The organism is Roseovarius sp. 217 (assembly GCF_000152845.1).
GTDB lineage: Bacteria > Pseudomonadota > Alphaproteobacteria > Rhodobacterales > Rhodobacteraceae > Roseovarius.
In genome coordinates this window covers 2,425,528-2,481,951 of the sequence record NZ_CH902584.1, presented here as the reverse complement: position 1 = coordinate 2,481,951, position 56,424 = coordinate 2,425,528, and the positions used below count along the sequence as shown (strand labels likewise).

General features: G+C 62.5%; 49 protein-coding genes, 2 tRNA genes and 1 pseudogene (2 of these 52 cut by a window edge). 34 read left to right on the top strand and 18 right to left on the bottom strand.

Features of this window, described 5'->3' with window-relative positions:
• From ROS217_RS11825 to ROS217_RS11800, 6 genes are all read right to left on the bottom strand, one after another.
• Positions 1–467: the beginning of a Bug family tripartite tricarboxylate transporter substrate binding protein gene (locus tag ROS217_RS11825; protein ID WP_009817985.1), read on the bottom strand. It extends 490 nt beyond the left edge of the window; only the first 467 of its 957 coding nucleotides appear in the window; the start codon lies at positions 465–467; the stop codon falls past the left edge of the window.
• Positions 468–629: 162 nt separating this feature from the next.
• Complete coding sequence (locus ROS217_RS11820) at positions 630–1,493, bottom strand: universal stress protein (protein ID WP_009817984.1); 864 nt, start codon at positions 1,491–1,493, stop codon at positions 630–632.
• 216 nt (positions 1,494–1,709) lie between these two features.
• Positions 1,710–2,627, bottom strand: coding sequence for a methionyl-tRNA formyltransferase (locus ROS217_RS11815; RefSeq protein ID WP_254656418.1), 918 nt, complete (start codon positions 2,625–2,627; stop codon positions 1,710–1,712).
• A gap of 57 nt (positions 2,628–2,684) precedes the next feature.
• Positions 2,685–3,956 (bottom strand): formyl-CoA transferase, encoded by a 1,272-nt coding sequence (frc, locus tag ROS217_RS11810; protein ID WP_009817982.1) that lies wholly within the window; start codon positions 3,954–3,956, stop codon positions 2,685–2,687.
• Positions 3,957–4,017: 61 nt separating this feature from the next.
• Positions 4,018–5,790 (bottom strand): oxalyl-CoA decarboxylase, encoded by a 1,773-nt coding sequence (gene oxc, locus ROS217_RS11805; RefSeq protein ID WP_009817981.1) that lies wholly within the window; start codon positions 5,788–5,790, stop codon positions 4,018–4,020.
• 61 nt (positions 5,791–5,851) lie between these two features.
• A complete protein-coding gene (locus ROS217_RS11800; RefSeq protein WP_009817980.1) occupies positions 5,852–6,556 on the bottom strand; it encodes a GntR family transcriptional regulator in 705 nt (234 codons plus the stop codon).
• Positions 6,557–7,030: 474 nt separating this feature from the next.
• On the opposite strand from ROS217_RS11800, the gene ROS217_RS11795 reads away from it, so the two are divergent.
• The 6 genes and pseudogenes from ROS217_RS11795 (at position 7,031) to ROS217_RS11770 (ending at position 12,961) form a co-directional block, all read left to right on the top strand.
• Positions 7,031–7,570 (top strand): hydrolase, encoded by a 540-nt coding sequence (locus tag ROS217_RS11795; protein WP_009817979.1) that lies wholly within the window; start codon positions 7,031–7,033, stop codon positions 7,568–7,570.
• A 34-nt stretch (positions 7,571–7,604) separates the two neighbouring features.
• Complete coding sequence (sucC, locus tag ROS217_RS11790; protein WP_009817978.1) at positions 7,605–8,798, top strand: ADP-forming succinate--CoA ligase subunit beta; 1,194 nt, start codon at positions 7,605–7,607, stop codon at positions 8,796–8,798.
• 128 nt (positions 8,799–8,926) lie between these two features.
• Positions 8,927–9,812 (top strand): annotated as a pseudogene (sucD, locus tag ROS217_RS11785) (succinate--CoA ligase subunit alpha).
• A gap of 88 nt (positions 9,813–9,900) precedes the next feature.
• Entirely contained in the window at positions 9,901–11,076 is a 1,176-nt protein-coding gene (locus ROS217_RS11780; protein WP_009817975.1) for a succinate--CoA ligase subunit beta, read from the top strand.
• Positions 11,076–11,975, top strand: coding sequence for a succinate--CoA ligase subunit alpha (gene sucD / locus ROS217_RS11775; protein ID WP_009817974.1), 900 nt, complete (start codon positions 11,076–11,078; stop codon positions 11,973–11,975). The genes ROS217_RS11780 and sucD (ROS217_RS11775) overlap by 1 nt, the downstream gene beginning before the upstream one ends.
• Complete coding sequence (locus tag ROS217_RS11770; protein WP_040650557.1) at positions 11,972–12,961, top strand: NAD(P)H-quinone oxidoreductase; 990 nt, start codon at positions 11,972–11,974, stop codon at positions 12,959–12,961. The genes sucD (ROS217_RS11775) and ROS217_RS11770 overlap by 4 nt, the downstream gene beginning before the upstream one ends.
• A gap of 281 nt (positions 12,962–13,242) precedes the next feature.
• Here ROS217_RS11770 and ROS217_RS11765 read toward each other — a convergent pair whose 3' ends face one another.
• A complete protein-coding gene (locus ROS217_RS11765; RefSeq protein ID WP_040651389.1) occupies positions 13,243–14,841 on the bottom strand; it encodes a phosphoenolpyruvate carboxykinase in 1,599 nt (532 codons plus the stop codon).
• Between the two features lie 287 nt (positions 14,842–15,128).
• Here ROS217_RS11765 and ROS217_RS11760 point away from each other — a divergent pair, with 287 nt between their 5' ends.
• The 3 genes from ROS217_RS11760 to ROS217_RS11750 are packed head-to-tail and all read left to right on the top strand — an operon-like array spanning position 15,129 to position 18,213.
• Positions 15,129–15,656 carry a flavin reductase family protein gene (locus tag ROS217_RS11760; protein WP_040651387.1) on the top strand — a complete coding sequence of 176 codons (528 nt, stop codon included), beginning with the start codon at positions 15,129–15,131 and terminating at the stop codon, positions 15,654–15,656.
• 10 nt (positions 15,657–15,666) lie between these two features.
• Positions 15,667–17,139 carry an aldehyde dehydrogenase gene (locus ROS217_RS11755; protein ID WP_040651384.1) on the top strand — a complete coding sequence of 491 codons (1,473 nt, stop codon included), beginning with the start codon at positions 15,667–15,669 and terminating at the stop codon, positions 17,137–17,139.
• Positions 17,140–17,154: 15 nt separating this feature from the next.
• Positions 17,155–18,213 (top strand): LLM class flavin-dependent oxidoreductase, encoded by a 1,059-nt coding sequence (locus tag ROS217_RS11750; RefSeq protein WP_009817969.1) that lies wholly within the window; start codon positions 17,155–17,157, stop codon positions 18,211–18,213.
• 37 nt (positions 18,214–18,250) lie between these two features.
• Here the strand turns inward: ROS217_RS11750 and ROS217_RS11745 are convergent.
• Both ROS217_RS11745 and ROS217_RS11740 read right to left on the bottom strand, forming a co-directional pair.
• Positions 18,251–18,327: transfer RNA gene (locus ROS217_RS11745), tRNA-Asp, on the bottom strand.
• A gap of 245 nt (positions 18,328–18,572) precedes the next feature.
• Positions 18,573–18,649, bottom strand: a tRNA-Asp gene (locus tag ROS217_RS11740).
• A 203-nt stretch (positions 18,650–18,852) separates the two neighbouring features.
• Between ROS217_RS11740 and ROS217_RS11735 the strand changes: the two genes are divergently transcribed.
• Positions 18,853–20,331, top strand: a complete 1,479-nt coding sequence (locus tag ROS217_RS11735) for an ABC transporter substrate-binding protein (protein ID WP_254656417.1) — start codon at positions 18,853–18,855, stop codon at positions 20,329–20,331.
• A gap of 222 nt (positions 20,332–20,553) precedes the next feature.
• Here ROS217_RS11735 and ROS217_RS11730 read toward each other — a convergent pair whose 3' ends face one another.
• Positions 20,554–21,195, bottom strand: a complete 642-nt coding sequence (locus ROS217_RS11730) for a helix-turn-helix transcriptional regulator (RefSeq protein ID WP_040650556.1) — start codon at positions 21,193–21,195, stop codon at positions 20,554–20,556.
• A 227-nt stretch (positions 21,196–21,422) separates the two neighbouring features.
• On the opposite strand from ROS217_RS11730, the gene ROS217_RS11725 reads away from it, so the two are divergent.
• The 5 genes from ROS217_RS11725 to ROS217_RS11705 all read left to right on the top strand — a co-directional run bounded on the left by ROS217_RS11725 (position 21,423) and on the right by ROS217_RS11705 (position 26,898).
• Positions 21,423–22,631 (top strand): pyridoxal-phosphate-dependent aminotransferase family protein, encoded by a 1,209-nt coding sequence (locus tag ROS217_RS11725; RefSeq protein WP_009817966.1) that lies wholly within the window; start codon positions 21,423–21,425, stop codon positions 22,629–22,631.
• A gap of 12 nt (positions 22,632–22,643) precedes the next feature.
• On the top strand, positions 22,644–23,585 hold the full coding sequence (locus ROS217_RS11720) for an HpcH/HpaI aldolase/citrate lyase family protein (protein WP_008280157.1): 942 nt from the start codon (positions 22,644–22,646) through the stop codon (positions 23,583–23,585).
• A gap of 43 nt (positions 23,586–23,628) precedes the next feature.
• Complete coding sequence (locus ROS217_RS11715; protein WP_009817965.1) at positions 23,629–24,819, top strand: malate--CoA ligase subunit beta; 1,191 nt, start codon at positions 23,629–23,631, stop codon at positions 24,817–24,819.
• The gene (sucD, locus tag ROS217_RS11710) at positions 24,819–25,700 is read left to right on the top strand and encodes a succinate--CoA ligase subunit alpha (RefSeq protein ID WP_198134887.1); all 882 of its coding nucleotides are present in this window, start codon (positions 24,819–24,821) and stop codon (positions 25,698–25,700) included. The genes ROS217_RS11715 and sucD (ROS217_RS11710) overlap by 1 nt, the downstream gene beginning before the upstream one ends.
• A gap of 148 nt (positions 25,701–25,848) precedes the next feature.
• Positions 25,849–26,898 (top strand): zinc-dependent alcohol dehydrogenase family protein, encoded by a 1,050-nt coding sequence (locus tag ROS217_RS11705; protein WP_009817963.1) that lies wholly within the window; start codon positions 25,849–25,851, stop codon positions 26,896–26,898.
• Positions 26,899–27,192: 294 nt separating this feature from the next.
• Here the strand turns inward: ROS217_RS11705 and ndk are convergent, their stop codons facing one another.
• Entirely contained in the window at positions 27,193–27,615 is a 423-nt protein-coding gene (gene ndk, locus ROS217_RS11700) for a nucleoside-diphosphate kinase (RefSeq protein WP_009817962.1), read from the bottom strand.
• A gap of 136 nt (positions 27,616–27,751) precedes the next feature.
• Here ndk and ROS217_RS11695 point away from each other — a divergent pair, with 136 nt between their 5' ends.
• The 3 genes from ROS217_RS11695 to ROS217_RS11685 all read left to right on the top strand — a co-directional run bounded on the left by ROS217_RS11695 (position 27,752) and on the right by ROS217_RS11685 (position 30,938).
• Entirely contained in the window at positions 27,752–29,599 is a 1,848-nt protein-coding gene (locus tag ROS217_RS11695; RefSeq protein WP_040650555.1) for an ABC-F family ATP-binding cassette domain-containing protein, read from the top strand.
• A gap of 116 nt (positions 29,600–29,715) precedes the next feature.
• On the top strand, positions 29,716–30,342 hold the full coding sequence (locus tag ROS217_RS11690; protein ID WP_009817960.1) for a MarC family protein: 627 nt from the start codon (positions 29,716–29,718) through the stop codon (positions 30,340–30,342).
• A 17-nt stretch (positions 30,343–30,359) separates the two neighbouring features.
• On the top strand, positions 30,360–30,938 hold the full coding sequence (locus ROS217_RS11685) for a retropepsin-like aspartic protease family protein (RefSeq protein ID WP_009817959.1): 579 nt from the start codon (positions 30,360–30,362) through the stop codon (positions 30,936–30,938).
• Positions 30,939–31,252: 314 nt separating this feature from the next.
• Here ROS217_RS11685 and ROS217_RS11680 read toward each other — a convergent pair whose 3' ends face one another.
• Positions 31,253–31,549 (bottom strand): FtsB family cell division protein, encoded by a 297-nt coding sequence (locus ROS217_RS11680; protein WP_009817958.1) that lies wholly within the window; start codon positions 31,547–31,549, stop codon positions 31,253–31,255.
• Positions 31,550–31,678: 129 nt separating this feature from the next.
• Between ROS217_RS11680 and ROS217_RS11675 the strand changes: the two genes are divergently transcribed.
• Complete coding sequence (locus ROS217_RS11675) at positions 31,679–33,307, top strand: acyl-CoA dehydrogenase family protein (RefSeq protein WP_009817957.1); 1,629 nt, start codon at positions 31,679–31,681, stop codon at positions 33,305–33,307.
• A gap of 117 nt (positions 33,308–33,424) precedes the next feature.
• Complete coding sequence (locus ROS217_RS11670; RefSeq protein ID WP_009817956.1) at positions 33,425–33,859, top strand: hypothetical protein; 435 nt, start codon at positions 33,425–33,427, stop codon at positions 33,857–33,859.
• Positions 33,860–34,082: 223 nt separating this feature from the next.
• On the opposite strand, the gene ROS217_RS11665 is transcribed toward ROS217_RS11670, so the two are convergent.
• Both ROS217_RS11665 and ROS217_RS11660 read right to left on the bottom strand, forming a co-directional pair.
• Positions 34,083–34,541: a DNA polymerase III subunit chi gene (locus ROS217_RS11665; protein WP_009817955.1), complete on the bottom strand. Its 459-nt coding sequence runs from the start codon at positions 34,539–34,541 to the stop codon at positions 34,083–34,085.
• Positions 34,541–36,028, bottom strand: a complete 1,488-nt coding sequence (locus ROS217_RS11660) for a leucyl aminopeptidase (protein WP_040651381.1) — start codon at positions 36,026–36,028, stop codon at positions 34,541–34,543. Before ROS217_RS11660 ends, ROS217_RS11665 begins: the two co-directional genes overlap by 1 nt.
• A gap of 149 nt (positions 36,029–36,177) precedes the next feature.
• Between ROS217_RS11660 and lptF the strand changes: the two genes are divergently transcribed.
• The 9 genes from lptF to ROS217_RS11615 all read left to right on the top strand — a co-directional run bounded on the left by lptF (position 36,178) and on the right by ROS217_RS11615 (position 47,518).
• Positions 36,178–37,302: an LPS export ABC transporter permease LptF gene (lptF, locus tag ROS217_RS11655; RefSeq protein ID WP_009817953.1), complete on the top strand. Its 1,125-nt coding sequence runs from the start codon at positions 36,178–36,180 to the stop codon at positions 37,300–37,302.
• Positions 37,299–38,390: an LPS export ABC transporter permease LptG gene (gene lptG, locus ROS217_RS11650; RefSeq protein ID WP_009817952.1), complete on the top strand. Its 1,092-nt coding sequence runs from the start codon at positions 37,299–37,301 to the stop codon at positions 38,388–38,390. Before lptF ends, lptG begins: the two co-directional genes overlap by 4 nt.
• Entirely contained in the window at positions 38,387–40,558 is a 2,172-nt protein-coding gene (locus ROS217_RS11645; protein WP_009817951.1) for an LPS-assembly protein LptD, read from the top strand. Before lptG ends, ROS217_RS11645 begins: the two co-directional genes overlap by 4 nt.
• Before the next feature lie 5 nt (positions 40,559–40,563).
• Entirely contained in the window at positions 40,564–41,808 is a 1,245-nt protein-coding gene (locus ROS217_RS11640; RefSeq protein ID WP_040650554.1) for a peptidylprolyl isomerase, read from the top strand.
• The gene (gene pdxA / locus ROS217_RS11635; protein ID WP_009817949.1) at positions 41,805–42,776 is read left to right on the top strand and encodes a 4-hydroxythreonine-4-phosphate dehydrogenase PdxA; all 972 of its coding nucleotides are present in this window, start codon (positions 41,805–41,807) and stop codon (positions 42,774–42,776) included. The genes ROS217_RS11640 and pdxA overlap by 4 nt, the downstream gene beginning before the upstream one ends.
• Entirely contained in the window at positions 42,773–43,624 is an 852-nt protein-coding gene (gene rsmA / locus ROS217_RS11630) for a 16S rRNA (adenine(1518)-N(6)/adenine(1519)-N(6))-dimethyltransferase RsmA (protein WP_009817948.1), read from the top strand. Before pdxA ends, rsmA begins: the two co-directional genes overlap by 4 nt.
• A 177-nt stretch (positions 43,625–43,801) precedes the next feature.
• A complete protein-coding gene (gene pdhA, locus ROS217_RS11625) occupies positions 43,802–44,812 on the top strand; it encodes a pyruvate dehydrogenase (acetyl-transferring) E1 component subunit alpha (protein WP_009817947.1) in 1,011 nt (336 codons plus the stop codon).
• A 15-nt stretch (positions 44,813–44,827) separates the two neighbouring features.
• The gene (locus ROS217_RS11620) at positions 44,828–46,198 is read left to right on the top strand and encodes a pyruvate dehydrogenase complex E1 component subunit beta (RefSeq protein WP_009817946.1); all 1,371 of its coding nucleotides are present in this window, start codon (positions 44,828–44,830) and stop codon (positions 46,196–46,198) included.
• Positions 46,199–46,210: 12 nt separating this feature from the next.
• Positions 46,211–47,518: a pyruvate dehydrogenase complex dihydrolipoamide acetyltransferase gene (locus tag ROS217_RS11615; protein ID WP_009817945.1), complete on the top strand. Its 1,308-nt coding sequence runs from the start codon at positions 46,211–46,213 to the stop codon at positions 47,516–47,518.
• Positions 47,519–47,698: 180 nt separating this feature from the next.
• Here ROS217_RS11615 and ROS217_RS11610 read toward each other — a convergent pair whose 3' ends face one another.
• Together ROS217_RS11610 and cysE are read right to left on the bottom strand one after the other, a co-directional pair.
• Entirely contained in the window at positions 47,699–48,052 is a 354-nt protein-coding gene (locus tag ROS217_RS11610) for a DMT family protein (protein ID WP_009817944.1), read from the bottom strand.
• 5 nt (positions 48,053–48,057) lie between these two features.
• A complete protein-coding gene (gene cysE, locus ROS217_RS11605; protein WP_009817943.1) occupies positions 48,058–48,888 on the bottom strand; it encodes a serine O-acetyltransferase in 831 nt (276 codons plus the stop codon).
• Positions 48,889–48,973: 85 nt separating this feature from the next.
• Between cysE and ROS217_RS11600 the strand changes: the two genes are divergently transcribed.
• A complete protein-coding gene (locus ROS217_RS11600; RefSeq protein ID WP_009817942.1) occupies positions 48,974–49,951 on the top strand; it encodes an NAD(P)H-binding protein in 978 nt (325 codons plus the stop codon).
• Here ROS217_RS11600 and ROS217_RS11595 read toward each other — a convergent pair.
• A complete protein-coding gene (locus ROS217_RS11595) occupies positions 49,948–50,868 on the bottom strand; it encodes a LysR family transcriptional regulator (protein ID WP_009817941.1) in 921 nt (306 codons plus the stop codon). The two genes, ROS217_RS11600 and ROS217_RS11595, sit on opposite strands and share 4 nt — an antisense overlap.
• A 107-nt stretch (positions 50,869–50,975) precedes the next feature.
• On the opposite strand from ROS217_RS11595, the gene metF reads away from it, so the two are divergent.
• A complete protein-coding gene (metF, locus tag ROS217_RS11590) occupies positions 50,976–51,842 on the top strand; it encodes a methylenetetrahydrofolate reductase [NAD(P)H] (protein ID WP_009817940.1) in 867 nt (288 codons plus the stop codon).
• A gap of 61 nt (positions 51,843–51,903) precedes the next feature.
• Positions 51,904–52,398, top strand: coding sequence for a PaaI family thioesterase (locus tag ROS217_RS11585; protein ID WP_009817939.1), 495 nt, complete (start codon positions 51,904–51,906; stop codon positions 52,396–52,398).
• Between the two features lie 282 nt (positions 52,399–52,680).
• Here the strand turns inward: ROS217_RS11585 and ROS217_RS11580 are convergent, their stop codons facing one another.
• Positions 52,681–53,094, bottom strand: coding sequence for a VOC family protein (locus ROS217_RS11580; RefSeq protein WP_009817938.1), 414 nt, complete (start codon positions 53,092–53,094; stop codon positions 52,681–52,683).
• Between the two features lie 83 nt (positions 53,095–53,177).
• Between ROS217_RS11580 and ROS217_RS11575 the strand changes: the two genes are divergently transcribed.
• On the top strand, positions 53,178–54,458 hold the full coding sequence (locus tag ROS217_RS11575) for an O-acetylhomoserine aminocarboxypropyltransferase/cysteine synthase family protein (protein ID WP_009817937.1): 1,281 nt from the start codon (positions 53,178–53,180) through the stop codon (positions 54,456–54,458).
• A 116-nt stretch (positions 54,459–54,574) separates the two neighbouring features.
• A protein-coding gene (locus tag ROS217_RS11570) for a hypothetical protein (RefSeq protein WP_009817936.1) crosses the window boundary here: on the top strand, positions 54,575–56,424 show its 5' portion. It continues 646 nt past the right edge of the window; the window shows 1,850 of its 2,496 coding nt (coding positions 1–1,850); the start codon lies at positions 54,575–54,577; its stop codon lies beyond the right edge, outside the window.

Genomic DNA, 56,424 nt, shown 5'->3' with positions numbered 1-56,424 from the left:
CCGGTGGTATACTCACCATCCGCCGCTTTGACCGTCTCGACCCACTGCTCAAAAGTCTCGATTCCGCTGTCCTTCTGAACCCAGAGCGCGAAGGGGTCGACACCCATCATTGCAATCGGGGTAAAGTTCTGGATGTCGATGCCCAGATCGGGCTGACGGATCGGTGTCGAGAAGAACGAGTTGAGCGTCACCAGAATGGTGTGATCCGGATCGCTTGCCGTATTCAGCCAGATCAGCGCTTCTGCACCAGAGCCACCACCCTTATTGTTGGGGATGAGCGGACGGCTGGTCATGTCCTTTTTCTCAGCCACCGACTGAATAAAGCGTGCGATCTGGTCGGCGCCGCCACCCGGACCCGCCATGATGACAAAGTCGATCGGCTTGCGCGGCTGCCACTCTGCCATTGCCGCCGGAGCAGTGAGCCCCAACGCGGCGATGCCAAATGCTAAAGTTTTCAGAATATTCATGTCTTCCTCCCATTAATGGCCGCTATCCGGCCAGATGCAGTAAGGTTCTGATGCGCCCTCGGCCCTCCTCGGCCTTTTCTTGGTGCTCATCCAAACCAGTCTTGAGTTTGCTGTCGTCCTCCTGTCCCTGTCCACAAATTTCCGATACTTTTGCTCAACGCCTCAATGCACCATGACCACCGGAATTGTGGCTTCGGCCACGATGGTCGCGGAATTGCCGCCAAGCAGCGACTCCCGCTCGTAACTTTCGTGATAGGCCCCCATGATCAGCATGTTTGCCCCCACTTCGGCGCATTTTTCCAAGAGCGTGCGCCCCACATTGCCGCTGCGCTCGAACCCATGAATTTGCGACGTGATGCCCCGCTGGGCCAGATAATGCCGAAATTCTTCGGGTGTCGCGGTGTGGTCGATTCGCCCTGCCGTCAGGATCGTCACCTGATCCGCACCCTCGATCAGCGGCATCGCCAGGGCCACCGCACGCGATGCCTCGAGCGAGCCATTCCAGCCGATCGCCACATGGCTGCCGATATCGGCCGCAACCTGATCGGTGTCCGGACAGACCAGAACCGGACGTCCCGAAGAAAAGAGCGCCGATTTCAACGTGTTGTATCCTAGGTTCTCGTCCTGATTGGGCTTGGCCACGCAGATCAGATCGGCAAGTCGCCCATAGTGACGCACCACCTCTACCTGCTTGCCCTCATATTCCCGGAATGCCGCCGTGGGCTTGCCAACCGCGCGCGGTTCAACACTGATCCCGTGACGCGCGGCATCGGCAACAAACTTGTCGCGCAGATAGTTCTGTTCGTAATCGGCGCGCTTGAGACTCGCCTCTTCCAGCTGCTTGCGCAAGAACGACGGGATCACCACGCCATAAGGCATCATATCCTCGGCCTTGGGGTGGCAATGCACCACCCGCACATGCGCATTAAAGCGTTTTGCGAGGGCTGCAGCATGCGCAAACAGGACCGGTCCCCGACCGTCTCCGCGAACCGGCATCATGATGGTGTGAAGTGTGCTCTGGCGCATGATCAAAAGAACTCGTTGGGAACGCCTGCGGCGTTGATGGAAAGGAACCGCGCCTGAGGCCCGTGGCCCGAAAGCGGCGCGATCACGAGAGCGCAGCGGATCAGCATGCCGGACCTGCGCCCGATGGGCCGCCCGCGTTCTGGCTCTGCCCTGCTGTAGTGGCGTGGTCGTTTTCCAAGCCTGTCATGTTGCGCTCCCTTTGCTATGGTTTCGAGATCAGCTTCCCAGTGTCGCCCCCGGCGCAAGATCAACAGAGGCGGCCCATTCGCTCGCAGGCACTTTTGCCCCACCCTTGGGACGCACCCGCTTGATCAGGATCCGTCCGCCCACACATTGCACGGCCACGCCGGCATCGGACACCTCGCGCACGCGGCCCGAAATACCGTCCCCCGGCACAAGCGCGCAGTCATAGACATCGACCTCGGCCCCGTTCAGCGTGGTCCAGGCCCCCGGCGCCGGATTGGTGCCGCGAATGAGGTCATAGACCTGCTTCACCGGGCGATGCCATTCGATGCGCGAATGGGTGCGCGTGCAGCGCCGCTCATAGGTGGCCTCGTCCTCGTCCGGAACGATGCGCGGTGGATTGCCCTTGCGATAGAGATCACAGACCGTCAGCACGCTCTCCACGGCGCTCGGATAGATCTTCTTGAAATAGAGGTCGATCACCGTGTCATCCGGGCCGATCTCACAGTCCCACTGCAACAGGCTGTCGCCCTCGTCCAAGCCATCCGACGGGTAGAACCACGAATAGCCAGACTTGGTGGACCCCATGATGATCGGCCAGTTGACCGCCGAGGGTCCGCGATGCAGCGGCAACAAGGACGGGTGAAAGCAGATTGAACCATGGGTCGGCGTATCGCGCGCGGCCTCGGGCACGAACACATTGACAAAGGCCATCACCATCAGATCGGCCTGATGCCCCGCCAGAACCTCGAGCGAGGCGGGATCATCGAAATTGGCAGGCTGGTGGACCGGCAGGCCCTTTTCCAGCGCGAGTTCCTTGACCGGATCGACGGGCTTTCCGTCACGATCAGGCTCGCAATAAACCGCAACAACTTCGTCTGTCCCGGTGTCGAGCAGCTTGGCCAGCACATCTTTGCCAAAGGCCTGTTGCCCCATTACTATAAGTCGCATTCGATCCTCCCGTTGTGCGGGTGGCCGGTCTGCGCCGGCCTTGCCGTCACCCATTCATTATTCGGCAGCTTGTTTCGCACTTCCGACGGCACCAGAGTCCATGATCCGGGCCAAGTCTTCGCCATCATATCCCAGCACATCGCGCAGGATCTCTTGGGTGTGTTCCCCCAAAAGCGGCGAGCGCGTCACCTCAACCGAACTGTCCGATAGCTTGATCGGACAACCCACTGTCGTGTAGCGGCCCCGCGTCGGGTGATCGACGTCGACGATGGTCCCGGTCTTGCGCAGGCCTTCGTCTTCCATGATCTCCTTGGTGGACAGGATCGGACCGACCGGAATGTCATGCGGATTACAGATGTCCATCACCTCGAACTTGGTCTTGGTCATGGTCCATTCTTCGATCCGCGCAAAAATCGCGTCGAGCTTGTCCAACCGGTCGGCCGGGGTGCCATAGCCAGGCGCGGTCTTCCAATCCGGCTCGCCAATGACGTCGCACACCTTCTCCCAGACAGCCGCCTGCGTGATGAAATACGTGTAGGCGTTGGGATCGGTCTCCCAGCCCTTGCATTTCAGGATACGGCCGGGCTGACCGCCACCGGAGTCATTGCCCGCGCGCGGCGTCGCATCGCCAAACGGAATGCCTGCGCCATACTGTGAATATTCGGTCAGCGGCCCCACCTGCAAACGCTGCTGATCGCGCAGCTTGACGCGGCAGAGGTTGATCACCCCGTCCTGCATCGGTGCCAATACCTTTTGCCCCCGGCCCGAACGCTCGCGCTGATAGAGCGCGGTCACAATACCCAAAGCCAGATGCAGACCCGTGCCGCTGTCGCCAATCTGCGCGCCCGTCACAAGCGGCGGACCATCAAGGAACCCGGTGGTCGAGGCAGCTCCGCCCGCGCATTGCGCGACGTTCTCATAGACCTTGCAATCCTCGTATTTGCCGGGGCCAAACCCCTTGACTGAGGCCATGATGATGCGCGGATTGATTTCCTGAATCCGCTCCCAGCTAAAGCCCATCCGGTCCAGAGCACCGGGCGCGAAATTCTCGACCAGCACGTCGCAGGTCTCAACAAGGCGCGTCAGCACCTCCTTGCCCGCGTCGGTCTTGGGGTTGAGCTCGATCGAGCGCTTGTTGTGGTTCAGCATGGTGAAATAGAGGCTGTCCGCGCCGGGCACGTCCACCAGTTGCTTGCGCGTTGCGTCACCGACACCGGGACGCTCCACCTTGATCACATCTGCACCGAACCACGCCAAGAGTTGCGTGCAGGTCGGTCCCGATTGCACATGGGTGAAGTCGAGGATCTTGACGCCTTCAAGAGCTTTCATAGGGTTCTCCATCTTCTGAGCTGCGTGGGCTGGTCGCCCACGCCCCAGTTTCGTTCTGTGTTCAGTCTTTGCGCGCTTGCGGATAGAGGCGTTGCGCCACCACCGATTGCGGGTTCAGGTTGCCGATATTGCCGCTTTCCTTGCCCGCTGCCGGGTCAATGATCGCGTTGATCAACGTGGGTTTGCCACTGTCGAGCGCCTCATAAACCGCCTTGCGCAGCTCATCCGGCGAGCGGGCGATGACACCCACCCCGCCAAATGCCTCGATCATCATGTCATAGCGCGAGCCTTTGACAAAAACCGTGGTTGCCGGATCGTCACCGCCGCCCCAGTTCTCACCATCGCCGCGATAAATGCCGTCATTGTTGAACACGACCGTGCAAATCGGCAGGTTGTAGCGGCAGACCGTCTCGATCTCCATCCCGCAGAAGCCAAAGGCGCTGTCGCCCTCAACCGCCAGCACCCGCTTGCCGGTCTCGATGGCCGCCGCGATGGCCGAACCCATGCCGATCCCCATCACACCCCAGGTGCCCACGTCGATCCGGTGACGCGGCTTGTGGATATTGACGATCGAGCGGCACATATCGAGCGTGTTGGCGCCCTCGTTTACGAGGATCGTGTCGGGATTGTCGTTGATCGCATCTTTGATCACCCCGAGCGCGCCGTGATAATCCATCGGGTCGTTGTTGTTGCGCAGCCGCGCATCCATCTTTTCCATATTGGCCGTGGCCTTGGAATTCACCGCATCCAGCCACTCTTTCGGCGGGGCGATCCCGGCCCCGTCCATGGCCTTGAGGAGAGCCTCACAGCAAGACCCAACGTCACCCACAATGGGGGCCGCGATCTCGACGTTGGAATCCATCTCCTCGGCCTCGATATCCATCTGGACAAAGCGCTTTGCCCCCGGCTCGCCCCACTGCTTGCCCTTGCCGTGGCTGAGCAACCAGTTGATCCGTGCGCCCATCATGATGACCACATCAGAATCTTTGAGGACCATCGACCGCGCGGCCGCGGCACATTGCGGATGGGTGTCGGGCAACAAACCCTTGGCCATCGACATCGGCAGGAACGGATAGCCGGATTTCTCCACCAATTCGCGGATCAGGTCATCACATTGGTCATAGGCAGCACCCTTGCCCAGCACGATCAGCGGACGCTTTGCGCCCTTCATGACCTCAATGGCGCGATCAATCGCCGACTGGGCCGGGATCTGACGCTGCGCAGGCTCGATCACCTTGACCAGCGAGCGTGCGCCCTCTGCCGCATCCATCACCTGCCCCAGCATCGCGCCGGGAATATCAAGATAGACGCCACCGGGCCGCCCCGAAATCGCCGAGCGGATGGCCCGCGCCACCGCAATGCCGATATCCTGCGCATAGGTCAGACGGTAGGACGCCTTGCAAAACGGCCGCGCCATGGCCAATTGGTCCATTTCCTCGTAATCGCCCTGGGCAAGGTCCACGATCTCCCGCTCGGACGAGCCGGAAATCAGGATCATCGGCCAGCAATTCGTGGTCGCATTCGCAAGCGCGGTGAGACCATTCATGAAACCGGGGGCCGAAACCGTCATGCACACACCCGGCATCTTGGTCAGAAACCCCGCGACCGAGGCCGCATAACCCGCATGCTGCTCGTGCCGGAACGAAATCACCCGCATGCCTTGGCCCTGCGCATAGCGCCCCAGATCCGTGATCGGAATGCCGGGCACGTTGTAAATCGTCTCGATCCCGTTGAGTTTGAGCGCATCAATCAGAAGGTGAAAACCGTCTGTGAGGCTATTGATATCCACCTCTGACCCCGTGTTGGCCGATGCGTGTGCGCTGGCGAGTGCCATGTAGTTCCTCCCGTTTCAATTCTGCCTCGCCCCGCGATCTCAGCGGTGACAGGCGTGATAGCTAGGCCGTGTTCAAAGCTGCGTTGCGGGTCAGTTCCAGCCTGCCCCATGTTTTGCGAATATGCTGATGCAGTTGCATCGTGTGCTCGCGCACCCGCTCGGCGGCCTCATCGGCATCGCGGCGCTCCAACGCCTCGATGATTTCCGCATGATCGACGACCGACCGCTTGACGCGATCCCCCTCCCACATCGACCGCAGACGCACCGCCTGAATATGCAGAAACAATCCCTCCGCCATGCTCTTGAGCAATGCACAATGGGATATCTCCAGAATATGCAGGTGGAACTTCAGGTTATCGTCCGAGTATTCTGCAATCCGCGTCGCTGACAGCTCGTCATTGTATTTCGAGGCGATCTTGCGCAGCATCGCGATTTCTATGTCGGTTGCCGCAGTCGCCGCCAGGCGCGCTGCCATACTCTCCAAAGCCGCCCAAGCGATGATCATCTCCAGGATCTCTTCCAGGCTCTTGCGCTGGACATAGACCCCCTTGCGCGGAACCACCGTCACCAATCCATCCGCCTCGAGCCGGGCAATCGCATCGCGAAGCGGCGTGCGCGAGATGTTCAACTGCTCGGCCAGCGAGCGTTCATCGAGCCGCAGATCGGCATTTTGATCATAGATGTCCATTTCCAAGATCGCTTCTCGCAGACGGTCGTAGACATGGTCCTTGAGCGTGAATTTTGACGCGATCGGGCGTAGCTTCATCTTATCCCTCCAATGCGCCCGTGCCCTTCGGCGGCCATGCTCACTTCTGTGGTATACCATAGACCAGCATATCAGGTCGGGCAAATCGTTTTTTGAAAATTCGTCGCCGCAGGTGCATCATACGCCTACCAAACCCCTGCCGATAGCGTTGTTTCTCCTGCACAATTCGCACAGCCGGCGGGCGTTAGGCGCAGATCGGAGGGATAGAACCATAAGTAATAATAAGTTATTGTTATAATTTACTTTATTCAAGAAATACACAAGCTACCAGAGAAAATGATCTCCCGCGAATCACATCCATCTTGTTGCGGTGCAGCATTCTCACTCCCCTCCGGAACCTGAGTCGCGCCACTTAATACGCAGCCCTGACTCCGCTCGCGAAAATGCCGGGTTGCTGGGTAAAATCAACTGTGGTATTTGGAATACCACAAGAATGAACACCACATTTAGTGGACCAAAACAGAGGGGCCGACCATGCTTATCCGTGCCGCCGACAGCGCGCTCGTGATCATCGACATGCAAGAGCGGCTCGTTCCTGCGATGCAGGCCCCCGCCCGGACGATTCGCAACGCCCGCACCCTAATGGCCTGCGCTCAGGAACTGGGTGTGCCGGTGATGATGACAGAACAGTATCCCACTGGCTTGGGCAAAACCGTGCCGGACCTGAAACCGGGACCGGGCACCACCGTGCTCAGCAAAATGCATTTCTCTTGCATGGAAGACGCCGATTTCGCGGCGCATTTCCGGGGCTTGGGGCGCAAACAGGCCGTGCTCGCCGGGATGGAGGCACATGTCTGCGTGCTGCAAACCGCCGCCAGCCTGATCGAAGAGGGGTACGAGGTCTTTGTCGTCTCCGACGCCACCGCGTCCCGCACCCTCGAGAGCGAAAAGGCCTGCATCGCCCGGCTCAGCGCTGCGGGCGCGGGGATCGCCACCACGGAAATGGTGGTGTTCGAATGGCTTGGCCGGGCCGGAACCCCGGCTTTCAAGAAACTGTTGCCACTGATCAAATGACGACCCAGGTCGTTTTACCCAAGGGAGGAAGAGCGTGAACATCCACGAATATCAGGCAAAGGCCCTGTTGCGCAGTTACGGCGCACCGGTCAGCGAAGGCCGCGTCGTTTTGCGCGGTGAAGAGGCCAAGACCGCCGCAGGCGCGCTCGATGGCCCCGTATGGGTGGTCAAGGCCCAGATCCACGCCGGTGGGCGCGGCAAGGGCAAATTCAAAGAGGCGGGCGCCGGGGAAAAAGGCGGCGTTCGCATCGCGAAATCGGTCAACGAAGCCGCCGAAGAGGCGAAGCGTATGCTCGGCCGCACCCTCGTCACGCATCAAACCGGTCCGGCGGGCAAGCAGGTCAACCGTATCTATATCGAAGACGGCTCCAGCATCGCACGCGAGCTTTACCTCGCCCTGCTGATCGACCGCCAGACCAGCCGAATCAGCTTTGTCTGCTCGACCGAAGGCGGCATGGACATCGAGGAGGTGGCCGCCGAAACGCCCGAGAAGATCCTCAGTTTCGCCGTCGATCCCGCCACCGGCTATATGCCGTTCCACGGTCGGCGCATCGCCTTTGCCTTGGGATTGACCGGCGGTCAGATCAAACAATGCGTGTCGCTGATGGGCATCCTCTACCGCGCCTTTGTCGAAAAAGACATGGAGATGCTCGAGATCAACCCGCTCATTGTCACCACCAGTGGCGATCTGATGGTCCTCGATGCCAAGCTCGGCTTTGACGGCAACGCAGTCTACCGCCACCCTGACATCGCAGAGCTGCGCGACACCTCGGAAGAAGACCCCAAGGAACTGGAAGCGTCGAAATACGACCTCAACTACATCGCCCTCGACGGCGAGATTGGCTGCATGGTCAATGGCGCGGGGTTGGCGATGGCCACCATGGACATCATCAAGCTCTACGGCGCCGAGCCTGCCAATTTCCTCGACGTGGGCGGCGGGGCGACCAAGGAAAAGGTCACCGAGGCCTTCAAGATCATCACCTCTGACCCGCAGGTCAAAGGCATCCTCGTCAACATCTTCGGCGGCATCATGCGCTGCGATGTGATCGCCGAGGGCGTGGTGGCGGCCGTCAAGGAAGTCGGCCTCAAGGTGCCGCTCGTCGTCCGTCTCGAAGGCACCAACGTCGAAAAGGGCAAGGAGATCATCAACACCTCCGGCCTCGACGTCATCGCCGCCGACGACCTCAAGGACGGTGCGCAAAAGATCGTCAAGGCCGTCAAAGGGTGAGCGCCGGTCCGGGGCCTTTGCCCCGGCAAACGCTCCGGTGGAGCGTTTGAGGCGCGAACGGGCGGAGCCCCGGATCATCCGACCATACCATAACGCGGCCCCGCCGCAGAACTCAGGAGCCAAACAAAATGGCAGTCCTCGTCGACAAACATACCCGCGTGATCTGTCAGGGCCTTACCGGCTCGCAGGGCACATTTCACTCCGAACAGGCCATCGCTTACGGCACCCAGATGGTCGGCGGCGTCACCCCCGGCAAGGGCGGCACGACGCATCTCGACCTGCCGGTCTTCAACTCGGTGCATGAGGCCAAACATGTGACAGAGGCCAATGCCTCTGTCATCTACGTCCCCCCCCCCTTCGCCGCCGATTCGATCCTCGAGGCGATTGATGCCGAGATGGAGCTGATCGTCTGCATCACCGAAGGCATCCCGGTCCTCGACATGATGCGCGTCAAGCGGGCGCTGGAAGGCAGCAAATCGCGCCTCATCGGCCCGAACTGCCCCGGCATCATCACGCCCGACGCCTGCAAGATCGGCATCATGCCCGGGCCATATCCACCGGCGCGGCTCGGTCGGCGTGGTCAGCCGCTCCGGCACGCTGACCTATGAGGCGGTCAAGCAGACCTCCGACGTCGGTCTGGGTCAATCGACCTGCGTGGGCATCGGCGGCGACCCGATCAAGGGCACCGAACATATCGACGTGCTGGAATGGTTCCTCGCGGATGACGAGACGCAGTCGATCATCATGATCGGCGAAATCGGCGGAAGCGCGGAAGAAGAGGCAGCGCAGTTCCTCAAGGATGAGGCCAAACGCGGGCGCAAGAAACCCGTCGCAGGCTTCATCGCTGGCCGCACCGCCCCGCCGGGCCGCCGCATGGGCCACGCCGGCGCCATCGTCGCGGGCGGCAAAGGCGACGCCGAGAGCAAGATCGAAGCCATGAAATCCGCCGGCATCACCGTCGCCGAGAGCCCCGCTGGCCTCGGCGAGGCCGTGCTCACGGCGATTGGCCAGTAAATCCGACCTCTGCCATGACATGCGGAGGCGTTGACTCAATTTAGGCTGTGGTATACCAAGAACCATAGCCATAGAGGAGACGCCTCCCATGTTTCTCGCCGAATATCAGTCCAAGGAATTGCTCGCGCAATACGGGGTCCACGTCCCCGAAGGACGCCCAGCGCGCACACCGGACGAGGCGCAACGCCTCTGCAAGGAAATCGACGCTCGCAAATACGTGGTCAAGGCGCAGATCGGCGCGGGCGGGCGTGGCCTCGCCGGGGGCATCCGCTTTGCGGCCACTCCCTCTGCCGTGGCCGACGAAGCCCGCCGCCTGCTTGGCTCGACCCTCGTGACCGATCAGACCGGACCCGCGGGCGAGACCGTGACCCTCGTGCAGATCGAGGCCGCCATCGACATCGCTCAGAGCTGCTTTGTCGCCATCGCCCTTGACCCCGAGACGGGCCAACCCATGCTCTTGGCCTCCGGTGCAGGCGGCGTGGAATTCGAGCAACGCGCCCGAATGGACGAGGATACCGCCCAAAGCTGCCCTCTTCCCCCGGATAGCCCCGAGAGCCGCACGGCGCTTGCGACCTTCCTGTCCGGCGTCGGCATGACCGAGGCACAAGAGGCCGCGATCACGGCGATCTTTGCCGCCCGCCTCGCCTTTACCGAAAACGACATGACACTGATCGAGATCAACCCCTTTGCCCGCACCGGCGATGGCCGCTGGATGGCAGTTGACGCCAAGGTGGCGATTGATCCCAACGCAGGCTTTCGTCGCCCCGAATTCGCCTCGATGGTGGCGGACCGCCCGGCCCCCGCCGATGAACTTGCCGCGCAGAAACACAACATCAACCTCGTTCGGCTCGAGGGCAATATCGGCGTCGTGGCCAATGGCGCGGGACTGGGCCTTGCCACCAATGACCTGATCATGGACGCAGGCGGCAAGGCGGCGAATTTCATGGACATCCGCACAACGGCCAGCAGCATGGATGTGGCGCGCGGGGTCGAGATACTTCTCGCCGATGATCGCGTGACCGCGATCCTGCTCACGATCCACGGCGGCGGCATGACCTCTGCCGACACGGTGGCCGAAGGCGTCAACTTCGCCTATGCTAAGGCCACGCGCAAGCTGCCGGTGATTGCCTATATCTCGGGCAAACATGCCGATTGGGGCCACCGCATCCTGCGCGAACGCAAAGTCCCGGTCGAGAGCTGCGACACACTGTCGGCGGCGGTCGGGCGGGTGGTAGAGCTGGCTGGCCAGAGGAGGGCACGCTGATGGCGATCTTTGTCAATTCCGAAACACGGCTCATTGTGCAGGGCATGACCGGGCGCTCCGGCACCTTCTACACCGATGAATCGATGCGCTATGGCACGACCTGTGTCGGTGGCGTCCGTCCCGGCAAGGGCGGTGCGCGGCATCTTGGCCTGCCCCTCTTCAACACCGTGCGCGAGGCGGTCGATGCCACCGGGGCCAACGCCAGCCTCGTGATCGTGCCAGCCCCGCAGGCCGGGGCCGCGATGATCGAGGCAATCGAGGCCGGGATAGGCACCGTCGTCTGCGTGACCGAGCGCGTGCCACAGCATGACATGAGCCGGGTCAAACAGGCGCTTGCAGGCACCGACACCGTGCTCATCGGCCCCAATTCCCAAGGCATCCTGACACCGGAGCAATGCAAGATCGGCGTCATGCCCACTGGCAACGCAAAACCGGGTCATATCGGCATCGCCTCGCGTTCGGCCTCGCTCACCTCGGAAATCCTTGCGCAATGCAGCACGGCAGGGCTTGGCCAATCGACCACCGTCGGCATTGGTGGTGACACGCTGCATGGCGTGGGCTTTGTCGAATGCCTCAAGGCCTTTCGCGACGACCCCGAAACCGAGGCCGTCGTGCTGATCGGCGAGATCGGCGGACGCGCCGAGGAAGAGGCCGCCGCCTATCTCGACTCAGTCGATTATGGCAAGCCGGTGGTGGCCCTCGTGGTTGGACGGCACGCGCCGCGCGGCCGCCGAATGGGCCATGCGGGTACGCTCTCGGTTCTGGGCGGCGGGACAGCGGCGGATAAGATCGCCCGCCTGCGCGCCGCCGGGGTCGAGATTGCAGCCCATGCCGATGACGTTGTTGCCGCGGTGGCGCGCGCGACAGCCAAAGCGCCGCAAAAGGCTGCCGCCCGATGAGCGGTTTACCTGAGACAATGTCTGTCGTCGAAATGACCGCCCCCGGCGGCCCCGAGGTGCTGATCCCCGGCACCCGCCCCCTGCCCGCCTGCGGCGCAGGTGAGGTGCTGATCCGCGTCACCGCCACCGGTGTGAACGGCCCGGACATGGTGCAGCGACGTGGGCACTATCCCCCGCCCAAGGGCGCCTCGGACCTGCTCGGCCTCGAAGTGTCCGGCGAAGTCGTGGCCTGCGGCGACGGTGTCACCCAATGGACGCCCGGAGACCGCATCTGTGCGCTGACCAATGGCGGCGGCTATGCCGAATTCGTGGCCGTGGATGCCAGCCACTGCCTGCCCATTCCGCAAGGCGTGGACGAGGTCGCGGCGGCGGGCCTGCCCGAGACCTTCTTTACCGTCTGGAGCAACGTGTTCCTAGATCACGCCTTGCCCAAGGACGGCGTTTTCCTCGTACATGGCGGCGCAGGCGGCATCGGATCAACGGCGATCCAATTGGGCAAGGTCATGGGACTGACCGTGCTGACCACGGTGGGCGATGCCGAGGCAGCCGAATTCGTCACCTCTCTGGGGGCAGACCGCGCCATCAATTTCCGCAGCGAGGATTTCGTGGCCCTCACCCGAGAGGCGGGCGGGGCCGACATCATTCTCGACATCATTGGCGGCGACTATGTGGCGCGCAATATCAAGGCCGCACGCCATGATGCGCGGCTCATCCAACTGGCCTTCAACATGGGCTCGAAGGTCGAGATTGATCTGATGCCGGTGATGCTCAAGCGCCTCAGCTATACCGGTTCCACCCTGCGCTCACGCCCCGAGAGCTTTAAAACACAGGTGGCCGAGGCGCTGCGCGAAACGGTTTGGCCCTTCTTTGCCAACGGCAAATTGCGCCCGGTAACGCACCGGGTTCTGCCCATGGCCGAAGCGGCAGAGGCGCATCGCCTGATGGAAGCGGGCGACCATCACGGCAAAATTCTGCTGCGCCCCTGACGGGGTATCGCTTTAGGCAATTGGCCTGAAGGGGACATTGGCCCTGAGCGATGAGCCGCGCGGTGCCCGTCCGCCGGGTGGGCGCTGCGTCTTCGTCGGCTGGCACTTTATATCCGCCAGAGACTCCCGCGATTTCAAGAGACTGCAACGTTGCAAAAGCGCCCGCCCGAGGGGGCGGACGGGCGCTGCGCGGCGGCGCGTGCCGCGCCTTTATTCCGCGCTTTGGAGATTGGGGCGAATGTCCCTTTCAGGCCAAAACCTGCCGCCGTGCCGCCTTCGCCTCAGCCCAGCGCCACCGCCCGCAACTCGTCGTCCACATGCGGCAGATACTGCGCGAAATTCTCTGCGAACATCGCCACCAGTTTCGCCGCCTGCGCATCATAGGCTGCCGGATCATTCCATGTGCGGCGCGGCTCAAGCAGAACATCCGCCACGCCCGGCACCGACACCGGCACGTCAAAGCCAAAGTTCGCATCCTTGCGGAACTCGACCCCGTTCAGCGATCCATCAAGCGCAGCGGTCAAGAGCGCCCGCGTCGCCTTGATCGGCATCCGCGATCCGGTGCCATAGGCCCCGCCTGTCCAGCCCGAGTTGACCAGCCAGCACGACGCGCCATGGCTCTCGATCTTGGCGCGCAGGAGGTTGCCATAAACCTCCGGACGACGCGGCATGAAGGGGGCGCCAAAGCAGGTCGAAAACACCGGCTGCGGTTCGGTCAACCCACGCTCGGTCCCGGCCATCTTGGCTGTGAAACCCGAGAGGAAATGATACATCGCCTGCGCCGGGGTCAGCCGCGCAATGGGGGGCAGCACGCCGAACGCATCACAGGTCAGCATCACCACATTACGCGGATGTCCCGCAAGCCCGGTGGCCGAAGCATTGGGAATATAATCCAGCGGATAGGCGCAGCGCATATTCTCGGTGAGGCTCGAATCCTCATAGTCCAATTCGCGCGTCTCCGCGTCATAGACCATATTCTCGATCACGGTGCCGAACATCGAACAGGTTGCATAGATCTCCGGCTCCGCCTCGGCACTCAGATGGATCGTCTTGGCATAGCAGCCACCCTCGAAATTGAACGTGCCGGTGTCGGACCAGCCATGCTCGTCATCGCCCAGCAAGGTCCGGTTGGGATCAGCCGAAAGCGTGGTCTTGCCCGTGCCCGAGAGACCAAAGAACACCGCCGCATCCTCGGGGTCATCCTTGGCATGGTTGGCCGAGCAATGCATCGGCATCACACCCTTCTCGGGCAGCAGGTAATTCATCAGGCCAAAGATGGATTTCTTGTTCTCGCCGGCATATTCCGTATTGCCGATCAAGATCAGCTTGGCATCGATATTGACCGCGATCACCGTCTCGGAGCGGCAACCATGCCGCTCCGGGTCCGCCTTGAACCCGGTGCAGTTGATGATCGTGTAATCCGCCACGAAATGATCCAGCGCCTCGCGCTCCGGACGGCGCAGCATGTGGCGGATAAAGAGGTTGTGCCACGCCAGCTCATTGACCAGCCGCACATTGATGCTGTGCGCGGGGTCCGCCCCCGCCACCAGATCCTGCACAAACACTTCACGCCCCGCCAGATAGGCGATCATGTCTTTGTGAAGCTGATCAAAATGCTCCGGCGACATGGGCAGGTTGTTGTCCCACCAGATGGTGTTTTCCGTGGTGGGCGTGCGGACCGTAAACTTGTCCTTGGGCGAGCGGCCGGTGAATTCGCCAGTGCTGACTAACAAAGTGCCGCCCTGCCCCAATTCCCCCTCGCCGCGCTGCACCGAGGCCGCGACCAACGCAGGTTCCATCAGGTTGTAATGGACCTTGCCCAGCCCCGAAATCCCCTGATCTTCCAACCGAAAGCTCGGATTGACCCGTCCTGCCGTCATGTCTCTCTCCCTTTTGGGCGTGGGCGCCCTACCCTGTTCGAACCCGCCATCGCGGCGCATTGGTGTCTGGTATTCCAGCCTGACACGGATTCGCAACCCGCAAACAAGCCCGTTTTTCCAAGTTAGCGCAATCACTTGGCAGGAATCCGCAATGCTGCAAGTGCAAACACCCCCCGCATCCCCTCAATTCGAATTTTCCGCACATATACAGCAAAACAATTCGTTTTCAAAAACTCTGCATTCATGTCAGCCTGATGAGGCCGCACTCACAGGCAAAGGACAAGACCATGCACCCCAATAGCCCCTCGCCCGTCGACAGAACTGGCTTTGTCAGCGCCATGCGTCAGGTCGCAGCCTCGGTGACGGTGGTCACGACCGATGGACCGATGGGCCGGTTCGGGGCCACGGTCAGCGCCTTTACCTCGGTCTCCGCCGATCCACCCTCGGTCCTCGTCTGCCTGCATGGCGAAAGCCGCATCGCCCGCGCTGTGGCCGCCAATGGCCGCTTTTGCGTCAACGTCCTGCCCGAAGGCAGCACCGAGATCGCCGACCGCTTTGCCGGGCGGCATGACGGCTGGGTCACCGACCGCTTTTCCGGCATCGACTGCTACGGCACACCGGGCACCGCCCCCCTGCTCGAAGGGGCGACGGGTTTTGCCTGCGACATGGCGCAGAGCGTCCCCTCAGGCAGCCATCTCATCGTCATCGGTACTGTCACCAGCGTATTCGACGCAGGGGCCGCACCGCTGGCATGGCGCGACGGCGGCTATCATCGGGTGATCCCCAACGATGCCACCCGCTGTGCCGCAGAATGAAAGCCAGACAATGACCACTGCCTATCAAATGCTGATCGACGGCGCTTGGGTCGATGCCTCGGATGGCACCCGGTTCAATAGCTTCAACCCCGCCACCGGCGAGGTATGGGCCACGGCCCCCGAGGCGACCGAGGCCGACGTGACCCGCGCCGTTGAGGCCGCGCACCGCGCCTGCTACGACGGCCCATGGTCCCGCATGACCCCCACCGCGCGCGGCCAATGCCTGCGCCGCTTGGGCGATCTTCTGGCCGAGCACAGCGAACGCTTGGGCGAGGTCGAAACCCGCGATTCCGGCAAGATGTTCAAGGAAACCCGCTGGCAGGCCAAATATATCGCCGAATTCCTGCAATTCTACGCCGGGGCCGCCGACAAGATCACCGGCGAAACCCTGCCCATCGATAAGCCGGATATGTTCGTCTTTACCCACCGCGAACCCTTGGGCGTGGTGGCGGCCATCGTGCCGTGGAACTCCCAGCTTTTCCTGACCGCAGTCAAACTCGGCCCTGCCTTGGCCGCAGGCAATACGCTCGTGCTCAAGACCTCGGAACACGCCCCCGCCGTGATCCTCGAATTCGGGCGGCTGATCGCGCAGGCGGGCATCCCCGACGGCGTCGTCAATATCGTCACCGGCCATGGCGACCCCTGCGGCCGCGTGCTCACCTCACACCCGCTGGTGTCCCGGATCAGCTTTACCGGCGGGCCGAACGCCGCGCGCCATGTGCTGACGAACTCGACGCAGAATTTCGCCCAAGTCAGTCTGGAACTGGGCGGCAAATCCCCCTTCATCGTCTTCGCCGATGCTGACATCGAAAGCGCGGTCAACGGCGCGGTGGCGGGCATCTTCGGGGCCTCCGGCCAAAGCTGCGTCGCAGGCTCGCGCCTCCTCGTGCATGAGGATATCGCCGACGATTTCCTCACCCGCCTCAGCGCCATCGCCCGCGATATCCGCATCGGCGATCCTATGGACGAGGCCACGCAAATGGGCCCCCTCTGCACCCGCGCGCAATTGGACCACATAGAACAGGAAGTGGCCCACGCCCAAACCCAAGGCGCACGCCTGATCTGCGGCGGCAAACGCGCGGCGGCGGGCGAGATGTTCTTTGAGCCGACCATCCTCGATTGCCCCGCCGCCAACCTGCGCATCGTCGATACCGAACTGTTCGGCCCTGTCCTCTCGGTCCTGCGCTTCAAAACCGAAGCCGAGGCCCTCGCCCTCGCCAACGGCTCCGAACATGGGCTGGCCGCAGGCATCTTCACCCGCGACAACGCCCGCGCCCTGCGGATGTCCCGCGCGGTGCGCGCCGGTATCGTCTGGGTCAACACCTACCGCGCCATCAGCCCCATCGCCGAATTCGGCGGCACCAAATCCAGCGGCTATGGCCGCGAGAGCGGCTTTCAGGCGCTCTATGACTACACAAGGCCCAAAACCGTCTGGATGAACATGTCCGACGATCCCATGGCCAACCCCTTTCAAATGCGCTGATCACAGGAGACACCGATGAAATTCCACCTCGCAATCAATCTCGAACGGCTCGACCCATCGGCGGATATGAAGGCGCTGCGCGATCACACCCTCGAAATGGTGCAAATGGCCGAAGCCGCCGGATTCGAAATCGCATGGGCGGCAGAGCATCACGCGCTGGAAATGACCATCGCCCCCAACCCGTTTCAGATCCTGACATGGTGGGGCGAGCATACCAGCCGCATCCGCTTGGGCGTGGGCGTGGTCAACGCCGCCTATTGGCATCCCATCCGTCTGGCCGGTGAGGCGGCGATGCTCGACCTGCTCAGCGACGGGCGGCTTGAGTTTGGCATCGGCTCAGGTGCCTATCAGCGCGAGTTTGACCGCATGATGCCCGGCCTCAATCAACCCGACAGCTGGCGCTACATGCAGGAATCGCTGCCCGCCGTGCAACGCCTTTGGGCGGGCGACTATGCCCATGACGGCGACTACTGGCAGTTCCCCACCGCCACTTCCTGCCCCAAGCCGGTGCAGCAGGAGGTGCCCATCTGGGTCGCCGCCCGCGCCCCCATCACGTTTGATTACGCGGTCGAGCATGGCTGCGACATCATGAGCTGGCCGCTCACCATGCCTTTCTCTGAGGCCGAGAATTACCGCGCCCGGCTCGACGCCGCGATTGCCAAAAACGGTGGCCGCTATGACGGGCATTGGGCGCTGATGCGCCACACGGCAGTTTATGAAACCGAGGACGACCGGCAGGCGGCCTTGGCGGCCCTCCGCCGCGTTCTGGGACAATTCGGCAACCTGATGATGAAACGAGGCGAGGTGGTCAACGGCTTCCCCGACCCCGTCCCGCTGGCGGAATTAGAGGGCAACGCCCGCACCGACCCCGCCATGCTCGAGGAAAACCTCGCCTTCGGCAGCCCCGACACCGTGGCCGATAAAGTCCGCCAATATGAGAGCTTGGGCGTCGATGCCTTCATCTACTACGCCTCAATGGGCCTCGATATGGAACGCCAGAAACGCTCGCTGCAACTCTTCATCGACAAGGTGATGCCACAGTTCGCAGGCCAAAACATCGCCGCTGCGGAATGACCACAACGTGCCGGTCTGTCCTGTAAAAGAGGAGAAATGGCGCGGTTGACGGGGCTCGAACCCGCGACCCCCGGCGTGACAGGCCGGTACTCTAACCAACTGAGCTACAACCGCGCGTGGGCCGCTGCATAAGCGCCCCCCGCGCGCCCGTCAATCCCAAAATCGTCAATCCAGAGCTTGGCCAGAGCTTGGCCAGAGCTTGGCCAGAGCTTGGCCAGAGCTTGGCCAGAGCTTGGCCAGAGCTTGGCCAGAGCTTGTAGTCAGAGCTTGGTAAAGTCGGCTCTCTCAGACCCAATCCCCCAAACCAATACCCCAAACACAAAAGCCCCCGCGATAGCGGGGGCCTTTGATGTCTGCGGTGGCGCGGTTGACGGGGCTCGAACCCGCGACCCCCGGCGTGACAGGCCGGTACTCTAACCAACTGAGCTACAACCGCCCGCAGCACGCTTGGGGTCAGCCCCAAACGTTCCGCGCTTCTATGACGGGTCCGCCCCCCCCGTCAAGCGCTGGCATGCGGAAATTTCAACTTTCCTGATGCCCGTCACGCCCGCCGAAAACGTGATGCCAAACCCATGCGAAAGGTTTGATTTTCGCGGCCAGCCTTGCCACAGTCACAGCACCCCTCGCGGAGAGATGTCCATGCGGCCCCTTCTGCTCTCGATCCTGTGCCTCCTGCTCGCCGCCCCCGCCGGGGCCGCGCCCACCGGCACGTTTCGCCACGCCCATAACGTCGGCTTTGGCGCGCAGTCCAGCCTCGACCCCGCCTCCAAAGGCCGGGTGCTCCAGATCATCGAGAAAATCCAGAGCCGCCTCGTGCGCCCCGGTCGCGGCGGAAAACCCGCGCCGGATCTCGCCACCTCCTGGACCCCAAACGCCGATGGCACGCTCTGGACCTTTCAGATCCGCGATGGTGTGCACTTTCACGACGGTAGCCCGCTCGATGCGGGCGACGTGGTCTATTCGATCAAGCGCGTCATCGACCCCGATTATGGCAGCCCGGCCCGCGCGGCGGTCAAGATGATCACCCGCATCGCCGCCACCGGACCGCTCAGCGTCGAAATGCAGCTCGACTCGCCCTTTGCCGACCTGCCGCTGCAATTGATGGACCCCCGCCTGCGCATCATCCCCCAAGGCTCGGGCGACACCATCGACCAGAGCGGCATCGGCACCGGACCCTTCAAGGTCGAGAAATTCGACCCCGATGGCATCACCGTGCTCATCGCCAATGAGGGCTATTGGGAAGGGCCGCCAAGATTGGAACGGATCGAGGTCATCGGCGTGCCCGATGCGCAGGCCCGGCTTCAGGCCTTTCTCAGCGGGCAACTGGACATGGAACGCGGCATCGTCCCGCTCTTGCGTCGGGCGCTGGACAAATCGCTGCATTATCAATTGCTGGAAATTCCCACCGGCAACTGGATGGGACTGGCCTTTCGTACCGATGTGCCGCCGTTTGACGATCCCCGCGTGCGCCAAGCGCTGCGCCTTACCGTGGACCGCGACGAGATGCTGCAACTGGCGCTGGATGGTGGCGGGGTGATTTCCTGCGACACGCCTGTGGCCCCCAATGACCAATACCGCGCCGAGATGGAGTGTCCCGCTGATCCAGAGCGCGCCCGCGCCCTTTTGACCGAGGCGGGATACCCGGATGGGCTCGACATTGATGTGCATGTCTCGGTGCTCGATCCCAGTTGGCCGGTGATCGGCGTCACCTTTCAGGAACAGGCGGCGCGGGCAGGTATCCGCGTCAACCTGATCAATGCCGCCGCCGATGGGTACTGGTCGAATGTCTGGATGAAAAAGGACGCCTTCAGCACCTCTTGGGGCGAGCGCCCCGCCGATCAGGCCCTGAACGAGGCATTTCACTCCTCTGCTAAATGGAACGAGACCCATTACACCAGCCCCGATTTCGACCGGCTGATCGAAACCGCCCGTGCCGAACTGGATTTCGAACGTCGACGCGCGCTTTATATCGAAGCGCAGGAATATCTGGCGATGAATTCGGGCACGCTCATTCCCTTTCACGTCACGCAACTGGTGGTGCTCTCCAACCGCGTGACCCATTTCGATCCTGTGCCTAATGACGCCCTGCGTTGGCATTTGGTGACGGTGGTGGATTGAGGGGGGATGGGGGACACTAAACGCGTAGGCATTGAGCCGCGCGCTCGCTGGGCCGGGGACTAGCGATGCAACGGTAGTGGCTGCCACTTAATGCCTGCCAAGTCCGTATAACCTCAAATAGACGCGCTACATCTCAAAATCGCTAGGCCGCGGGACGGCCCAGCGATCGCGCGGCGGCGCTTCGCGCCTTGATTCCGCGCGGCTTACACCCCTAGACCCCCCTTAATACGTCCCCGCCACATATTTCGCGATGGCCCCACCGCGTGAATTCACATCCAGTTTCTGGTAAATCGCCTTGAGGTAATACTTGACCGTATTCTCCGACAGCCCCAGCCGCGCCGATATCTGGAAATTCGTCAGCCCATCGACCAAAAGCCCCAATATTTCATGCTCGCGCCGGGTCAGGGAATCGCCCTGCTCGCCCATCAACCGCTTGAGAATCTCCACCGGCAGGATGCTGTGCCCCTCGACCAGATGGCCCAAAACGCGCGGCAGGCTGGTCAAAACCTGCCCCATCATGCAGACCGAATGCGCGCCCGCCTTCACCGCCGTGCGGATAAACGCGAACTCGGCCTCTTCGGCAACGACCACCACCATCACGCGGGGATGGTCGCGCCGCAGCATATCCAGCACCCGGCCTAAATCAGCATCCGCGAGCCGCACCCCCAGAACAAGGATCACCCGCCCCGGTCGCTCGCCCAGCGCCTTGCGCAGGCTCGCCTGATCCGTGGCGAACGGGCCCAGACGCACCTCCGCGATCTGTGCCACCAATGATCCCAACCCCTGACAGACAATCGCCTGCCGGTCGGCCACGATCACCTCGGGCACGTCCAATTTTGCGTCCTCCAAGGTCGCCTCTTCCATATCGCGCACGGGCTCCTCCTCCTGCCCCTTTATACAAGACCAAGGAACGTCCTGAAATCAAACGATTTTTTAGAATGCAACGGCATACCGCCAATCCACCACCGGGTAGGCTGCCCCTACCCACCGGGGCAATCAGCCCCTCGCTTAGCCGCGCTTTTCCATGCGCGCGGGCATTACGCCATGTCCGCGCCCCCCGCATAAAGGGCCAAGCCTGAAGGAGGACAGACATGAACGGCAACTCGCATCTTTTCATTCCCGGACCCACCAATGTGCCTGACGAGGTGCGTCGCGCCATGAACATCCCGATGGAGGATATGCGCGCGCCAGATTTTGGCGATTTCATCCTGCCCCTGCTCTCGGACCTGAAAAAAGCGTTCCGCCTGACCCATGGCCGCGCCTTCGTCTACCCGACCTCCGGCACCGGCGCATGGGAGGCCGCGATTTCCAACACGCTCAACACCGGCGACCGCGTGCTGATGTCGCGTTTCGGCCAGTTTTCAATGCTTTGGGTCGATATGGCCGAGCGTCTGGGACTTGAGGTCGACCTCTGCGAGGTGGAGTGGGGCAAGGGCGTGCCGGTCGAGGATTACGCCGCCAAACTCGCCGCCGACAAGGACCACAAGATTAGGGCCGTCTTTGCCACCCATAACGAGACCGCCACCGGCGTCACCTCGAATATAGCGGCCATCCGTGCGGCCATGGACGCCGTGAACCACCCCGCACTTCTCTTCGTCGATGGCGTGAGTTCCATCGGCTCGATTGAATTCGAGATGGAGGATTGGGGCGTCGACCTCGCCGTCGCAGGCTCGCAAAAGGGCTTCATGCTGCCCGCCGGTCTCGGCCTCTTGGGCGTCAGCGACAAGGCGCTCGCCGCCCATGAGCGTGCCAAAATGCCGCGCTGCTACTTCAGCTTTGCCGACATGATCAAGCTGAACGACACCGGCTATTTTCCCTATACCCCCGCCACCCAGCTCCTGCGCGGGTTGCGCTGCTCGCTCGACATGCTGTTGACGGCGGGCATGGAGAGCGTGTGGGAGCGTCACCACCGCCTCGCCTCGGGCGTGCGCGCCGCGATTGCCGAATGGCAGGGCTGCCGCCTCGTGGCGGATGGCCCGGAATGGCACTCAGATACGGTGTCAGCGATCTACACGCCTGAGGGCGTCGATGCCCGCGACGTCATCGCCACCGCCTATCACAAATATCAGACCTCACTCGGCTCTGGCTTGGCCAAGCTGGCAGGCCGCGCTTTCCGCATCGGTCACTTGGGTTCGCTCAACCCGGTGATGCTCTGCGGTGCCATCTCCGCCGCTGAAATGGCGCTCTGCGATGCCGGGGCCGCGATTGAACCGGGCTGCGGGATCGCCGCCGCACAGGAACATTTCCGCGCCTCCACCCCAACACGGCAGGTGCGCGTCGCATCCGCCCGCGCCGCCTGATCGGGACATAACATGAGCTACACACTTCACCCGCTGAAAAAGCAACGCCTGCAACGCTCGGAACTTGCCGTGCCCGGCTCCAGCCCGTCGATGATCGACAAGGCTGCCGACTCGGATGTCGATTACATCTTCTTTGACCTAGAGGATGCCGTCGCCCCCCCGGACAAGGTGCAGGCCCGCGCCAATATCATTCAGGCGCTGAACGACATCGACTGGAAAGCCAAGGGCAAGACCATCTCGATCCGCATCAACGGGCTGGATACCCATTACATGTATCGCGACGTGGTCGAGATCGTGGAACAGGCGGGCCAGCACCTTGACACCATCCTTGTTCCCAAGGTGGGCGTGCCCGCCGATCTCTACACCGTGGAAACCATGGTCAGCCAGATCGAGACAGCGATGGGCTTTACCCATCAGATCGGCCTTGAGGCGCTTATTGAAACCGCCCTCGGCATGGCCAATGTCGAGGCGATTGCCTCGGCCCCCGGACGGCTCGAGGCGCTGCATTTCGGCGTGGCTGATTACGCCGCCTCCAACCGCGCCCGCACCGTGGTCATCGGTGGCCTCAACCCCGACTACCCCGGCGACCAATGGCATTTTGCGCTCAGCCGCATGACCGTCGCCTGCCGCGCCTACGGGTTGCGCGCCATCGACGGGCCGTTCGGCGATTTCTCCGACCCCGACGGCTATACGCTCTCGGCCAAACGCGCCGCCACCCTGGGGATCGAGGGCAAATGGGCCATCCACCCCAGCCAGATCGCGCTTGCCAATGATGTCTTCTCGCCCCCCGAGGCCGAAGTCACCCGCGCCCGCCGCATTATCGAGGAACTGCGCAAGGCCGAAGCCCAGGGCAAAGGGGCCGCCAGCCTCGACGGCAAGATGATCGACGCGGCATCCGAGCGTATGGCCAATAACGTGATCAGCGTCGCCGACGCCATCGCCGCCAAAGGCTGAGGGCCAAACCAAAAGGCCAACCAGAAAAGGGAGGACTACCAAAATGGACATCCACGAATTCCAAGCCAAGGAACTCTTGAAACGCTTTGGCGTGCAGGTGCCGCGCGGCGGGATCGCCTATAGCCCCGAACAGGCCGTCTACCGCGCCTCAGAGCTGTCCGGCGACCGCTGGGTGGTCAAGGCCCAGATCCATTCCGGCGCGCGCGGCAAGGCGGGCGGCGTGAAGATCTGCAAGAACGAGATCGAGATTTCCGAGGCCGCGCAATGGATGCTGGGCCGCATGCTCGTGACCCATCAGACCGGACCCCAAGGCAAACTGGTGAGCCGCCTCTATATCGAAGAGGCCACCAGCATCGCGCAGGAAATCTATCTGGCCTTCGTGATGGACCGCAAGGAAGAGCGCGTCGTCGTCGTGGCCTCCGGCCAAGGCGGCATGGAAATCGAAGAGATTTCCGCGCAGGAACCCGAATCGATCATCCGCTCGGTGGTCGATCCGGCGGTGGGCATGCAGGCGTTTCAGGCACGCGAAATCGCATTTTCCCTCGGGCTCGACGCCGCCCTCATCCCGCAGGCGGTCAAGACCATCATCGGCTGTTACCGGATGATGGAGGAAACCGACGCCAGTATGGTGGAAATCAACCCGCTCGTCGTCACCACCTCGGGCGAAATCATGGCGCTCGACGCCAAAGTCAGCTTTGACGACAACGCGCTCTTCCGCCGCCCCGAAATCTCGGAACTCCGCGACAAGAGCCAAGAAGACCCGCGTGAAACCTTCGCAGGCGACCGGGGCCTGAACTACATCGGTCTTGAGGGTGAAATCGGCTGTATCGTCAACGGTGCGGGTCTCGCAATGGCGACACTCGACATGATCAAGATGGCGGGTGGCGAGCCTGCCAACTTTCTCGACGTGGGCGGTGGGGCCAGCCCGGAACGGGTGCTGATGTCGTTCAACGCCGTGCTCAACGACCGCAATGTCGAGGCGATTCTCGTCAATATCTTTGCGGGCATCAACCGCTGCGACTGGATCGCAGAGGGGGTGATCCGCGCGGTGCGCGAATTGAACCTCACCCTGCCCCTCGTCGTGCGCCTCTCGGGCACCAATGTCGAAGAGGGTCGCCGCCTTATAGCAGAGAGCGGCTTGCCGATCCTGACCGCCGAGACCCTGGCCGACGCCGCTGATCTGGTGGTTCGGGCTTGGTCTGACACGAAACCCGCCGCAAAAGGAGCCGCATGATGGCCATTATCATCGACAAGAACAGTCGCGTGCTCGTGACCGGCCTCACCGGCCGCATCGGCAGCTTTCATACCCAGGACATGATCAACCACGGCACCAATGTCGTGGGCGGCGTGACCCCCGGCAAGGGCGGCACCAAGCATAACGGCCTGCCCGTCTTCAACACCGTCAAAGGGGCCGTGGCCGAAACAGGCGCGGATCTCGTGATCTGCTTCGTCCCACCGCCCTTTGCCGCCGACAGCATAATGGAGGCGGCGGATGCGGGCATCACCACTTGCGTCTGCATCGCCGACGGCATCCCCGCCAGCGACATGATCAAGGTCAAGCGCTACATGCGCCGCTACAAGGCGGAAAAGCGCATGCGCCTGATTGGCCCCAACTGCGCGGGCATCATCACCCCCGGTCAGGCCTTCGCCGGTCTCATGCCGCCGCATATCTACAAACCCGGTCGCGTGGGCATCATCGGGCGTTCCGGCACCTTGGGCTACGAGGCCGCCAGCCAGATGAAGGAACGCGGCATCGGCGTGTCGACCTCGGTGGGCATCGGCGGCGATCCGATCAACGGCTCCTCCTTCCGCGACATTCTGGAGTTGTTCGAGAATGACGAGGGCACCGACGCCGTGGTGATGGTCGGCGAAATCGGCGGCCCGCAAGAGGCCGAAGCCGCCGCCTATATCCGCGACCACATGACCAAGCCCGTGGCCGCCTATATCGCCGGTCTCTCCGCCCCCAAAGGTCGGCGCATGGGCCATGCCGGGGCCATCGTCTCGGCCTTCGGCGAATCGGCGCAAGAGAAGGTCGAGATCCTCTCCGAGGCGGGCGTCACCATCGTCCCGACACCCTCCTCCTTTGGCGACGTGGTTGAGCGCATGGTCGCCTGAAACCCGTCCCTCCGGGGTCGCCTGTCCCTGCGGGCGGCCCCACCGGAATTTGCGTACAAAACGCGTGTACAAAATGAACATCCTGTACACGCTTGCCCTGTCTCGCACCCCATTCTAGGCTGCGCCGAACCCCAGCCAAAGGTGCCTTATGCGCGCAGCCCTCCTGACCTGTTACAATACCCCCACAGAAATCACCGATGTGCCAGATCCCGACTGTCCCCGCGACGGCGCGGTGATCGCCGTACGCGCCTGTGGTGTCTGCCGTTCGGACCATCACGCGTGGAAAGGGGCCGATCCAGATGTCATCCTGCCACATGTCATGGGGCATGAGTTCGCGGGCGAAGTCCTTGAAATCGGACCAGAATGTCGGGCTTTTGCAGTTGGCGACCGGGTCACGGCACCGTTTATCCTTGGCTGCGGGACCTGCCCCGATTGCCGCGGTGGAGAGCCGACAACCTGCAACCATCAACAGGTGATCGGCTTTACCGGCTGGGGGGCCTTCGCCGAACGCCTCGCCATCCCGCGCGCCGATTTCAACCTCGTGCGCCTGCCCGATGCGATGGATTTTGCGGCCGCCGCCGGCATGGGCTGCCGCGTCACCACCGCCTTCCGCGCCGTGGTGGACCGAGCAAAAACTCAACCCGGTGAATGGCTTAGCGTTCATGGCTGCGGTGGCGTCGGCCTCGCGGCCATCATGATCGGCGCGGCAATTGGCGCGCGGGTTCTGGCCATCGACGTCAACCCCGAGGCGTTGCGCATCGCCAAATCCCTCGGCGCGACCGCCACCCTTGATGCCAGCCATACCCCGGATGTGGGCAGCGCTGTGCGCGACATGACCGAGGGCGGCGCGCATGTGTCACTGGACGCGCTCGGGATTACCGACACCTTTCACAACTCTCTGAAAAGCCTGCGAAAACTTGGGCGGCATGTGCAGATCGGCATGCCCCTTGGCCGTCACGCCACGCCCGAATTGCCCCTGCTCGACCTGGTTTATTCCCGCCAGATCACATTGCACGGAACCCGTGGCATCGGGGCGGACCGCTTTGCTGCCCTCTTCGCCATGATCTCCGCCGGGCATCTCGACCCCGAACGCCTGATCACCAAACGCATCGGTTTGTCGGGGCTGAACGAGGCCTTGAGCGCAATGGACGGGTTTCAGGGCTATGGCGTCACCGTGGTTGACCAGCTAAGCGCTTGATTCGCCTTAGTTTCGCCACAATTGCGCCCTAACCGCGCCGTGAAACTTACCGATCCTGTAAGGATAATCAAAGGTCAGGCCGTCCAAGGTCTGCCACCCCATAAATGGAGCAGTCCCATGCCACAGGCCATCCCCCCGATTCCCGGGCCCAAATCCGCGCCCCCGCAACCCGCGTCGCAAGCGCAACCCAAGCCAAATGCCGCACCAGTCTATCAGGATTACGCCAGCATCTGAGAAATGAAAAAGGCCGCATCCCAATAGGATACGGCCTTTTCTTCAGGTATCACTTCAAGATCAGCCGACCAGTTCAAGGCCGGAAAAGAAATAGGCGATCTCAACAGCGGCTGTCTCGGTCGCGTCCGACCCATGGACCGAATTCTCACCCACCGACTCGGCAAACTCCGCGCGGACCGTGCCAGCGGCAGCATCCGCAGGGTTGGTGGCACCCATCACTTCACGGTTCTTGGCCACAGCGCCTTCGCCTTCCAGAACCTGCACCACAACCGGGCCTGACGCCATAAATTCGCACAATTCGCCGTAAAACGGGCGCTCTTTGTGCACGGCATAGAAAACACCCGCCTGTTCCGGGGTCAGTTGGATGCGTTTTTGGGCGACAATACGCAAACCTGCATCTTCGAACTTGGCATTGATCTTGCCGGTCAGGTTGCGCTTGGTCGCGTCGGGTTTGATGATGCTCAGCGTGCGTTCAACAGCCATTTCAGCCTCTTTTCCATAGGTTTCACCGGCCCGGCCCCTTGCCCGACCGCGTTTGATCGCGGGTCGGATAGCATGCACACCGCCCCTTGAAAAGCCGCGATTGACGGCGGCGCGCACTTACGGCATGCGGGGGGCCATGTTGCACATTGATGATATCACCTATTCGGTCGCGGGCCGCACCCTGATCGACAGCGCCTCCGCCAGCATCCCCGACGGCCACAAGGTTGGCATCGTGGGCCGCAATGGCACGGGCAAGACCACCCTCTTTCGCCTGATCCGAGGCGAACTGGCGCTGGAGGGCGGTAGCATCAGCCTGCCATCGCGCGCGCGCATCGGCGGCGTGGCGCAAGAAGTGCCCGGAAACGAGGTGTCGCTCGTCAACACCGTGTTGAGCTATGACACGGAACGTGCTGAACTCATGGAAGAATCCGAGCGCTCGACCGATGGCGCGCGGATCGCCGAAATCCAGACCCGTCTGGCCGATATCGACGCTTGGTCCGCCGAGGCGCGCGCCGCGAGCATCCTCAAGGGGCTGGGCTTCACCGACGAGGAACAGCTTATGCCCTGCTCCGCCTTTTCTGGCGGCTGGCGGATGCGAGTGGCATTGGCGGGGGTGCTCTTTTCGCAACCCGATCTGCTGCTGTTGGACGAACCGACCAACTATCTCGATCTTGAGGGCGCGTTGTGGCTCGAAACCTACCTCGCGCGCTATCCGCATACGGTGCTGATTGTTAGCCATGATCGCGGGCTCTTGAACCGTGCTGTGGGCTCGATCCTGCATCTCGAGGACAAGAAACTCACGCTTTATCAAGGGGGTTACGAGACATTCGCGGAAACCCGTGCCGCCCGTCTCGCCGCCGCCGCCTCTGAAGCCAAGAAGCAGGACGCCCGCCGCGCGCATCTCCAGAGCTTTGTCGACCGCTTTCGTGCCAAGGCGAGCAAGGCCGTGCAGGCACAATCGCGCCTCAAGATGATCGCCAAGCTCAAGCCGATCACGACGCCGCAAGAGGCGGCGCTCAAACGCTTTACCTTTCCCACGCCCGAAGAACTCTCGCCGCCCATTCTGCGGATCGAGAGCGGATCAGTGGGCTATGATGGCGTGCCGGTGTTGCGGCGGCTGAACCTCCGGATTGATCAGGATGACCGGATCGCCCTGCTGGGTCGGAATGGCGAAGGAAAATCAACGCTTTCCAAGCTCTTAGCGGGCAAACTTCAACCCATTGAAGGGCAACTGCACAAGTCTTCCAAGCTGCGCGTTGGCTATTTCGCGCAGCATCAGGTCGAAGAATTGCACCTTGACGAGACCCCCATCGACCACATTCGCCGGATGCGCCCAACCGAAACGCCCGCCAAGTTAAGGGCTCGTTTAGGGGGCTTTGGTATTGGAGCGGAGCAGGCGGAAACGCTGGTGGGAAAACTGTCAGGTGGGCAGAAGGCGCGGTTGTCGTTGATGCTGGCGACGGTGGATGCGCCGCATATGTTGATTCTCGACGAACCGACCAATCACCTTGATATCGAGAGCCGCGAGGCGCTGGTGGAGGCGCTGACCGCCTATAGCGGCGCAATCATTCTGGTCAGCCATGACATGCATCTCCTGGGGCTTGTGGCGGATCGACTGTGGCTGGTACGAGGTGGCGAAGTGGCCCCCTATGAGGGCGATCTGGAGAGTTACCGCGCCATGCTGCTCAACGGCTCGGACACGGAAAAACCAGCCGAAAAACCCAAGGAAATCAAGGTCAAACGGCCCTCGCGCGACGCAATCCTCAAACTGCGGCAGGATGTGAAACGCTGTGAGGAGCGGCTTGAGAAACTACATGGTATGGAAGGGAAGGTCGCCGAGAAACTGGCAGATCCGAAGATCTATCACGATGTCCACGGGCTGACCCAATGGCAAAAGAAATACGCCGAAATCAAGCAGGGTCTGTCTCTGGCTGAAACCCTCTGGATGGAAGCGTTGGAGCGGCTTGAGGCAACTGAGGGCTGAGGCGCGCCGTACGTTTGTGCGGGCGGACCGTACGTTTCGGAGCCCCTTTGGCCCGCAATCTGGGGTGAGGGCGGTTTTCTCTTGGCATTTGACCCTGAAAATGGTGCAAGGCCCGTATGGACAGCGCATTTCTGATCACCGCCTTTGTCACGCTCTTTGTGATCATTGATCCTATCGGGATGACGCCGCTCTTTGTGGCGCTGACCCAAGGCATGAACACGGCGCGACGTCGAGCGATTGCCATTCGCGCCTGTGTCACCTCGGCGCTGCTGCTCATTCTCTTTGCCGCGCTCGGTGAGGCGGTGCTGAGCTTTATCGGCATTTCCATGCCTGCGTTTCGCATCGCCGGTGGGTTGCTGCTGTTTCTAACCGCGCTCGACATGCTCTTTGAGCGGCGTGGACAGCGTCGCAAAGGACAGGCAGATGCGGCAGAAGAGGAAGAGGGTGACGATCCGTCAATCTTTCCCATAGCCATTCCCCTGATCGCCGGGCCGGGGTCGATTGCCACGGTGATCCTCTTGGCCGGGCAAAAGCCGGGGGTCGAAGGCTTGCTCTGGGTGATTGGCGTGATGTTGTCGGTGATCGCCCTGGTCTTTGTGATGTTTCTGACCTCGGGCCTGCTGGAACGCGCGCTTGGCAAGGTCGGGATCAACGTGGTGACGCGCCTTTTGGGCATGCTGCTGGCGGCGCTCGCTGTGCAATTCGTTCTGGACGGGCTGCGCGGCTTTGGTCTGGCGGGATGAGCGCCTATATCTGAGCCATGGAACAGGTTGATTATACACAGTTGACGTATCTCGTCATCCTTGGATCGGTGATCCTGATGTGGTTCGTGGTGCAGAACCGCGCCTCCTTGGGCAAGTTGATCCAACAGGCGATGATCTGGGCGCTGATTTTCGTCGGGGCTCTGGCTGTGGTCGGGCTCTGGGATGATATTCGTCAGACCGTCCGTCCCATGCAGAGCGTGGTCTCGGAGGATCGGATCGAGCTGCCGCGCGCGCCGGATGGGCATTATTATCTGACAGCAGATGTGGAGGGTGTGCCCGTGCGGTTCGTGGTTGATACCGGAGCGAGCCAGATCGTGTTGAACCAAAACGATGCAGAGCGGATCGGGATCGACACCGGAAAGCTGGCCTATATGGGGCGCGCCTTTACCGCCAATGGCGAGGTGCGAACGGCCCCGGTGCGCCTGAAAAGCGTGGCGGTGGGGCCGGTGCAACATTCAGATGTGCGCGCGGTAGTGAATGAGGGCGAGATGGGCCAGTCATTGCTGGGAATGGCGTATTTGCAGCGGTTCTCGAGCATCGAAATCACGGGTGGCCTGTTGGTGCTGACCCGGTAGTTTGGACGGGACTGCGATCTTGAAGGGCGCGCGCGGCGCCTAAGGCGGAGTGAGGGCAGGTTTGGGCCTGAAGGGGGCGTTGGACCTGAGCGATGAGCCGCGCGGTGCCCGTCCGTCGGGTGGGCGCTGCACCATAGTCGGCTGTCACTTTATGCTTGCCAAATACATCCGCGTTATCAGTGCGTTGTGACGTCGCAAAAGCGCCCGCCCGGTGGGGCGGACGGGCGCTGCGCGGCGGCGCTTCGCGCCTTGATTCCGCGCTTTGGACATTGGGGCCAATGTCCCCTTCAGGCCAATCTCGCCCCTCGCCTGCCTCAGCGAATGACAATCTCATCGCTGCGCAACAGTCCCAGAACCTCGCGTGCCTGCTGATCGAGCAGGTCGAGATCGAGATAGCTGTCCGACAGACGCCGGGTCAGGTTCTCCATCCGCGCCACCCGCGCGTCGAGCGCATCGAGTTGGGCCTGCAACTCCACGCTCTGCGCGTCGATTTCGGCACGGCGAAACAGGCCGTAATCGCCCTGCACGGCGGCAAATGTGAAATAGGCCCCCAGAAAGAAGGCGATCACGAAAAAGATCAACAGGCCCCAAGGGCGGCTGCGGGGTGTCATGCTCTGGTCTGCCTCTTCAATCCGCCTCGTGCTGGGCGTTTCGCCTACAATGCCACAGGTGATTCGCTTTGTGAATCCCCTTTCGCCGTGGCCTTGCCCACTCTAGCATACCCGCAAAAGGAGAGCACGATGCAGGACAGCCCGGCGCAGGATAGGCTCGAGACCCATCAGGTGACCAACCAGCCCGCCCCGCGTGGCGATCTCGATCTCTGGGCGGGCGATCCGGGCTTGCAAACCCATGCGACGGCGGCAGGGGCCGATCCCGAGGTGTTGGCCGCCTACGGGGCGCGTATCGGCACCGAGGCGCTGCGCGAGGCGGGGCGCGCCGCCAACCGCCATCCGCCCGAACTGGTGCTTTTTGATGCAGGCGGGCGCCGGCTGGATGAGGTGCGGTTTCACCCGGCCTATCACGATTTGATGCGCGTTGGCATCGGCGCGGGCTATGCGGCGCTTGCGTGGGAGGGGGCGAGGGGCGGGCATGCCAGCCATGCCGCGATGGTCTATATGACCTCTCAGGTGGAACCGGGCGTGTGCTGTCCGATGACCATGACCTATGCCGCCGTGCCGGCACTGCGGGTTGACAAGGCGCTCCTTGCCGACTGGGTGCCCAAGCTCACAGCGCGCACCTATGATCCGGGCGCCAAGCCGCTGGCGCGCAAACCCGGGGCTACACTGGGCATGGCGATGACCGAAAAGCAGGGCGGATCGGACATCCGCGCCACTGCCACCACGGCCACGCCTGAGGGGGATACCTATCGCCTTGTTGGGCATAAATGGTTCTGCTCCGCGCCGATGTCGGACGGGTTTCTGACGCTGGCACAAGCGCCCGAGGGGCTGACCTGCTTTCTGGTGCCGCGTTGGCTGGAGGGGGGGCGCAATGGCATCCAGATCCAGCGACTGAAGGACAAGCTGGGCAACCGCGCCAATGCATCGGCTGAGATCGAGTATCACGGGGCGATCGCCTATCGGCTGGGCGATGAGAGCGCGGGGCTGCGGACCATTCTCGAGATGGTGCATCACACGCGGCTCGATACCGCCATGGCACCGGCGGGATTGATGCGGGCGGCGTTGGATCAGGCGCAGTATTGGGCCTGCCACCGCTCGGCTTTTCAGAAACGGCTCATTGATCAGCCGCTGATGCGCGCCGTTCTGGCCGATCTGGCGCTGGATTGGGAGGGCACGCTGGCGCTTGGGCTTCATGTGGCGCGGGCGTTTGACGGGCGGGGGGCCGCGGACCGCGCCTTTGCTCGCCTTGGCGTGGCTCTGGCCAAGTTTATGGGCAACAAGCTCTGCCCTTGTGTGGTCTATGAGGCGATGGAGGCGATGGGCGGCATGGGCTATGTCGAGGATACGCCCCTGCCGATGCTCTACCGCGAAGCGCCGCTCAATTCGATCTGGGAAGGGTCGGGCAATGTCATCTGCCTTGATATCCTGCGCACCCTGCGCAAGGAGCCTCTGGCCGGTGAGGTGTTGAGCGCGGAACTGGCCAGCGTCGCCGGGCAGGACAGCCGCTTTGACGCGGCCCTCAAGGCGCATATGCAGACCTTTCCCAAGCTGCCCGACGAGGCACAGGCGCGCTGGTATGCCGAGAGCCTCGCCACGCTTCTCACCGCCTCGGTGCTGATGCGGCATGCGCCGGACGCGGTGGCAAGCGCCTATATCGCCACACGGCTCAGCGATCCACGCGGACGGGTGGCCGGGGCGATTGGCACGCTCGACACCGCCCCCATTCTGGCGCGGTTGGGGGGCGGGGCATAATAAATTCATAACGTCGAATGTGTTTGATCCAGATCAAGGTCAACGCCACTGCGCACGGCCTAGAGTGCCCTTATAAAATACGGATTCCGAATTCATCTTTGTCTGAAAGAGGACATCATGCGCAAAATCATCACTGCCGCCACCCTTGGCCTTGCCACCCTGACCAGTCCCGGCATGGCCGAAGACGCCAAGCAGATGGTCACGATCTTGACCAGTGGAGAGCCGCAAACGCAGCTGATGGGCATGGTTCTGACCCTGCAGACGACTAAGGCCGGAGCAAGCTCCTATGTGCTGCTCTGTGGCCCCGCCGGTGATCTGGCCCTCAAGGACGCCCCCGCCAGTGCCACCGCCCCGCAAGCGCCGATGGGAATGAGCCCACAGGGTCTGATGCAAAAGATCATGGACGCCGGGGCCACAGTCGAGGTGTGCGCCATCTACCTGCCCAACAAGGGCGTTGACGGAACCGCCCTGCTCGACGGGATCACCGCCGCCAAACCGCCCGCCGTGGCCGCGCGCCTCTTGGCGGAGGAAACGCGGATCATGTCCTTCTGAGGCTTGGTCTGCGGGGCCGCCTCACATCCTCGCCCGGCGTAACAAGTATTCTGGTTGAAAACGGGACGAACATGCGAGGCGGTCCACCTTTCAAAGAGTGGATTTGGACTGGACTGGACTGGGCCTTGGCAAGCGATGCTCTACGCGGCGGCGCGTGCCGCGCCTTGATCCCGCGCTTTGGTCATCGGGTCAAATGTCGGCGACGGTCCGGAACTGACCCTGCTCACGCCTCGGCTTTCTTTTCCCAGCGGCCACCCGCCTCGGACCAATATTGGGCGGTGCAGCCAGCACCGGTCAGGGTCTTCCATTGGCCGCGCGCCGCCTGAACCGCCGCATCGTCATTGCCGTCAAAGAGGATGCAGACCCGGTCCAGCATTTGCACCTCTTGGGCGCTGACCTCTGCCGCATCAATCGCCATGAGGCAGACCGCGCCATTGGGCCGCGCGCTCTCAGTCGTCAGCAACACCGGCTGATCGGCATCCTGCGGCCCGCCGGACAGGCCATGCGGCAGAAAACCGTCCTCGGGCCCCAGCCACAGCCGTTCATCCAGCCAGACCATCCGTGCCCTGTCGCGGCCACGCACCACCACACGCCAGCCCACGCTCAAGGATTTTTCCAAGAGCATCGGCAAGGTCGCCTCGAGCGGTTGGCGCGTCAGATGATAGAAATAGGCGGCACCCATCACCTCTCCTCGAGCAGATCCGCCACCAGCCGGTTGAGCGCCAGCACACCCCAGCCGGTTGCGCCCTTGGGGGCATAGGTGGTGTCGGCCTTGACGCTGGCGACGCCCGCGATGTCGAGATGCACCCAAGGCATGCCGTCCTGCACGAAGCGATGCAGGAATTCCGCCGCCGTGATCGTACCCGCCGGCCGCCCGCCCGAGTTTTTGACGTCAGCGATCTGGCTCTTGATGATATCGGCATAGCCCTGCCCAAGAGGCAGACGCCACGCGCCCTCGCCCTCGGTTTTGGCCGCGCGCAGAAAGGCATTGCAAAGCCCGTCGTCATTGCTGAGCACGGCGGCATTCTCATGGCCCAAGGCCACGATGCAGGCCCCGGTCAGAGTGGCCAGATCAATCATGCCACGCGGCTTGTAGGTTTCCTGTGCATACCACATCACATCGGCCAGAACGAGCCGCCCTTCGGCGTCGGTGTTGATCACCTCGATGGTGTCACCCTTCATTGACGTGACGACATCGCCGGGACGGGTGGCGCGGTCCGAGGGCATGTTTTCCACGATGCCCACAAGGCCGACGACATTTGCCTTGGCCTTGCGCAGCGCCAGCGTGCGCATGACGCCCGCGACGACGCCCGCGCCCCCCATGTCCATGGTCATCTCTTCCATGCCTGCCGCGGGCTTGAGGCTGATGCCGCCGGTGTCAAACACCACGCCTTTGCCGATCAGAGCCAGCGGTGCCTCGCCTTTGGGTCCGCCCAGCCATTCCATCACCGCCAGTTTCGACGGGCTGGCGCTACCATGACCCACCGACAGGATTGCGCCCATGCCGAGCTTTTCCATGTCCTTTTCTTCGAGGATGGTGATCTTGAGCCCCAGATCCTGCATCGCGGCGATGCGATTAGCAAATTCCGTGGTGGTCAGGTGATTGGCTGGCTCGCTGACCAGATCGCGGGTAAAGAACACCCCCTCGGCGAGGGCCAGCACTGGAGCGGACTCGGCCCGGACCTCATCTGGTTTGCCGGTCATCAGGGTGAGGGCACCCGGCTCTGCCTTGTCCTTGGTGGTCTTGGGCGGTGTCTTGTGGGTGTTGAATTCGTAGGATCGTAGCAGCGCCCCCAAAATCACGTCCACCGGACGGCGCAGCGCCCCCCCGAGAATGAGCAATGGTTTGTCGCCTTTGATCCGGCCCAGGCTGACGCCCGCGCGACGGCTCTCGGCGGGGCTGGCGCTGCGCGGCAGGATCACCACATCCACCGCCTCTGCCGCCATTCCGGCGGGCCAGTTGATCGTGATCACGTCGCCGGGTTTTCTATCGTTCAGGGCTGCCGCCTCGATCAGCCGGGCGAGCGCACCGCGCGTCATGCGGTTGATGCGCCGCGCACCTGCGTCCAGCTTGCCTTCGGGTGGAATGATCACCGCAATGCGGCCCGGCACCGTGGCCAGTGCATCCAGATCGGTCTCGGCAAAGACAACAGGCAGGGGTCGGGTCATCGGGAACTCCTCATGGTTCAGCTTTTCCAAGACCTAGCGCGGCTTGCCGCCAATGACCAGTTAGCAGTTTTCCCCCGCAATCAATTCGGCTAGGTTGCCCGACAAGTCTGCTGCCATGGGGGATAAGAGTGACCAGATTCGACAGGTACATGCTGTCGCAATTCATGGTTCTGTTCGGTTTTTTTGCGCTCGTTCTGGTGTCGATCGTCTGGATCAACAAGGCGGTGCGCATGTTTGACCGGCTGATCGGGGATGGCCAGCCCGCATGGGTCTTTGTGGAGTTCACGGCACTGACCTTGCCGGGAGTGATTGGCGTTGTGCTGCCCATCGCGGCCTTTGCCGCGGCGGTTTATGTGGTCAACCGTCTCTCCTCTGAGAGCGAATTGACGGTGATGCAGGCCACGGGCTATTCGCCGCTGCGCCTGGCCCGCCCGGTTCTGGTCTTTGGGGTGATTGTTGCGGTGATGATGTCGCTGCTGGCGCATTACCTCATCCCCGGGAGCCTGAGCCAATTGCGTCTGCGCCAAGATGAGGTGTCGCGCAACATCTCGGCCAAGCTGCTGAGCGACGGCGAATTCCTGCACCCTGCCCCCGGAATCACCTTCTACATTCGCGAGATCACTCAGACGGGCGAATTGCGCGATGTGTTCCTGTCCGACCGGCGTGATCCAGAGGCTCCCGTCACCTATACCTCGTCGCGCGCCTATCTGGTACAAGAGGGCGGCGGCACACGTTTGGTTATGGTATCCGGGTTGGCCCAGAATATCCGTGCCGATCAGAACCGGCTCTTTACCACCTATTTCGATGATTTTTCCTATGACATCAGCAGTCTCGTCAGTCGCGATGTGGTCAATCTCGATGAGGTGGCCTTTGCCAACACACTCGAGATGCTGCGTGATCCCGAAGCTGTGGCGGCCCGCACCGGAACGAGCTATGGCACCGTCATGTCACAGACCCATGGCCGGATCACAGCTGCGCTCTTGTGCGTCATCGCGGCGCTGGTGGGATTCTGCACCCTGCTGGTGGGGGCGCATAGCCGCTTTGGTGTCTGGCGTCAGGTGCTTTTGGCCTTTGGGCTTTTGGTGGGGATCAAGATTGTCGAGAGCATCGTGGTGGCCCCGGTTTTGCTGAATGGAGCGCTCTGGCCGCTGCTCTACTTGCCGGTTCTGCTGGGGCTGGTTCTTTCGGGGCTGCTATTATCCGTTGCCAGCCATCCGGGCGTCTGGCGACGGTTGACGGGGCGCGGTCGCCGGTCGGCAGAGGTGGTTTCATGATTCTGGAACGCTATTTCGGCCGTCGCTTTTTCATGAGTTTTCTCGGGGTCACTGTCACGCTTGTGGTGATGCTGGGACTGATTGATCTGATGGATGAATTGGGGGACTTCCCCGAACTCGCATTCGGTCAGGTGTTGGGCATCGTGCTGCTGAAGCTGCCGGAAGCCTATTACGAGATCATTCCGCTGGTGATGATTCTTGCCTCGGTGGCGCTTTTCCTGCGGCTGGCCAGGACGTCGGAACTGGTGGTGCTGCGTGCCTCGGGCCGCTCGGCGCTTCAGGGGCTACTGGCGCCGGCGGCGGTGGCGCTTGCCATTGGCCTCTTGGGGTTGGCGGTGGGTAATCCCCTCGTGGCGGCCACGTCAAAACGACATCACGATCTGGTCAACAGCTACTCCGGGCAGGCGTCGTCGGATCTGGCGATTGCCTCGGAGGGCTTGTGGCTGCGGCAGAGCGCGGCAGAGGGGCAGACGGTGATCTATGCGGCCCGCGCCAGTTCTGATCTGGGCACGCTCTACGCGCCCAGCTTTTACGACTTTGCGCCGGACGGCAAACCCCTGCGCCGCATCAGCGCCACCTCGGCGCAGCTTGAGGAAGGCGCGTGGGTGTTGACCGAGGCCAAGATCTGGGATCTGGCGCAAGGGGTCAATCCAGAGGCCTCGGCGCGCGAAGACGCACAGATGACGGTGCCCTCAGATCTGACGCAAGATCGCATTCTCGACAGTTTTGGCAGCCCGGAATATGTCCCGATCTGGGAGTTGCCCAAGTTCATCGCCCAGCTTGAAGAGGCCGGATTTTCGGCCCGACGCTATGCGATCTGGTTTCAGAGCGAACTGGCCCAACCGGTGTTTCTGGTCGCGCTGGTGTTGATTTCGGCGGCCTTTACCATGCAGCACACGCGCGGGGCCAATGTGGGGCTCTCGGTACTGACGGCGGTGCTCTTGGGCTTTGGCCTGCATTATATCCGCAATTTTGCGCAGATCCTTGGTGAGAACGGACAGATTCCGATCCTGCTGGCGGCATGGGCACCGCCGGTGGCCTCGCTCTTCATCGGTCTCGGAATCCTTCTGCATCTGGAGGACGGATGACCCGGTTTGCCCGTATTCTGCTGGGCCTGCTGTTGGCGATGGCAACGCCGGTTGGCGCGCAGGATGGCTCTGTTGATCCCGCTGTTTTGGTGGCGGATGACGTGCGCATCACCGAAGACAACCAATTGATCGCCTCTGGCAATGTCGAGGCGCTCTATCAGGGGCGTCGCCTCAAGGCGCGGGAAATCGTTTATGACCGCGCCACCGAACGACTCGTGATCAAGGGACCGCTGACGCTTACGGATGTCGATGGCAGCGTGGTCCTGGCCGACAGCGCCGAGTTGGACCGCGACCTGACCAACGGCATTCTGCGCGGGGCGCGGATCGTGATGCAGGATCAGTTGCAACTGGCGGCGGTTGAAATGCGACGCACCGACGCCCGGTTCAACCAGCTCTACAAGACGGCAGTCACCTCTTGTCGGGTGTGCGAGACCGGACGCCCGCCGCTCTGGCAGATCCGGGCGCAGCGGGTGATCCACGACGAGGAGGCGCGGCAGCTCTATTTCGACAACGCGCAGTTCCGGATCCTGAACACGCCGGTGCTCTACCTGCCCCGCCTGCGTCTGCCCGATCCTACGCTGGATCGGGCGCATGGGTTTCTGACCCCGTCGCTGGTCAATTCGACGCTTTTGGGCACAGGCATCCGGGTGCCCTATTTCATCCCGATCGGTGAGAGCCGCGACCTGACGCTGGCGCCGTTTTGGGCCACCAGTTCGCGGCGTCTCGAACTGCGCTATCGTCAGGCGTTTCGCAAAGGAGAGATCGAATTCAATGGCGCAGTTGCGAAAGATGACTTTAGCCCGGACGAAACACGGGGGTATCTCTTTGGCAGCGGTCGGTTCGATCTGCCGCGCGATTTCGTCCTTCGGTTCAATGTCGAACTGAGCAGCGATGATACGTTCCTGCTGGATCACGACTTTTCCGACAAGGACCGGCTGAAGAACGAGCTCTCGGTCGAACGCGCGCGCCGCGATGAATATATCCGAGGCGCGATCACCCATTTCAATTCGCTCCGCATCGGCGAAAGCAATTCCACCCTGCCGACCCTTGCGGGAAATGCGGAGTATGAGCGCCGCTTCTTTCCGACGCGGTTGGGGGGTGAATTACGGTTTGGCGCTGCGCTGCACAGCCATTATCGCGGCTCGGACTCGACGATTGCCACGCTCGACCGCTATGCCGATGGGCGCGACGTGACACGATTCAGCACCCGGCTGGACTGGTATCGCGGCTGGACCCTGCCCGCAGGCGTGCTGGCCAGCTTTCGGACCGGGTTGATCCTCGATCACTTCGAAATCTCTCAGGCCGGGACCACCTCTGCCGCGGATGCGACCGAACTCACGCCCAGTGTCGCGCTTGAATTGCGCTGGCCTCTTTTGAAATCCACCCGGTATGCCGTAACCCATGTCATCGAACCTGTCGTTCAACTGGCGTGGTCTGGTGGGTCTAACCCAAACATCCCGCTGGATGAGGCAACGCAGATCGACTTTGACGAAGGCAATCTGTTCAACCATTCCCGTTTCAATGCGCCTGACCGACGCGAGCGGGGATATAGCGCGGCTTACGGCGTGAGCTGGACGCGGATTGATCCGGCTGGCTGGCAAGGCAGCCTCGCTGTCGGACAGGTCCGGCGCGACGAGCGTTTGCTCGAACGCGATGGCATTACCCCCAGCTTTAGCAAGTCATCGGGACTGCGCGACCGCACGTCGGATTTGCTGATTGCCGGTCAATTCCGCAATGCCACCGGATTGACCGTCACCGCGCGCGGCCTGTTTGACGCGATGTTTGACACCACCAAGGCCGAGGCCCGCGCCAGCTGGCAGAACGCGTACACCAATATCGGGGCGACCTATGTGTGGCTGTCGGCCGATCCCGCAGAAAACCGCCCCTCGACCGTATCGGAATGGGCGATTGATGGCAGCTACCGATTTGCCAAACAATGGACCGGCCATGCCGAATGGCGGTTTGACGAGGCGGCCAGTCGCAGCGTGCGTGCCGGTGCCGGTCTGACGTATTCCAACGAATGCGTTGATATCACGCTTTCGGTCTCGCGCCGCTTTACCTCTTCGACTATCCTTGAACCTGAAACCAACATCGGCTTTACGGTAGGGTTTACGGGGTTCTCCTCCGCGACCCGTGACCCGAGCTTTACCCGGACATGCAGGAACTGACCAGAATGACACCGATCCTCCGCCGCACGCTTGCCGCCCTGACCCTAGCCGCGATTGGCTTGACGGGGTTGCCCGGAGGGGTAAGTCCGGTGCAGGCGCAAAACCTGTTTGCACCGGCAATTCACGTTAACGATCAGGCGATCACCGGATATGAGCTGCAACAGCGCGCCCGGATGCTGACGCTGTTTCGCGCGCCGGGCGATCCACGGCGGTTGGCACGCGAGCAGTTGATCGAGGAACGCATCAAACTGGACGCCGCGCGGGCCGTAGGGCTGGTGGTAGAGGATGACATGGTCCGCACCGGCATGGAGGAATTCGCCGGACGGGCCAATATGACCGCAGATCAGCTCATTTCATCGCTCGAAGAGGCTGGCGTGTCGCAGCAATCCTTTCGCGAATTTGTGCGTGCTGGGATCACATGGCGCGAACTCACGCGCGCGCAATTTGCCTCGCGCGTGTCGGTGAGTGAGGATGATCTGGAGCGTGCGACACGCGCGCTGACAGGGGGGGCGGCGGTGCGCGTGCTTCTGTCCGAAATCATTTTGCCTGTCACCAGCCTTGGGGACGCCGAGGCAAAGCAGGCTCTGGCCACACAAATTGCCGAAGCGGACAGCGAAGGCGATTTCGCCGCCGCGGCGCGCCAGTATTCCGCAGCACCCTCGGCCGGACGCGGCGGGCGGATGGAATGGGTCGCGCTCTCGGACTTGCCGGCGGGCTTGCGCCCTATCGTGCTGGGTCTCGCCCCCGGCGAGGTGTCCGATCCACTGCCCATCGACGGCGGACTCGCGCTCTTTTACATGCGCGACATCGAGGAAACCTCTGTGGCTGCACCGGAGTATTCTGCCATTGAATATGCAGCTTATTACATTTCTGGCGGACGCAGCGCCGAGGCCCTGCAACGCGCCGCACAGGTGCGCGCGGCGGTCGATACCTGTGACGATCTCTATGGTGTGGCCAAAGGCCAACCGCCCGAGGTGCTGGAACGCGGATCAAAGGCCCCCGAGGAAATCCCGCAGGATATCGCTGCGGCGCTGTCCCAGCTCGATCCCGGTGAAACCTCGGCCAGCGTGACCCGCTCCAACGGGCAAACGCTGGTGTTCCTGATGCTCTGTGGCCGCTCGCCCAAGTTGGACGGCGAGGCACCGTCGGTTGAGGATCTCTCGAATTTCATCCGCAACCAGCGGATCGAATCCTTTGCCAATGGGTATCTTGAACAGTTGCGTGCCGAGGCGCGGATCGTCGAGCAGTGAGCGCGTCAATTGCGCTCAGTTGTGGGGAGCCCGCGGGCATTGGGCCGGAAATTGCGGCTGCAGCCTGGGACCGTTTGAGGGGCGCTCTGCCGTTCTTTTTGATTGGCGACCCGGCGCATTTGCCCTCTGGCACGCCGATTGCCTGCATCACCGATCCCGCTGAGGCCTCTGCTGCATCGGCCCTTGCCCTGCCGGTTTTGGTGCATGCGTTTGACGGGCCATTGACCCGAGGCGTGCCCAATCCCGCCCATGCGCAGGGCGTGATCGACGTGATCGCGCGCGGTGTGGGTTTGGTGCAATCGGGTGCTGCGCTTGCGCTCTGCACCGCTCCTATCCACAAACAGGCGCTTCAGGATGGGGCGGGATTCGCCTTTCCCGGTCATACCGAGTTTCTGGCGCATCTGGCCGGGGTGGACCGCGTCGTGATGATGCTGGCCTCGGATCAATTGCGCGTCGTGCCCACCACCATCCACATTCCGCTCAAAGACGTGCCGCAGGCGCTGACGCCCGATCTGCTGGAAGAGACGATCCGTATCACCCATGCCGCGTTGATCCGCGATTTTGGCCTGCGCGCGCCGCGTTTGGCCATCGCAGGCCTCAATCCGCATGCGGGCGAGGGTGGCAAGATGGGGCGCGAAGAGATTGACGTGATCGGGCCGGTGCTGACCCGCCTACGCGCCGAGGGGCTGGATCTGCGCGGCCCGATGTCGGCGGATACGATGTTTCACGCCGCAGCCCGTGCGCAGTATGATGCCGCGATCTGCATGTATCACGATCAAGCGCTCATTCCGATCAAGACGCTGGATTTCGACCGGGGCGTCAATGTCACGCTTGGCCTGCCCTTTATCCGCACCTCGCCGGATCACGGCACGGCCTTGGACATCGCAGGACAGGGGCGGGCCAACCCCACATCGCTGATCGAGGCGCTGAAACTGGCGCAGGTCATGGGCGAGGCACGCCGCGCATGAGCCCGCTCGAGAGCCTTCCGCCGCTGGCTCGGGTGATTGCTGCGCACGGTCTCTCTGCCCGCAAATCCTTGGGTCAGAATTTCCTGCTGGATCTGAACCTCACCTCCAAAATCGCCCGGCAGGCGGGGGATCTGACCACCTGCGACGTGCTGGAGATCGGCCCCGGTCCCGGTGGCCTGACACGCGGGCTCTTGATGGAGGGCGCGCGGCATGTGCTCGCCATCGAAAAGGACGCCCGCTGCCTACCCGCGCTGCACGAGATTGCCGAGGCCGCGCCGGGCCGCCTGACGGTGCTCAATGCCGATGCGCTCGATCTCGATCCGCTGGCGCATCTGACGCCGCCCATTCGCGTGGTCTCGAACCTGCCCTATAACGTGGGCACCGAATTGCTGATCCGATGGCTCACGCCGCCTGACTGGCCACCGTTCTGGCAATCTCTTACGCTGATGTTTCAGCGTGAGGTGGCGGAGCGAATTGTCGCTACGCCGGGGTCAAAGGCGTATGGGCGTCTTGCCCTCTTGGCCCAGTGGCGCGCGACACCGCGCATCGTGATGCATTTGCCGCCGGGCGCGTTTACCCCGCCGCCCAAAGTGTCGAGCGCGGTGGTGCATCTGACCGCCCTGTCAGAGCCGCGATATCCGGCGGATCCCAAGATATTGGAGCGCGTGGTCGCCCGCGCCTTCAACCAACGCCGCAAAATGCTGCGCGCGGCGCTCAAAGGGGCGGCGCCGGATATCGAGGATCGGCTTTTGGCGGCGGGCATTCAGCCTACGGATCGGGCCGAGACCGTGAGTCTCGAGCAGTTTTGCGCGCTCGCACGGGTGATGCCGGGCGGGGCGGAGGCGTGAGGGAAGGGCGTGAAACGGACGTTGGCCACACGGGGTAAGCTGCGCAAGACGAGCGGCGCAAGACCAAGCGTACACGCTGCTTCCCCAACGTAAAATTCACACTCGCAACGGCGACGCGATTGGTGTATGAAATAGTTTAATGCTAAACTATATTCGCCAACAAGGAGTCGCCATCTCATGGTTGCCCGGAAAAGCACAAAGAAACCAAACGTTTCAGCCGACGATCTCAAGCAATACTATCGCGACATGCTGCTCATCCGACGATTCGAGGAGAAGGCTGGCCAGCTCTATGGCATGGGTCTGATCGGCGGGTTCTGTCACCTCTATATCGGGCAGGAAGCGGTGGTTGTCGGCCTTGAGGCCGCCGCCGAAGACGGCGACCGGCGCATCACAACCTACCGCGATCACGGGCATATGTTGGCCTGCGGCATGGACCCCAAGGGCGTCATGGCCGAGTTGACGGGGCGCGAAGGTGGCTACAGCCGGGGCAAAGGCGGCTCGATGCATATGTTCTCGACCGAAAAGCGGTTCTATGGCGGGCATGGCATCGTGGGGGCCAACGTGCCCTTGGGCGCGGGGCTGGCCTTTGCCGACAAGTATCTTGGCAATGATCGGGTGACATTCACCTATTTCGGTGATGGTGCGGCCAATCAGGGGCAGGTCTATGAGACCTTCAACATGGCGGCCCTCTGGAGTCTGCCGGTGATCTTTGTGATCGAGAACAACCAATATGCGATGGGCACCTCGCAACAGCGCTCCACCTCGTCGCCCGATATTTATCACCGGGGCGAGGCCTTTGGCATTCCCGGCGAGATGGTCGATGGCATGGATGTGCTGGCCGTCAAAGAGGCCGGTGACAAGGCCGTGGCACACTGCCGCTCGGGCGCCGGTCCCTACATTCTGGAGATCAAGACCTATCGCTATCGCGGCCATTCGATGTCTGACCCTGCCAAGTATCGCACCCGCGAAGAGGTGCAGAAAATGCGCGATGAGAAAGACGCCATCGAGCATGTGCGCGATCTGCTGATTTCCGGCGGCCATGCCACGGAAGAGGATCTCAAGGCGATCGACAAGGACATCAAGGAAGTGGTGAACGCCAGTGCCGAGTTTGCCAAGGAAAGCCCGGAGCCTGCGATTGAAGAGCTTTGGACCGATATTATTGCCGATACGGCACCGCAGAACGCCTGAGGAGGAGAGACGACAATGGCAACCGAAATCCTGATGCCCGCGCTCTCTCCGACCATGGAGGAAGGCACGCTTGCGAAATGGCTCGTGAAAGAGGGGGACACGGTCAAGGCCGGTGACATCATGGCCGAGATCGAGACCGACAAGGCGACGATGGAATTTGAGGCGGTCGATGAGGGCACCATCGGCAAGATCCTGATTGCCGAGGGCACCGAAGGCGTGAAGGTCAATACGCCAATCGCCGTACTTCTCGAGGAGGGCGAAAGCGCGGAGGACGCAGCAAGCGCCCCCGCCGCCAAAGCGCCGGAAGAGAAACCCGCAGATAAGCCGAAATCCACCCCGGCCGCAGCGAAAGCCCCCGAGGCCCCCAAACCCGACACCAGCCCGGATTGGCCTGACGGCACCGAGATGCAGACCATGACCGTGCGCGAGGCGCTCAATTCGGCCATGGCCGAGGAAATGCGCCGCGACGACACCGTGTTTGTCATGGGCGAGGAGGTGGCCGAATATCAGGGTGCCTATAAGATCACCCAGAACCTGCTCGAAGAGTTTGGCGCCAAGCGCGTCATCGACACGCCCATCACCGAACACGGCTTTGCCGGGATCGGTGTGGGCGCGTCTTGGGGCGGGCTGCGGCCCATCGTGGAATTCATGACCTGGAACTTTGCCATGCAGGCGATTGACCAGATCATCAACTCCGCCGCCAAGACGCTCTATATGTCGGGCGGGCAGATGGGCAGTCCCATCGTCTTCCGCGGCACCAACGGGGCGGCGGCGCGCGTGGGCGCGCAGCACAGTCAGGATTATGCGGCATGGTATGCGCAGGTGCCCGGCCTGCGGGTGGTGCAGCCCTATTCGGCGGCAGATGCCAAGGGTCTGTTGAAAACTGCCATCCGCGATCCCAACCCGGTGGTGTTTCTGGAGAATGAGATCCTCTATGGTCGCTCCTTTGAGGTGCCCAAGATCGACGATTTCACCATTCCGTTCGGCAAGGCCCGGATCTGGCGCGAGGGCACCGATGTGACCATCGTCAGCTTTGGCATCGGCATGACCTATGCGTTGGAAGCCGCTGAAAAATTGGCTGGGGACGGCATCAGCGCCGAGGTGATCGACCTGCGCACGCTGCGCCCGATGGATACCGATACGGTGATTGCATCGGTGATGAAGACCAACCGCTGCGTCACCGTGGAAGAGGGCTGGCCTGTGGCCTCGATTGGCAACCATATCTCATCCGTGCTGATGCAAAAGGCGTTCGATTATCTCGATGCGCCGGTGATCAGCTGCACGGGCAAGGATGTGCCGATGCCCTATGCTGCCAATCTGGAAAAGCTGGCGCTGACGTCCACCCAAGAGGTGATCGACGCCGTGCGCCAAGTGACCTATCGTTGAGGGAGAGACGCGATGCCAATTGAGATTCTGATGCCCGCCCTCTCACCCACCATGGAAGAGGGCACGCTGGCCAAATGGCTGGTCAAGGAGGGCGATACCGTGTCCGCAGGCGACCTCTTGGCCGAGATCGAGACCGACAAGGCCACGATGGAATTCGAAGCCGTGGAGGAGGGCGTCGTCGGCAAGTTGCTGGTGGCCGAAGGCACCGAGGGGGTCAAGGTCAACACCCCCATCGCGGTCATGCTGGAAGACGGCGAGAGCGCCAGCGATATCGGCAGCGCCCCGGCGAAGGCCAAGACATCCGAAGCGCCCAGTGAAAAATCACCCGAGGCCGCGCCGCAGAAGGCGGACGAGGCCAAACCTGCGCCCGCCGCAGCCAAGTCCGGCGATGGCGCGCGCATCTTTGCCTCGCCGCTCGCACGGCGGATCGCGGCGGACAAGGGGATTGATCTCGCAGGGATCAAGGGCTCTGGCCCGCATGGGCGGATCGTGAAAGCGGATGTGGAGGGGGCCAAATCCTCGACCGCGCCCGTCAAGGATGCCGCCAAGCCCGCAGACAAGGCCCCTGCCCCGGCATCCATCGCGTCTGGTCCGTCCTCGGATGCCGTGATCGCCATGTATCAGGGCCGCGAGTATGAGGAGGTCAAGCTCGACGGGATGCGCAAGACCATCGCTGCACGCCTGACCGAGGCCAAGCAGACCGTGCCGCATTTCTATCTGCGCCGCGAAATCCGTCTTGATGCGCTGATGAAATTCCGCGCCGATCTCAACAAGCAGTTGGAGGCGCGCGGCGTCAAGCTGTCGGTCAACGATTTCATCATCAAGGCCTGTGCGCTAGCGTTGCAGGCGGTGCCGGATGCCAATGCCGTCTGGGCTGGAGACAAGGTGCTGCGGTTGAAACCGTCGGATGTGGCCGTGGCTGTGGCGATTGAGGGCGGGCTGTTCACGCCGGTTCTGAAAGATGCCGAAATGAAATCGCTCTCGGCGCTCTCGGCGGAAATGAAGGATCTGGCCAAGCGCGCGCGCGACCGCAAGCTGGCCCCGCAGGAATATCAGGGCGGCACCTTTGCGATTTCCAACCTTGGCATGTTCGGGATCGAGAATTTCGATGCCGTGATCAACCCGCCGCATGGCGCGATCCTTGCGGTTGGTGCAGGGCTGAAAAAGCCGGTGGTCGGCAAGGATGGCGAATTGAGCGTGGCCACGGTCATGTCGGTGACGCTGTCGGTGGATCACCGGGTGATTGACGGCGCACTTGGCGCGGAATTGCTGGGCAAGATCGTCGAAAACCTCGAAAATCCGCTGGTTATGCTGGCCTGAGATTTCTGCCCCGGCCTTTGGGTCGGGGTTTTGTTAGGGCATTGAGCAGACAATGGCCCCAATCTCCAATGCGCGGACTCAAGCCCGAAGGGCGCCGCGCGATCGCTGGGCCGTCCCGCGGCCTAGCGACCGCGCGGCTCTTCGCTTGGGGCCAACGTCAGCTCAAGGCCATTCCCCACGTCACAGCGGTGCACGAAAGATCACGAACGCCCCGGCCGCGATCAGCGAGAACCCGAGCGCGTGGTTCCAAGTGATCGGCTCCTTGAGATAGAGCACAGAAAAGCCTGCAAAGATCACCAGCGTGATCACCTCTTGCATGGTCTTGAGTTCCGCCGCTGAATAGACGCGGTGCCCAAGCCGATTGGCGGGCACCGCGAGCATGTATTCAACTAGGGCAATACCCCAGCTTATCAGGATGACAAGCCAGAGGGCGACATGCGGAAACTTGAGGTGCCCATACCACGCAAAGGTCATGAAGATATTGGACAGGCTCAAGAGCACGACCGGTGCCAGCCACAGCCAAAGGCCGTGCATGCGCGTCAGTCGCTCGCGTCGTCGTCAGTGCCGCGGACGCCCAGGAGTTGATCCATCTTGACCGAGGGCTGATCGCAACCCGCCTCACCGACGATGCGCGCGGGCACACCCGCCACGGTTTTGCACGGCGGCACCTCTTGCAGCACCACCGAACCTGCGGCGATGCGCGAGCAGTTGCCCACGCGGATATTGCCCAGAACCTTGGCCCCGGCCCCGATCAGAACGCCATTGCCGATCTTGGGGTGGCGGTCCTCTTCTTCCTTGCCGGTGCCGCCAAGCGTGACGGAATGCAGCATCGAGACATTGTCGCCCACCACCGCCGTTTCACCGATCACTATGGAATGGGCGTGGTCGATCATGATGCCCTTGCCGATCCGTGCGGCCGGGTGGATATCGACGCCGAACACCTCTGAGGCGCGCATCTGGAAAAAGCGCGCGAGATCGCGGCGGCCCGTGGTCCAGAGCCAATGCGCGATGCGATAGGCTTGGATCGCCTGAAACCCCTTGAAGAAGAGAAGCGGCAGGAGAAACCTGTCGCAGGCCGGATCACGGTCATTGACGGCGACGATGTCGGCGCGCGCGGCGAGGCCGATTTCCGGGTCGGAGGCAAGCGCCTTGTCGCAAATCTCGCGAAGGATCTGCTCTGGCATCTCGTTCGAGGTCAGCTTGAGCGAAATCCGATAGGCCAGCGCTGATTCGAAGGTCCCATGGTGCAGGACACTTGAATGGATCAGCCCGCCCAAAAGCGGCTCATCGGCGATTGCAGCCTTGGCCTCTTGGGCGATCTGTCCCCAGACCGGATCAAGTTCGGCCAGCTTTCGTCTTGTATGCGCCATGGGGTATGCTCCTGTAGATCAACATGAGTATATCAGATAGGCAGGCCGGGTAAAATGCAAAGGGGTGAGGCGGGGGATCACCAAAATGAATGAGAGGCTACCCGTGGTCGAGGGCGCACGTGTTCTGGTTCTGGGCGCCACCGGAACGATAGGCCGGGCAACCGTGGCGGCGCTCTTGGCGCGAGGGCATGCGGTGGTCTGTTTCCTGCGACCCGGCGCTGAGGCGGCGGGATTGCCGGAAGGGGTCACGCTGCGGCGAGGGGCTATAACCGAGCTTGGGCGAGAGGGGGTCCGGGGCGAGCGGTTTGATGCGCTGGTCTCGTGCATGGCCTCGCGCAGCGGTTTGCCGGGCGATGCCTGGGCGGTGGATCACGACGCGCATATCCTGGCGCTGGAGGCGGCGCAGGCGGCGGGGGTTGGGCATATGGTGCTTTTGTCGGCGATATGCGTGCAAAAGCCGATGCTGGCGTTTCAGGCGGCCAAGCTGGCCTTTGAGGCGCGGTTGATCGCCTCGGGTATGCGCTATTCGATCGTGCGGCCCACGGCCTATTTCAAATCCTTGTCGGGACAGATTGCGCGGATTCAGGCGGGGCGGCCTTTTTTGGTGTTCGGGGACGGGCGGTTGACGGCGTGCAAGCCGATCAGTGACCGAGACCTGGGGGACTATCTGGCGGGCTGTCTGGAAGAGCCTCGGCGCTGGAACAAAGTCCTGCCGATTGGCGGTCCCGGCCCGGCAATCACCCCGCGCGATCAGGCGGCGTGGCTCTTTGAGAGACTCGGGCGTCCGGCGAAGGTGCGGCAGGTGCCGGTGGGTATGATGGATGCCATCATCGCAGGGCTTTCGCTGGCGGGGCGTATCGCGCCGCGTTTGCGGGCCAAGGCGGAACTGGCGCGGATCGGGCGCTATTACGCGACCGAATCGATGCTGGTGTGGAACCCGGCGACGGAGGTTTATGATGCCGAGGCCACGCCTGAAACCGGGCGGGACCGCCTGTTTGACTATTATGAAGAGGTGATATCCGGGCGCGCCCGTGTCGATCTGGGCGAGCACGCGGTATTCTAGGCGGCAGGGCTCTCGCCGCGTTGCAGGCGCACCGGAATTTCCCGCGCCAGTTTCAGCAAATGCGCCATATAGGGCTTGTCCGCGTCATCGTCGCGGATCGCGGCATAGAGGCGCTTGGTCTTGCCTGCGGCGGTGAGGCGGCGGGTGACGTAATCGGTGCTGGTCTTGACCTCGCGCACGACCCAATCGGGCAGCACCGCAACGCCGCGATTGGACGCGACCAGCAAGAGGATCACCGCCGTCAGCTCCACCTGCCTGATGCTTTTGGGTTCGACCTTGGCCGGGGTCAGCAATTCGGTAAAGACATCAAGTCGCGAGCGGTCCACCGGATAGGTGATGAGCACCTCATCGCGGAAATCCGCGGCCTCGACATAGGGTTTCTGCGCCAGCGGATGCTGGCTTGAGGCGACAAAGACCGGCTCGTAATCAAAGAGTGGCTTGAAGCTGATTCCCGGCAAATCCTCGGGATCGGACGAGACCACAAGATCCACCTCTTCCTTTTGCAGGGCAGGCAGAGCGTCAAAGGCTAGGCCGGGCCGGATATCAACATCGACCTCGCCCCAGGTCTTGCGAAACCGCTCAAGCACCGGAAAGAGCCATTCAAAACAGGCGTGGCATTCAATGGCGATGTGGAGGCGTCCGGCGCTGCCCTCGCGCAGCCCTTCGAATTCGGCCTCGAGCGCCTCAATCTCGGGCAGGATTTTCTCGGCCAGACGCAGCAGGCGATGACCCGCCGCCGAGAGGCGTAAAGGCTTGGATCGTCTGACAAAAAGCTCGACACCCGTCTGATCCTCTAACCCCTTTATCTGGTGGCTCAGCGCCGATTGGGTGATGTGCAACAGGTCCGCCGCACGGGCCAGACCGCCCGCCTGATGAATGGCGCGGATCGTTTTCAGGTGCCGGAACTCGATGTGCATATATTAGCGAACCTCATTCAAACCATGAATTTAATGAAGTTGTCTCACATTGCTGCACCTGCAACAAGTGGGACAACAGATTTCACTCCTGCACAGGATGCACCCCGATGACAACGCCGCGTATCTCGTTCGAATTTTTCCCGCCCAAGACGCTGGAGGCTTCTTTTCGCCTTTGGGACACGATCCACACTCTGTCCCCGCTTGATCCGCGCTTTGTGTCGGTGACCTATGGCGCGGGCGGCACCACCCGCGAATTGACGCGCGAGGCGGTGGGTACGCTGCACAAGGCCACGGGCCTCAATGTGGCGGCGCATCTGACCTGCGTCGATGCCAGCCGTGCCGAGACGCTGGAGATTGCCGAGCAATTCGCCGCTGCGGGCGTGTCCGAGATTGTCGCCCTGCGCGGCGACCCGCCCAAGGGCTCGAACGGGTTTGTTGCCCACCCCGAGGGGTTTGCCGACAGCTGCGAGCTGATTTCGGCGCTGGCCGATACTGGCAAATTTACCATCCGCGTCGGCGCATACCCTGAAAAGCACCCCGAAGCTGTGGATCAGAAAGCCGATATCGACTGGCTCAAGCGCAAGATTGATGCAGGCGCATCCGAGGCGATCACGCAGTTCTTCTTTGAGGCCGAGACGTTCTTTCGCTTCCGCGATGCCTGTGCGGCTGCGGGGATCAATGCGCCAATCATTCCGGGCATTCTGCCGATTGAAAACTGGGTTGGCGCGCGCAAATTCGCGCGCTCCTGTGGCACGCAGGTGCCCGCATGGCTGGATGAGGCGTTTGACAAGGCGATCCGTGACAATCGCCACGATCTCTTGGCAACGGCGCTGGCAACGGAGCTGTGCAGCGATCTGCTCGAGGGCGGGGTTGAGGATCTGCATTTCTACACTCTCAATCGCCCGGAACTGACGCGCGATGTCTGTCACGCTCTGGGTGTGACCCCCAAAGTGACGCTGCGCGACGTCGCCTGAGAGCTTGCCGCTCGCGTCGGCCCCGCCTACCCTGTGAGGAGCAGGGACAGGAGGGGCCGACATGCCGAATAGCCACGCCACATCGCTGGACGATTTACCGGATGTGCAGGCGATCCTTGCACGGTCCGGCTTGGCGTTCATTGAAGACCTGATTGCAGGCCGCCTGCCCGCGCCGCCGATTGGCGTGACGCTCGGGTTTTGGCCCGTTGAGGCGGTGCGCGGTCACGTGGTGTTTGAGGGGCGACCCCGGTTTGACGCCACCAACCCGATGCGCGGCGTGCATGGTGGCTGGTATGGCGCGATCCTCGACAGTTGCATGGGCTGTGCCGTGATGACGGCGCTGGAGCGCGGAGAGATCTATACCACGCTGGAATACAAGGTGAATATCATCCGCGCCCTGACCTTGGATACGCCGGTTCACGCCATCGGCACGCTCGAGCACAAGGGGCGCTCGACCGCCGTCGCGCGGGGCGAGTTGCGCGGTGTGGCGGATGGTCGGCTCTATGCCACCGGCTCGACCACTTGCCTCGTCATGCGGCCAGAGGCGGGGTCGTGAGGATTGGGGAGAGTGCGCGCGTGGCGTGTTGCTGACATTGGTCCCAACTGATGAGACGCGCGGTGCCCGTCTGCCGGGTGGGCGCTGCGACTTGGTCGGCTGGCACTTTATATCTGCCAAACACTCCCGCGATTTCAAGAGACTGCAACGTTGCAGAAGCGCCCGCCCGGTGGGGCGGACGGGCGCTGCGCGGCGGCGCTTCGCGCCTTGATTCCGCGCGTAAGCTCTTGGGGCCAACGTCCCCTTCAGGCCAATTCCCGCCCCCCGCTTCGTCACCCGATTTCAGGTCGCGAACACAGCCTCCATATCGGCAAATCCCTTGAACTCGACCGGATTGCCCGAGGGGTCGCGAAAGAACATGGTCCATTGCTCTCCCGGCTCTCCTTCAAAGCGCACCGAAGGCGGGATGACGAATTCAACGCCCGCCGCCGTCAGCCGTTCGGCCACGCCACGCCACGTCTCTAGCGGCAGCACCACGCCGAAATGCGGCATTGGCACCATGTGGTCACCGACCTTGCCGGTCGCCTGTGTGGCGAAGGGCGTACCAAGGTGCAGGCTGAGTTGATGACCGAAGAAGTCGAAATCCACCCAAGTCTGGGTCGAGCGCCCCTCGATCCCACCCAAGAGCGCCCCGTAAAAACCCCGTGCTACATCGAGATCCGTGACATTGATTGCCAGATGAAAGGGATGTGCCATATCTTACTCCTCATGCCCGTTGCATGGCACCTAGCGATGCCGTAACCGGGTTTGCAAGATTTATGACGCGGGAGGACAGATAAATGACCTATGGCTTTGATACGTTGCAAGTTCACGCAGGCGCGCGCCCCGATCCGGCGACCGGAGCGCGGCAGGTGCCGATTTACCAGACCACGGCCTATGTGTTTCGTGATGCCGATCACGCCGCCGCGCTCTTTAACCTGCAAGAGGTGGGATATATCTATTCGCGCCTGACCAACCCGACTGTTGCGGCGCTTCAGGAGCGGGTCGCCACGCTTGAGGGTGGCGCAGGGGCGGTGTGTTGCTCCTCTGGGCACGCGGCGCAGATCATGGCGCTGTTTCCGCTGATGGGTCCGGGGCTAAATGTGGTGGTCTCGACCCGGCTATATGGCGGCTCGATCACGCAGTTCAGCCAGACCATCAAGCGCTTTGGCTGGTCGGCCAAGTTCGTTGATATCGACGACACCGATGCGATCAATGCCGCAATTGACGAAAATACACGCGCGATCTTTTGCGAATCCATCGCCAATCCGGGGGGCCATATCGCCGATCTCGATGCGCTTGCGGCGGTGGCCGACAAGGCGGGTCTGCCGCTCATTGTCGACAACACCTCGGCCACGCCCTATCTCTGCCGCCCGATCGAGCATGGCGCAACGCTGGTCGTGCATTCGATGACCAAGTTTCTCACCGGCAATGGCACGGTCACGGGCGGTGTTGTGGTCGATTCGGGAAATTTCGACTGGTCGGCGAGCGACAAGTTCCCCTCGCTCTCGGCACCGGAACCGGCCTATCACGGGCTCAAATTCCACGAGACCTTTGGCCCCCTAGCGTTCACCTTTCACGGCATTGCCATCGGTCTGCGCGATCTGGGCATGACGCTCAATCCGCAGGCGGCGCATTACACGCTGATGGGCATTGAAACGCTGTCCCTGCGCATGGCGCGGCATGTCGAGAACGCGGAAAAGGTGGCAAGCTGGCTCGAAGGCCATCCGGCGGTTGAGGCCGTGACCTATGCCGGTCTTAAATCCTCGCCCTGGCATGATCGGGTCGCGCAGATCTGTCCCAAAGGGGCGGGCGGTCTCTTTACCGTGGCGCTCAAAGGGGGCTATGACGCCTGTATGAAGCTGGTGGATAATCTCAATCTTTTCAGCCATGTGGCCAATCTGGGCGATACCCGCTCGCTGATCATTCATTCCGCCTCGACCACGCACCGGCAGTTGACGCCTGAGCAACAGACTGCCGCCGGGGCCGCGCCCAATGTGGTGCGGATTTCGATCGGGATCGAGGATGCCAAGGACATCATCGCCGATCTGGATCAGGCGCTGGCCAAGGCCTCTGGCTGATGTGGAAAAGTGCCGGGGCCGGTCGGACTGTTGGCCTCGGCGCGAAGCTGCTGTAAAATGGCGCGGATGACACCAAGGACTCCCGCTGACGCAGGACGAGTGCTAGAGCGTTACATATGAAACCGAATTTCGCCCTTTCCCTCTCCTTCGAAGGCATCGGCCTTTTGCACCGCGCAGGCAGCGCGGGCTGGCACCTTGTGGGTGAGGTGGCACTTGATGCAGAGGATCTGCCGGGGGAACTGGCATCCTTGCGCGCCAAGGCGACGCTGCTTGATCCTTCGGGGCTAGCGAGCAAGCTGATCATCCCGGATGAGCAGATCAAGTATCTCGACCTGCCCGCCGCAAGCGCGCCTGATGGGAATTACGATCTGGCTGCCGCCGAAGCGCTGGAAGGGGCCACGCCCTATCACATCGACGATCTGGTCTATGACTGGAGCGTCGAAAATGGCCGCCTCTATATTGCCGCCATTGCCAGCGAGACCCTTGACGAAGCCGAGGCCTTTGCGGTTGAGCATCGCTTCAACCCGGTCAGCTTTGTTGCGCGCCCGCAGTCGGATCGCTTTGCCGGTGAGCCGTTCTTTGGGGCGGCGGCGCAGGCGCGGGGCGTAGACCGCGACGAGGCCCCGGTGCGCATCATCGGCAGCGCGCGCCTGCCCGACGTGACACCGCCCGCAGAGACCGCCCCTGTGGTGGTGCCCTCGCCTGCGGCAGCGCAAGCATCCAAGATCGAGGCGGCACGCCTGCCGGATGAGGCCAAAGCCCCTGGTGAGACGCCAAAGACTGCCCTGCCGCCTGCCCCGCCCAAGGCACCAGAAGAGGCCGCGGCCAAAGCTGCTTCGGCCCCAGCGGCACCCGCCGTCAAGTCTGCGGACTCGCCTGCGCTGTCCTTTTCCAGCATCCGCGCCGAGCGGGCCGCCCCTGTTGAGGGAGCGCCCAAGCTCGACGGGGCGGCGCGGCTTACACCGTTGTCCGATCGCGCGCCGACGCCGGAGTTGCCGCGACCGGGGGCAGCTCCGCTCTTGACCGGGGGGGCCGACCCGACGCTGACCGATATGGCGGCGGCCAGCCTTGCGCCCAAAGCCGCCAAAGAGGCCGGTCTGTCGGGCCTGCTGGCACGCCGCGACAAAGCATCGATAGAGCCCGCCCCCGGTTCATCCTCCGGTCCCACGCCGGATGACGAAGCGCAACGCATGACCATCTTTGGCGCGCGCAGCCAGCCTGTGACACGCGGCAAGCCTCGGTTTCTGGGACTGATCCTGACAGCCGTCTTGCTGCTCTTTCTCGTAGGCGTTGCCGCGTGGTCCACGATCTTTAGCCAAGACGGCGTGTCCGGCCTGTTCGGGCGCTCTGAGCCTGAAATCGCCGTGACGCCGGCCTATGATCTGGAACCGGATGTCGAAACGGAGAGCGATCCAGATCCCTCCTCGCCAACCGACTCCGACGTGGTCCTGACGCCGCCACCGGCGCAGGACGCGCCGGTGCAGGACACTGGCGCAGATCCCACCGTGGCCGCGCCAGAGGTAGTGGCCGCAGCGCCAGAGACGCCGCAAGAGTTGACCCCCGAGCAGGCGTTGACACGCTATGCCGCGACCGGCATCTGGCAATTGGCCCCCGATGCGCCTGCGCAGGCAGAGACCACCGATGTTGGTGAATTCTACCTTACCTCGATTGACGAGGCGGTGAATTTTCAGGATGCGGTCGCCCTGCCCTCCGCCCCGGATGTAGAGGCGGATCAGCGCCCCGAAACACCCGCCTCTCCGGCCCCGCCGGGTACCGAATTCACGCTGGATGCGCGGGGGTTTGTGCAGGCCACGCCCGAGGGCGCGCTGACCCCGGACGGGGTGACGGTGCGCGCCGGTCCGCCGCCCGTGCGCCCTCCCGAAACCCCTACTCGCGCCCTGCCGGTCCCCGGGCTGGAACAAAGCGCCGAGTCGGCCGCCGAAGCGGCGCGACTGGGCGGCATCCG

What these genes read in the sequence shown, in the direction of transcription:
- ROS217_RS11770 (WP_040650557.1), top strand. Translation starts at nt 11,972, where the DNA reads ATGAGCGGTTTACCTGAGACAATGTCTGTCGTCGAAATGACCGCCCCC.
- ROS217_RS11680 (WP_009817958.1), bottom strand. Translation starts at nt 31,549, where the DNA reads ATGACACCCCGCAGCCGCCCTTGGGGCCTGTTGATCTTTTTCGTGATC.
- ROS217_RS11730 (WP_040650556.1), bottom strand. Translation starts at nt 21,195, where the DNA reads ATGGAAGAGGCGACCTTGGAGGACGCAAAATTGGACGTGCCCGAGGTG.
- ROS217_RS11580 (WP_009817938.1), bottom strand. Translation starts at nt 53,094, where the DNA reads ATGGCACATCCCTTTCATCTGGCAATCAATGTCACGGATCTCGATGTA.
- ROS217_RS11815 (WP_254656418.1), bottom strand. Translation starts at nt 2,627, where the DNA reads ATGCGACTTATAGTAATGGGGCAACAGGCCTTTGGCAAAGATGTGCTG.
- ROS217_RS11705 (WP_009817963.1), top strand. Translation starts at nt 25,849, where the DNA reads ATGCGCGCAGCCCTCCTGACCTGTTACAATACCCCCACAGAAATCACC.
- ROS217_RS11685 (WP_009817959.1), top strand. Translation starts at nt 30,360, where the DNA reads ATGGAACAGGTTGATTATACACAGTTGACGTATCTCGTCATCCTTGGA.
- ROS217_RS11715 (WP_009817965.1), top strand. Translation starts at nt 23,629, where the DNA reads ATGGACATCCACGAATTCCAAGCCAAGGAACTCTTGAAACGCTTTGGC.
- ROS217_RS11760 (WP_040651387.1), top strand. Translation starts at nt 15,129, where the DNA reads ATGCACCCCAATAGCCCCTCGCCCGTCGACAGAACTGGCTTTGTCAGC.
- ROS217_RS11640 (WP_040650554.1), top strand. Translation starts at nt 40,564, where the DNA reads ATGACACCGATCCTCCGCCGCACGCTTGCCGCCCTGACCCTAGCCGCG.
- ROS217_RS11595 (WP_009817941.1), bottom strand. Translation starts at nt 50,868, where the DNA reads ATGCACATCGAGTTCCGGCACCTGAAAACGATCCGCGCCATTCATCAG.
- ROS217_RS11665 (WP_009817955.1), bottom strand. Translation starts at nt 34,541, where the DNA reads ATGGGTGCCGCCTATTTCTATCATCTGACGCGCCAACCGCTCGAGGCG.
- ROS217_RS11690 (WP_009817960.1), top strand. Translation starts at nt 29,716, where the DNA reads ATGGACAGCGCATTTCTGATCACCGCCTTTGTCACGCTCTTTGTGATC.
- ROS217_RS11695 (WP_040650555.1), top strand. Translation starts at nt 27,752, where the DNA reads ATGTTGCACATTGATGATATCACCTATTCGGTCGCGGGCCGCACCCTG.
- pdhA (WP_009817947.1), top strand. Translation starts at nt 43,802, where the DNA reads ATGGTTGCCCGGAAAAGCACAAAGAAACCAAACGTTTCAGCCGACGAT.
- ndk (WP_009817962.1), bottom strand. Translation starts at nt 27,615, where the DNA reads ATGGCTGTTGAACGCACGCTGAGCATCATCAAACCCGACGCGACCAAG.
- sucD (WP_198134887.1), top strand. Translation starts at nt 24,819, where the DNA reads ATGGCCATTATCATCGACAAGAACAGTCGCGTGCTCGTGACCGGCCTC.
- ROS217_RS11755 (WP_040651384.1), top strand. Translation starts at nt 15,667, where the DNA reads ATGACCACTGCCTATCAAATGCTGATCGACGGCGCTTGGGTCGATGCC.
- ROS217_RS11820 (WP_009817984.1), bottom strand. Translation starts at nt 1,493, where the DNA reads ATGCGCCAGAGCACACTTCACACCATCATGATGCCGGTTCGCGGAGAC.
- ROS217_RS11585 (WP_009817939.1), top strand. Translation starts at nt 51,904, where the DNA reads ATGCCGAATAGCCACGCCACATCGCTGGACGATTTACCGGATGTGCAG.
- ROS217_RS11620 (WP_009817946.1), top strand. Translation starts at nt 44,828, where the DNA reads ATGGCAACCGAAATCCTGATGCCCGCGCTCTCTCCGACCATGGAGGAA.
- metF (WP_009817940.1), top strand. Translation starts at nt 50,976, where the DNA reads ATGACAACGCCGCGTATCTCGTTCGAATTTTTCCCGCCCAAGACGCTG.
- ROS217_RS11600 (WP_009817942.1), top strand. Translation starts at nt 48,974, where the DNA reads ATGAATGAGAGGCTACCCGTGGTCGAGGGCGCACGTGTTCTGGTTCTG.
- ROS217_RS11575 (WP_009817937.1), top strand. Translation starts at nt 53,178, where the DNA reads ATGACCTATGGCTTTGATACGTTGCAAGTTCACGCAGGCGCGCGCCCC.
- ROS217_RS11795 (WP_009817979.1), top strand. Translation starts at nt 7,031, where the DNA reads ATGCTTATCCGTGCCGCCGACAGCGCGCTCGTGATCATCGACATGCAA.
- sucD (WP_009817974.1), top strand. Translation starts at nt 11,076, where the DNA reads ATGGCGATCTTTGTCAATTCCGAAACACGGCTCATTGTGCAGGGCATG.
- ROS217_RS11675 (WP_009817957.1), top strand. Translation starts at nt 31,679, where the DNA reads ATGCAGGACAGCCCGGCGCAGGATAGGCTCGAGACCCATCAGGTGACC.
- ROS217_RS11615 (WP_009817945.1), top strand. Translation starts at nt 46,211, where the DNA reads ATGCCAATTGAGATTCTGATGCCCGCCCTCTCACCCACCATGGAAGAG.
- ROS217_RS11765 (WP_040651389.1), bottom strand. Translation starts at nt 14,841, where the DNA reads ATGACGGCAGGACGGGTCAATCCGAGCTTTCGGTTGGAAGATCAGGGG.
- ROS217_RS11750 (WP_009817969.1), top strand. Translation starts at nt 17,155, where the DNA reads ATGAAATTCCACCTCGCAATCAATCTCGAACGGCTCGACCCATCGGCG.
- ROS217_RS11660 (WP_040651381.1), bottom strand. Translation starts at nt 36,028, where the DNA reads ATGACCCGACCCCTGCCTGTTGTCTTTGCCGAGACCGATCTGGATGCA.
- ROS217_RS11725 (WP_009817966.1), top strand. Translation starts at nt 21,423, where the DNA reads ATGAACGGCAACTCGCATCTTTTCATTCCCGGACCCACCAATGTGCCT.
- oxc (WP_009817981.1), bottom strand. Translation starts at nt 5,790, where the DNA reads ATGGCACTCGCCAGCGCACACGCATCGGCCAACACGGGGTCAGAGGTG.
- ROS217_RS11670 (WP_009817956.1), top strand. Translation starts at nt 33,425, where the DNA reads ATGCGCAAAATCATCACTGCCGCCACCCTTGGCCTTGCCACCCTGACC.
- ROS217_RS11720 (WP_008280157.1), top strand. Translation starts at nt 22,644, where the DNA reads ATGAGCTACACACTTCACCCGCTGAAAAAGCAACGCCTGCAACGCTCG.
- cysE (WP_009817943.1), bottom strand. Translation starts at nt 48,888, where the DNA reads ATGGCGCATACAAGACGAAAGCTGGCCGAACTTGATCCGGTCTGGGGA.
- ROS217_RS11800 (WP_009817980.1), bottom strand. Translation starts at nt 6,556, where the DNA reads ATGAAGCTACGCCCGATCGCGTCAAAATTCACGCTCAAGGACCATGTC.
- rsmA (WP_009817948.1), top strand. Translation starts at nt 42,773, where the DNA reads ATGAGCCCGCTCGAGAGCCTTCCGCCGCTGGCTCGGGTGATTGCTGCG.
- frc (WP_009817982.1), bottom strand. Translation starts at nt 3,956, where the DNA reads ATGAAAGCTCTTGAAGGCGTCAAGATCCTCGACTTCACCCATGTGCAA.
- lptG (WP_009817952.1), top strand. Translation starts at nt 37,299, where the DNA reads ATGATTCTGGAACGCTATTTCGGCCGTCGCTTTTTCATGAGTTTTCTC.
- ROS217_RS11780 (WP_009817975.1), top strand. Translation starts at nt 9,901, where the DNA reads ATGTTTCTCGCCGAATATCAGTCCAAGGAATTGCTCGCGCAATACGGG.
- ROS217_RS11645 (WP_009817951.1), top strand. Translation starts at nt 38,387, where the DNA reads ATGACCCGGTTTGCCCGTATTCTGCTGGGCCTGCTGTTGGCGATGGCA.
- ROS217_RS11735 (WP_254656417.1), top strand. Translation starts at nt 18,853, where the DNA reads ATGCGGCCCCTTCTGCTCTCGATCCTGTGCCTCCTGCTCGCCGCCCCC.
- lptF (WP_009817953.1), top strand. Translation starts at nt 36,178, where the DNA reads ATGCTGTCGCAATTCATGGTTCTGTTCGGTTTTTTTGCGCTCGTTCTG.
- ROS217_RS11610 (WP_009817944.1), bottom strand. Translation starts at nt 48,052, where the DNA reads ATGCACGGCCTTTGGCTGTGGCTGGCACCGGTCGTGCTCTTGAGCCTG.